Annotated in this window: 40 protein-coding genes (2 of these 40 cut by a window edge); 23 read left to right on the top strand and 17 right to left on the bottom strand. The window is 42.8% G+C overall.

From position 1 onward, the window contains the following. The 3 genes in view from MHH54_RS02035 to MHH54_RS02045 are tightly spaced (at most 13 nt apart) and all read left to right on the top strand, a layout consistent with a single transcriptional unit that may run on beyond the window. A protein-coding gene (locus tag MHH54_RS02035) for an amino acid adenylation domain-containing protein (protein WP_342500609.1) crosses the window boundary here: on the top strand, positions 1-5575 show its 3' portion. The gene continues 4556 nt to the left of window position 1, outside the view; 5575 of the gene's 10131 nt are visible here — the last part of the coding sequence; its start codon lies beyond the left edge, outside the window; its stop codon occupies positions 5573-5575. Positions 5576-5588: 13 nt separating this feature from the next. Continuing rightward, complete coding sequence (locus tag MHH54_RS02040) at positions 5589-13784, top strand: amino acid adenylation domain-containing protein (protein ID WP_342500610.1); 8196 nt, start codon at positions 5589-5591, stop codon at positions 13782-13784. Positions 13785-13790: 6 nt separating this feature from the next. Then, on the top strand, positions 13791-14531 hold the full coding sequence (locus MHH54_RS02045) for an alpha/beta fold hydrolase (RefSeq protein ID WP_050945481.1): 741 nt from the start codon (positions 13791-13793) through the stop codon (positions 14529-14531). A 35-nt stretch (positions 14532-14566) separates the two neighbouring features. Here the strand turns inward: MHH54_RS02045 and MHH54_RS02050 are convergent, their stop codons facing one another. After that, complete coding sequence (locus MHH54_RS02050; RefSeq protein WP_221450748.1) at positions 14567-15508, bottom strand: DMT family transporter; 942 nt, start codon at positions 15506-15508, stop codon at positions 14567-14569. A 103-nt stretch (positions 15509-15611) separates the two neighbouring features. Here MHH54_RS02050 and MHH54_RS02055 point away from each other — a divergent pair, with 103 nt between their 5' ends. Then, positions 15612-16949 carry a PLP-dependent aminotransferase family protein gene (locus MHH54_RS02055; protein WP_342500611.1) on the top strand — a complete coding sequence of 446 codons (1338 nt, stop codon included), beginning with the start codon at positions 15612-15614 and terminating at the stop codon, positions 16947-16949. Here the strand turns inward: MHH54_RS02055 and MHH54_RS02060 are convergent. Together MHH54_RS02060 and MHH54_RS02065 are read right to left on the bottom strand one after the other, a co-directional pair. Continuing rightward, entirely contained in the window at positions 16946-17638 is a 693-nt protein-coding gene (locus MHH54_RS02060; protein WP_342500612.1) for a 4'-phosphopantetheinyl transferase superfamily protein, read from the bottom strand. The two genes, MHH54_RS02055 and MHH54_RS02060, sit on opposite strands and share 4 nt — an antisense overlap. Before the next feature lie 197 nt (positions 17639-17835). Continuing rightward, the gene (locus MHH54_RS02065; RefSeq protein ID WP_003214121.1) at positions 17836-18480 is read right to left on the bottom strand and encodes a YitT family protein; all 645 of its coding nucleotides are present in this window, start codon (positions 18478-18480) and stop codon (positions 17836-17838) included. A 533-nt stretch (positions 18481-19013) separates the two neighbouring features. On the opposite strand from MHH54_RS02065, the gene MHH54_RS02070 reads away from it, so the two are divergent. The 3 genes from MHH54_RS02070 to MHH54_RS02080 all read left to right on the top strand — a co-directional run bounded on the left by MHH54_RS02070 (position 19014) and on the right by MHH54_RS02080 (position 23590). Continuing rightward, complete coding sequence (locus tag MHH54_RS02070) at positions 19014-22631, top strand: isopeptide-forming domain-containing fimbrial protein (protein WP_342500613.1); 3618 nt, start codon at positions 19014-19016, stop codon at positions 22629-22631. 6 nt (positions 22632-22637) lie between these two features. Beyond that, positions 22638-23198, top strand: a complete 561-nt coding sequence (locus MHH54_RS02075; RefSeq protein ID WP_003214376.1) for a class D sortase — start codon at positions 22638-22640, stop codon at positions 23196-23198. A gap of 107 nt (positions 23199-23305) precedes the next feature. Then, complete coding sequence (locus MHH54_RS02080) at positions 23306-23590, top strand: AbrB/MazE/SpoVT family DNA-binding domain-containing protein (RefSeq protein WP_003214268.1); 285 nt, start codon at positions 23306-23308, stop codon at positions 23588-23590. A 40-nt stretch (positions 23591-23630) separates the two neighbouring features. Here the strand turns inward: MHH54_RS02080 and MHH54_RS02085 are convergent, their stop codons facing one another. The 3 genes from MHH54_RS02085 to tcyA are packed head-to-tail and all read right to left on the bottom strand — an operon-like array spanning position 23631 to position 25881. Beyond that, positions 23631-24374 (bottom strand): amino acid ABC transporter ATP-binding protein, encoded by a 744-nt coding sequence (locus tag MHH54_RS02085; protein WP_003214030.1) that lies wholly within the window; start codon positions 24372-24374, stop codon positions 23631-23633. Positions 24375-24386: 12 nt separating this feature from the next. Beyond that, entirely contained in the window at positions 24387-25079 is a 693-nt protein-coding gene (locus tag MHH54_RS02090) for an amino acid ABC transporter permease (RefSeq protein WP_003213873.1), read from the bottom strand. Continuing rightward, positions 25066-25881, bottom strand: a complete 816-nt coding sequence (gene tcyA / locus MHH54_RS02095) for a cystine ABC transporter substrate-binding lipoprotein TcyA (RefSeq protein WP_003213831.1) — start codon at positions 25879-25881, stop codon at positions 25066-25068. The genes MHH54_RS02090 and tcyA overlap by 14 nt, the downstream gene beginning before the upstream one ends. Before the next feature lie 367 nt (positions 25882-26248). Here tcyA and MHH54_RS02100 point away from each other — a divergent pair, with 367 nt between their 5' ends. Continuing rightward, a complete protein-coding gene (locus MHH54_RS02100; protein WP_050782681.1) occupies positions 26249-27640 on the top strand; it encodes an amino acid permease in 1392 nt (463 codons plus the stop codon). A gap of 144 nt (positions 27641-27784) precedes the next feature. On the opposite strand, the gene MHH54_RS02105 is transcribed toward MHH54_RS02100, so the two are convergent. From MHH54_RS02105 to MHH54_RS02120, 4 genes are all read right to left on the bottom strand, one after another. After that, positions 27785-29338, bottom strand: a complete 1554-nt coding sequence (locus tag MHH54_RS02105; RefSeq protein WP_003214469.1) for an MFS transporter — start codon at positions 29336-29338, stop codon at positions 27785-27787. A gap of 84 nt (positions 29339-29422) precedes the next feature. After that, a complete protein-coding gene (locus MHH54_RS02110) occupies positions 29423-30277 on the bottom strand; it encodes an SDR family oxidoreductase (protein WP_342500614.1) in 855 nt (284 codons plus the stop codon). Beyond that, entirely contained in the window at positions 30271-31368 is a 1098-nt protein-coding gene (uxuA, locus tag MHH54_RS02115; protein WP_003213843.1) for a mannonate dehydratase, read from the bottom strand. The genes MHH54_RS02110 and uxuA overlap by 7 nt, the downstream gene beginning before the upstream one ends. A 37-nt stretch (positions 31369-31405) precedes the next feature. Beyond that, positions 31406-32083: a GntR family transcriptional regulator gene (locus MHH54_RS02120; protein WP_003214342.1), complete on the bottom strand. Its 678-nt coding sequence runs from the start codon at positions 32081-32083 to the stop codon at positions 31406-31408. Positions 32084-32439: 356 nt separating this feature from the next. Between MHH54_RS02120 and MHH54_RS02125 the strand changes: the two genes are divergently transcribed. The 3 genes from MHH54_RS02125 (at position 32440) to uxaC (ending at position 36269) form a co-directional block, all read left to right on the top strand. Then, positions 32440-33606 carry a Gfo/Idh/MocA family oxidoreductase gene (locus MHH54_RS02125; protein WP_106029606.1) on the top strand — a complete coding sequence of 389 codons (1167 nt, stop codon included), beginning with the start codon at positions 32440-32442 and terminating at the stop codon, positions 33604-33606. A 58-nt stretch (positions 33607-33664) separates the two neighbouring features. Then, complete coding sequence (locus MHH54_RS02130) at positions 33665-34762, top strand: Gfo/Idh/MocA family oxidoreductase (RefSeq protein WP_003214043.1); 1098 nt, start codon at positions 33665-33667, stop codon at positions 34760-34762. Between the two features lie 82 nt (positions 34763-34844). Next, positions 34845-36269, top strand: a complete 1425-nt coding sequence (gene uxaC / locus MHH54_RS02135; protein ID WP_342500615.1) for a glucuronate isomerase — start codon at positions 34845-34847, stop codon at positions 36267-36269. 179 nt (positions 36270-36448) lie between these two features. Here the strand turns inward: uxaC and MHH54_RS02140 are convergent, their stop codons facing one another. After that, entirely contained in the window at positions 36449-37942 is a 1494-nt protein-coding gene (locus MHH54_RS02140; protein WP_342500616.1) for a peptide MFS transporter, read from the bottom strand. A gap of 262 nt (positions 37943-38204) precedes the next feature. On the opposite strand from MHH54_RS02140, the gene MHH54_RS02145 reads away from it, so the two are divergent. The 8 genes from MHH54_RS02145 (at position 38205) to MHH54_RS02180 (ending at position 46827) form a co-directional block, all read left to right on the top strand. Beyond that, a complete protein-coding gene (locus MHH54_RS02145) occupies positions 38205-39989 on the top strand; it encodes a right-handed parallel beta-helix repeat-containing protein (protein WP_342500617.1) in 1785 nt (594 codons plus the stop codon). Positions 39990-40189: 200 nt separating this feature from the next. After that, positions 40190-41515 (top strand): LLM class flavin-dependent oxidoreductase, encoded by a 1326-nt coding sequence (locus MHH54_RS02150; protein WP_342500618.1) that lies wholly within the window; start codon positions 40190-40192, stop codon positions 41513-41515. 17 nt (positions 41516-41532) lie between these two features. Continuing rightward, positions 41533-42036, top strand: a complete 504-nt coding sequence (locus tag MHH54_RS02155; protein ID WP_003214146.1) for a GNAT family N-acetyltransferase — start codon at positions 41533-41535, stop codon at positions 42034-42036. A gap of 22 nt (positions 42037-42058) precedes the next feature. Next, positions 42059-42853 carry an amino acid ABC transporter substrate-binding protein gene (locus MHH54_RS02160; RefSeq protein WP_050945492.1) on the top strand — a complete coding sequence of 265 codons (795 nt, stop codon included), beginning with the start codon at positions 42059-42061 and terminating at the stop codon, positions 42851-42853. Between the two features lie 24 nt (positions 42854-42877). Then, a complete protein-coding gene (locus tag MHH54_RS02165) occupies positions 42878-43552 on the top strand; it encodes an amino acid ABC transporter permease (RefSeq protein WP_003214174.1) in 675 nt (224 codons plus the stop codon). Positions 43553-43564: 12 nt separating this feature from the next. Then, the gene (locus MHH54_RS02170) at positions 43565-44311 is read left to right on the top strand and encodes an amino acid ABC transporter ATP-binding protein (RefSeq protein WP_044140499.1); all 747 of its coding nucleotides are present in this window, start codon (positions 43565-43567) and stop codon (positions 44309-44311) included. Between the two features lie 33 nt (positions 44312-44344). Next, a complete protein-coding gene (locus tag MHH54_RS02175; protein ID WP_342500619.1) occupies positions 44345-45502 on the top strand; it encodes an amidohydrolase in 1158 nt (385 codons plus the stop codon). Further along, entirely contained in the window at positions 45493-46827 is a 1335-nt protein-coding gene (locus MHH54_RS02180; protein ID WP_342500620.1) for an MmgE/PrpD family protein, read from the top strand. The genes MHH54_RS02175 and MHH54_RS02180 overlap by 10 nt, the downstream gene beginning before the upstream one ends. Positions 46828-46890: 63 nt before the next feature. Here the strand turns inward: MHH54_RS02180 and MHH54_RS02185 are convergent, their stop codons facing one another. The 5 genes from MHH54_RS02185 to MHH54_RS02205 form a co-directional block, all read right to left on the bottom strand. Continuing rightward, a complete protein-coding gene (locus tag MHH54_RS02185) occupies positions 46891-47736 on the bottom strand; it encodes a GAF domain-containing protein (protein WP_003213998.1) in 846 nt (281 codons plus the stop codon). A 154-nt stretch (positions 47737-47890) separates the two neighbouring features. Continuing rightward, complete coding sequence (locus MHH54_RS02190) at positions 47891-49267, bottom strand: aspartate kinase (protein ID WP_342500621.1); 1377 nt, start codon at positions 49265-49267, stop codon at positions 47891-47893. A 173-nt stretch (positions 49268-49440) separates the two neighbouring features. Further along, on the bottom strand, positions 49441-50874 hold the full coding sequence (locus MHH54_RS02195; RefSeq protein ID WP_044140504.1) for an MDR family MFS transporter: 1434 nt from the start codon (positions 50872-50874) through the stop codon (positions 49441-49443). Between the two features lie 16 nt (positions 50875-50890). Next, positions 50891-51757: a TetR/AcrR family transcriptional regulator gene (locus MHH54_RS02200; protein WP_342500622.1), complete on the bottom strand. Its 867-nt coding sequence runs from the start codon at positions 51755-51757 to the stop codon at positions 50891-50893. 137 nt (positions 51758-51894) lie between these two features. Beyond that, positions 51895-52269: a hypothetical protein gene (locus tag MHH54_RS02205; RefSeq protein ID WP_034620224.1), complete on the bottom strand. Its 375-nt coding sequence runs from the start codon at positions 52267-52269 to the stop codon at positions 51895-51897. Positions 52270-52391: 122 nt separating this feature from the next. Between MHH54_RS02205 and MHH54_RS02210 the strand changes: the two genes are divergently transcribed. Beyond that, positions 52392-52703, top strand: coding sequence for a metalloregulator ArsR/SmtB family transcription factor (locus MHH54_RS02210; protein WP_251191125.1), 312 nt, complete (start codon positions 52392-52394; stop codon positions 52701-52703). Positions 52704-52733: 30 nt separating this feature from the next. On the opposite strand, the gene MHH54_RS02215 is transcribed toward MHH54_RS02210, so the two are convergent. Beyond that, positions 52734-54158 carry a PLP-dependent aminotransferase family protein gene (locus MHH54_RS02215; protein ID WP_342500623.1) on the bottom strand — a complete coding sequence of 475 codons (1425 nt, stop codon included), beginning with the start codon at positions 54156-54158 and terminating at the stop codon, positions 52734-52736. Positions 54159-54266: 108 nt separating this feature from the next. Between MHH54_RS02215 and gabT the strand changes: the two genes are divergently transcribed. The 3 genes in view from gabT to MHH54_RS02230 are tightly spaced (at most 21 nt apart) and all read left to right on the top strand, a layout consistent with a single transcriptional unit that may run on beyond the window. Beyond that, a complete protein-coding gene (gene gabT / locus MHH54_RS02220) occupies positions 54267-55583 on the top strand; it encodes a 4-aminobutyrate--2-oxoglutarate transaminase (RefSeq protein WP_342500624.1) in 1317 nt (438 codons plus the stop codon). A 21-nt stretch (positions 55584-55604) separates the two neighbouring features. Beyond that, complete coding sequence (locus MHH54_RS02225; protein WP_044140510.1) at positions 55605-56993, top strand: APC family permease; 1389 nt, start codon at positions 55605-55607, stop codon at positions 56991-56993. After that, positions 56968-57671: the 5' portion of an NAD-dependent succinate-semialdehyde dehydrogenase gene (locus tag MHH54_RS02230; RefSeq protein WP_003214039.1), read on the top strand. 691 nt of this gene lie beyond the right edge of the window; only the first 704 of its 1395 coding nucleotides appear in the window; its start codon is at positions 56968-56970; its stop codon lies beyond the right edge, outside the window. Before MHH54_RS02225 ends, MHH54_RS02230 begins: the two co-directional genes overlap by 26 nt.

Consider the following 57671-nt stretch of genomic DNA (forward strand, 5'->3'; position numbering starts at 1 on the left):
GGAGCAATTTGCTGTCCCTGTAGAAGATTTGGTTTTGCCGTATGACTACCCGCGGCCAGCCGTTCAATCCTACAAGGGAAAAACGAAAAAATACCACCTGTCGAAGTCGCTGTCTGAGCAGCTGGCAGCTCTTTCTAAAAAAACAGACAGCACCCTTTATATGACGCTACTGACTGCCTTTTCTACCTTGCTGCACCGTTTGTCTTCACAGGATGAGTTTGTGATTGGATCAGTCATTGCTGGGAGAAATCGGACGGAGATGGAGCAGCTCATCGGATTTTTCGTCAATACGCTGGCACTTCGGATCGATCATAGCGGGAATCCTGCTTTCACTGACCTATTAGAACGGGTGAAAGAAACAACAATGGGCGCTTATGCGCATCAGGATGTGCCGTTTGAGATGGTCGTAGATGAGCTGAATATTGTACGTGAGGCTGGCAAACAGCCGCTGTTTCAGGTCATGTTCGTTTTGCAAAATCTGCCGCTAGAAGCTTCTCCGATGGGGGAGGCGACATCTGTTTTAGCCATTGAAGATAACGATACCGCCAAATTCGATCTATCCCTGTTTGTTTTTGAAGGAGCGGAGGGTCTTCAATTAAAACTGGAGTATGATGTGGACTTATTTTCTGACGATACGATGGACCGGTTCCTTCGGTACTACGAGCAGCTGCTTGAGCGTATTTGTGAAAATCCAGCACAGCCGATTAGACTAATGAATTACCTGCCAGAAAAAGAGAAGCATCAGCTGCTCTATGAATGGAGCGGCAAAACAGATCAGCCTGCAGGCCCGCTTCTCATCACGGAACGGTTTGAAGCGCAGGTGAGAAAGTCACCCGATGCCATCGCTCTCGAATTCGGGGAAGAGCAGTGGACGTATCGTGTGTTACAAGAGAAAGTCGACCGGCTTGCGGCTTCTCTGCAGCAGCGAGGTGTGACGCCGCATGAACCAGTAGGGCTGCTCATCGACAGGTCGCCTGAAATGATTCTTGGGGTGCTGGCGATTGTGAAAGCAGGAGGCGCCTATGTGCCAATTGATCCTGAATATCCAGATGCCCGCATTGATTATATGCTGAGGGATACAGGTATTCAGCTGTTACTGACAAAAAATAAATGGCTGAAAAAGGTGTCCATCAGTCAAACCGAACTCATTTGTCTTGATGAAGGATATGAAGAATTTTTATCAGAAGCAGAACTCATACCTGCTGCCTTAAAACCTGATGGACTCGCTTATATCAATTACACCTCAGGATCAACTGGACAGCCAAAAGGGGTATTGATCCCGCATCAAGCAGTCATCCGGCTTGTCTGTGAAACAGATTATGTCACCCTTGATGAACATACGCGTATGTTACAAATTGCCAGCTTCTCCTTTGATGCCTTTACGTATGAAATATGGGGAGCCCTGCTAAACGGGGGAAGACTGATCCTGACCGATCGAAATACGATTTTATCAATGGATACACTGGCTGATACACTGACATCATACAAGATCACAACAGGATTTTTGACGGTGCCGCTGTTCAATCGATTGACAGAGGAACATCCAGAAGCTTTATCTGGATTCGATGCATTATTGGTCGGTGGTGATGCGCTCTCAGCTGCTCATATTCGCAAGGCACTACCGTATTTACCGGAAGGGCTTTTAAACGGCTATGGACCAACTGAGAATACGACGTTCTCCTGTGTGCATCACATTCGTTCATTAGACGAAGGGCAGACGACCGTTCCTATCGGTCAGCCAATTGCTTATTCACAAGCCTATGTATTAGACGACCAGCTGCAGCCGGTTCCGCAGGGTGTCATTGGAGAAATCTACGTTGGCGGAACAGGGCTGGCACTCGGCTACCTTGGAGATGAAGAAAAAACATCGCAATCATTTATCCCGCATCCTTTCCATAAAGGAGAGCGTTTATATAAAACAGGTGATATGGGCCGCTGGCTCCCAAATGGCATCATCGACTGCCTTGGAAGAATGGATCATCAAGTGAAAATACGCGGACATCGCGTCGAATGCGGAGAAATTGAAGCCGCTATGCTGAGTGTTGAAGACATCGTAGAATGTGCGGTTATTCCGCATCAGCACGAGAGTGGTCATAAGCGCCTGATCGGTTACTTTGTCCAAAAAGGTGCATGGACTCAGCAAGACCTTCGACGCAAGTTAAAAGATAGACTGCCAGATTATATGGTACCGAGCCTATTCATAGAGCTCGAGGAACTGCCGCTCACGCCAAACGGCAAGGTAGATCAAAAGCATCTCCCGCCGCCAGTGTGGAGACAGGAAGAAGCAGACAAACCAGCAGATCAGGCACTCAGTGAGGGAGAACGGGTGCTGGAAAAGGTGTGGACTCAGCTTCTTGGCACTCCTTCAATCGGTGTTCATGATAACTACTTTGAGCTTGGCGGAGATTCTATTATTGTCATACAAATGGTGGCACGCCTAGCACAGGAAGGCTACATCATACAGCCGAGAGATGTATTTGAAAAACAGACCATTTCACAGCTGGCACGCGCTATGAAAAAAGCAGATGTATCTGTGTCCTATGATCAATCACCTGTTACAGGAAATGTTCGTCTGCTTCCAATCCAATCTTGGTTTCTTGAACAATCGATGACAAACCAAGATTATTGGAATCTATCAGCGCATATTGAATTCAAGCAATCGATACAACCCGAGCAGTTAACACAAGTTCTTTCAAAGCTTGTCGATCATCACGATATGCTGAGAGCCATTTATACAAAAGCAACAGACGGTACATGGATTCAAACCGTTCGCGCGCCTGGCATCATTCCTTGTGTCACTTTCGTTGATTTGACGGATATTTCTCACGAGGAAGCGCTAGAGCAAATTCGCTTGGAGACAAGCGCTTGTCAAGGAACATTGTCATTAGAGCGGGGAGAAGTGATCAAAGCCATTCTTTTTCAGACAAGTGATCGTACGTCTGAACTCTTTATCGCAGCCCACCATCTTGTGATGGATGGAATATCGTGGCGCATCATACAGGAAGATGTATTAAACGGGTTAAAGCAGGCTGCGGCAGGGCAGGAGATCACGCTTGCAAAGAAAACCGCTTCCTATCAGCAGTGGGCAGAGGCACTCTATGAATATGCACAAACCGATCAATTACAAGAGCAGGTTCCTTTTTGGGAAAAGATTATGAATCAAGAGGAAGAAGGTTCGCCTTTTCAACCACCTGCGCTTTTCAATATAGAAGAACATGCAGAGATCCTGACTATTCAATTGACGAAGGATCAAACAGACATTTTACTAAGGCACGCATCACAAGCGTACCGAACAGAGGTCAACGATTTACTCCTGTCAGCACTTGCGCAAGCTGTTGGAAAGCCAATACTGATTACGTTAGAAGGGCATGGACGCGAGGATTTATTTGAACAGATGGATTTGTCACGGACAGTCGGCTGGTTTACAAGCTCTTATCCTATTTTTATTCCTTTTATTCAAACCGATGTTGAGAGACAAATTAAAGATGTCAAAGAAACCTTAAGAGCTGTGCCGCAAAAGGGGATCGGCTATGGCTTACTTCAATACATGACAGCATCTCGTTTACTTAAAACGGCAGCGCCGCAGGTGAGCTTTAATTACCTTGGACAGTTAGATCAAATAGATGGTGAGGCAAATCTGTATATAGCAGATGAACGAAATGGACATGTACATGACCCAAAAGCAGAAAGACAGCATTTGATCGATGTGTACGGATACGTTGTCAGTGGTCAGCTTCAGATGAATTTTATGATCAATCGTGAACTGCTTCAGGAGGAAGAGGTGCGTCAGTTACCTGAACGATTTAAAGAAAAAATGGAGGGCATTTTGACGCATTGTGTAGAGGCAAAAGGCGGCTTTACGCCATCTGATTTTCCAATGGTCCAGCTGACGCAAAAGCAAATAGATGAGCTTCCAGACAATGTGGTAGATGTGTATCCATTATCTCCGATGCAGCAAGGGATGCTGTTTCATGCACTGTTAGATCAAGCATCACAGGCGTATTTTGGTCAGGTGCATATGACACTCGAAGGCTTAACGGACGGCGAAGCCTATGAAAAAGCATGGAATCTGCTTGTGGAACGTCATTCGATTTTACGGACAAGATTTGCTTGGGAGGGGCTAAAGGAGCCTGTCCAATTGATTCAATCAGAAGGAAGCATTCACCTCACTCAGCACGATGTGCGCCACCTGAGTGAAATGGATCAGAAGAAAACTATTGAGCGTTATTTACAATCCGATCGTTCAAAGGATTTTGATTTGGAAAATACGGCTGAACCGCTCATTCGTATCGCTTTGTTCCATCGTGACGAGAAAACTTGCACGTTTGTTTTTAGCTTTCATCATATTTTAATTGATGGCTGGAGCCTGTTCGGCTTGATTGAGGAATCCTTTTCAATGTATCGCTCGCTTGTGGATGAACGAGAGATGAACCTTCCTGCTGTGCGTCCATACAAAGATTTTATTGAGTGGTTGCAAAAGCAGGATCAAGAGAAGGCACAAGAGTTCTGGAAACATTATATGTCAGGAGTAGAGGAAGTCACACCACTTCCAGGAGACGGAGAGCAAGCCTCGGATGAAGGAGCAGGTATTGATCAAATTAGTATCAAACTGACGCCTGAAATGCAGCAGAAGCTGGAGAAAATGACAGGGACACAGAAGGTCACGATGAGCACACTGATTCAGGCGGCATGGGGTCTGCTCTTGCACCTTCATTCAGGCTCAGAGGATGTCGTGTTCGGTGTCACAGTATCTGGCCGGCCGGCGGACTTACCAGAGGTTGAAAGCATGACAGGGCTCTTTATTAACACCTTGCCGCTTCGTTTGCCGATCACACCAGACAGGACCATTGCCGAGCTGCTTACGCAGACGCAGGAAACGGTTTTTCACATGCGAGAATTCGAGTATACCGTACTCCCAGATATTCAGCAGATGACCCAAATTCCGAATGGAGAATCATTGTTTAACAGCATTGTCGTGTTTGAAAACTACCCGATTGAATCTGTAGAGCCGTATGGTGTACGGATCTTAGACATAGCTAGTCATGAAGAAACCAACTATGACCTGACCCTTGTGGCTGTCCCGGGAGATACGCTGGAGCTTCGGGTCACATACCGCTTCAATCAATATAAAGAAAAACAAATACAATCGCTGATGCAGCAGCTGGTCCATACACTTGAAGCCATGACAGAACAAGTGGAGACACCACTCTCTTCCTTCACGATCGTGACAAATAAAGAAAAAGAGCGGATGATCACCGATTGGGCGAAAAACGCACAAGTCAGCGTGCTGTACCCAGATCAAGAAGAGGTCTATTCAGTTATTCATGATCCTTCGTGTGAGACGGAAATCTATGTTCTGAGCGAAGAGCATCAGCTCATGCCGGTAGGATTTCCTGGAGATATTTTTATCGGTGTAAAGGATATCAAGGCACCTTGCGGAGAGCTTGCCGATTGGATGGAGACGCATAAAATTCCGCATCCATTCAAACATCAAACAGGCGAATACCTCTATCCGACAGGGGATGTCGGCGTTTGGACTGAAAAAAACAAGATTCAGATTTTGGATTGGGTGTAGGAGGAGAAGAACGATGTTAATGAGTAGAAGAAAAGGACATGCAGCAAATCATATCGTCAGAATCAACGGAAAACGAATCGATCTCAAAGCATTAGAACAGGTCGTGATGCTTCATTTTCCATTAAAGGAATGTGCATTCATCCCGAAGAAAAATGAAGAAGGCAGCCTCTCGCTTGTGCTATTTGCACAGGCGAAGGACCCTTCGCTAGCAAGAGAGGATCTGATGACAGGCGCGCTTCACCCTGATGAAGTGCCAGCCGCTCTCGTCTTATTGCCTTCCTTGCCAAGGACAGAAAGTGGAGCGGTCGATACAGTAGCACTGCTTTCGATTGACATCATTGATGAAGAGAGTTTGAGAAAGATAGAAGATCGTACGAAAGCTATAGATGGAGTAGAGGAAGCGGCTGCTCTCATTGAAAGTCAGACAGAAAAACAAACGCCTTATCACTTAGATGATCTGTTTCCTAATCGGCAGCGTGCGCAAGGGAACGAATCGATCTCGAAGGATGAAGAGGGCGAAACAAAGCAAGCATCCGCTCATGAAAAGCCGCCTGCACTTGTGTATGGCGGGGATGTCATCAAAAAACCAGGCACACCTGTCACACTGACAGAGGTGTTGATTCGATCAGCCTTTATGTCACCTGACCGCGGGGTGACCTATATCAAAGAAGGCGGGCGCACGTTGACCCAATCCTATCCTGAGTTACTCACAAACGCAGAACGGGTTCTGTCTGGTTTAAGGAAAGCAGGCCTGACAAACGGCGATCAAGTGTTACTACAATTGAAAGATCATCAAGATTTCATCACTGCGTTTTGGGGCTGTATTCTCGGTGGTATCATTCCGACTCCGGTTTCTGTACCGCCTGTTTATGATGAAACGAATCAAGCTGTGAACAAGCTGAAAGGCGTGTTTCGGCTGCAAAATGAACCGTTTATTATGACGAATGAAGCAAGTGCTGAGGACATTGCTGGGCTGCGTGAGTCATTTGAGGCAAAAGACATACCTATTTTAACAATCGAAACATTGCTCTCGTGTGAACCTGATGAACAGCATTATGAGCCAGAGCCAGATGAGCCTGTGCTTCAGCTGCTCTCTTCAGGAAGTACGGGTGTGCCAAAGTGTATCCGTCACAACCATCAAAGTATTTTATCTCGAATCATCTCCTTTGAGCAGACAAATGGCTTTACGCATGAGGATGTGTCGCTTAACTGGATGCCGCTTGATCATGTAGGAGGCATTGTCATGTTTCATGTGCATGACGTCTACTTTGGCTGCCAGCAGATTAGTCCATCCATCGATCAATTTATCGAGCGGCCGATGGTGTGGCTGGATTGGGTAGAAACATACGGCGTCACAAGGACATGGGCACCGAATTTTGCTTTTGCGATGATGAATGAATATGAGGACGACATTCGCAAGGGGAGCTGGGATCTCTCCACACTGACTTATATCATGAATGCAGCCGAAGCGGTTGTGCCAAAAGTAACGCAGCGCTTCATGCATATGATGGGTCAGCACGGATTAAGCCGTCATGCGATGGTGCCGGCGTACGGCATGTCTGAAACATCCTCAGCCATTGTTCAATCAAAGAAATTCATGCGGCATGGTGATCAGGATGGACAGCTGACGATTGATCAGACTTCGTTAACAGGTGAAATCCAATACGTGGCGCAAGATCATCCGCACAAAATGACGTTTACAGAAGTCGGCGCACCGATTCCGTCTGTATGGATTCGGATTGTAGACGAGCATCATCATGTGCTGCCAGAAGATCAGGTCGGCCGCTTGCAGGTGAAGAGTCCGACGATTATGATGGGCTATCATCAAAATGAGGAAGCCAATCAAGAGGTATTTGCGGAAAATGGCTGGTTTCACACGGGGGATTTAGGATTTATCCACGAAGGGCGTCTTGTTCTGACAGGCCGGGAAAAGGACATCATCGTCATCAACGGAGCCAACTATTTGAATTACGAAATTGAAGCAGTTGTGGAAGAGGTAGACGGGGTGGAAGTCACCTTTGCCGCTGCGTACGGCATCTACAATCCCGAATCAAGCAACGACACGCTTGCCGTCTTCTTTGTCACACAAAAGGAATCGCTAGAAGAACAAATCACGATGATTCAGCAGATTAGAGAGGCCATTATTCGTAAAATTGGCATAGAGCCCGATCACATCATTCCAGTGAAAAAAGACCAATTTCCGAAAACAGAAAGTGGAAAGATCCAACGTGCTCAGTTAGGCGCGGCGCTAAAAGAAGGGGTATTCCGTGACATTGAAAGGGCACTGGATCTTGCTTCTGAAAATGAACAAACACTACCAGATTGGTTTTTCAAACGCACTTGGGCAAAGGAGCATATTGGTCCGTCTCAGCCTGCTGCTGATCATGTACTCGTTTTCGAGGATGAAAAAGGGCTTTACCAATCACTTTACGCCCAATTGGAACAAAGAAATCAGCCTTATGTTTCTGTGAAAAAAGGACATGAATTTTTGCGTCTGTCCAAAGGGATGTACCAGATGAACCCGAGAATCAAGGGGGATTATGTCAGGCTCGCTGCAGCACTTGAAGCAGATGAATTAAAGACAGGGTGCATACTCCATTTGTGGAATGTGACAGACAAAGAAGCCATTGATGAGCCTGCGCAGTTCACAGAAATGCATGCGAGGTCCAATCAATCGATTTTGTACTTGTATCAAGCGTGGAGGCAAGAGAACAAAGAGCCTGTCCGGCTTGTTGTGGTGACAAAGGGTGGTCAATTTGTGAATGCTGAAGACGATCTTCATGTGGAGAAAACGTCGCTCGTTGGTTTATTAAAAACCATCCCGCAAGAATGGGAAGGAGCAGAGGTGTCCCATATTGATATTGAAGCGGAGCAAGTGGAACAGGATGCAAAGCACATTGCTGATGAGCTGTCGGCGATTCATATAAAAGCAGAGGTGGCATACCGAAAAGGGCACAGGCTCGTACCAAAGCTGGAAAAAGTCGATATGATGAACGCACCTCAAACAGAAGGATTTTTAGAATATGAAGGACTTTATTTGCTGACCGGAGGACTTGGCGGTATTGGATTTGAACTATCTAAGCAGTTGCTCCAATTTGGCCTAAAGCTTGTATTGATTGGAAGGACTTCTTTGGAAGACAGCTTGGAAAAGAAAGAAGCGTTCTCACAGCTAAAAGACCTTGGTGATGTCATCTATGTGCAAGCGGATGTGACCGATTTAGCTGACGTGGAGCGAGCGATTTACAAAGCAGAAAAACATTTTGGTCAATCCATCCGGGGTGTGCTGCATTTAGCTGGAGCAGGCAATGTGTCAGAGCATTTTCAGCATGCGGATAAGTATACATTGGCGCATACGTCAGAAAAGGATTTTACAAAGGAACTGTCAGGGAAAGCGGACGGAGCGTTTGTCCTGCAGGAAGCCTTCAAGTATGACCCGGCAGTACCACTCGTCTTCTTTGGATCAGTAAATGGCTTTTTTGGCGGTACAACATTCGGGGCTTACTCTGCGGCCAACAGCTTTTTAGATGGACTTGCGCACACGCTCACCTTTCAAGAAGGAAGACGGGCGATCTCTTTAAACTTTAGCATGTGGGATAATCTTGGTTTGTCTAAGGGACATACCGGCGCTGCCCTTACCGTCCGCAAGGGATTTCAATTGATTGGAAAGAAGCAAGGTCTCCATTCATTATGTCTAGGTGCTCGGCTGAATGAAGCGCATCTATTTATCGGACTAGATGGAGCCAATCCAGAAATCGCAGCGTATCTTCAGCCAGCGCCAATACCGACTTTTGAGAAAAAGCTTTTTTACACAGTTCAGCCTGGCAAAGAAGTGCATGTGGAAGATATCGCAGGCGGAACAAAAGGTGACTGGGATATTCAGCAAGTACAGGAAATACCGAAAAAACTAGATGGCTCTATTGATCATGAAGCCGTTAAGCTGAATCATCACAAAAATGGACAACCCCTTGAAAAACAATTGCCAGAAACGAAAACAGAGCAAATGCTTGCTGCCATATGGGAGGACATTTTAGACGTTGATCGTGTGTACAAAGAGGATCAATTCTTTGACCTTGGCGGACATTCATTAAAGGCGACTCAAACCATTTCTCGGATCAATCATGAGTTTTCAATCAAGGCGCCTTTAAAAATATTATTTGAAAGCAAGCATCTGGCACATTTGGCGCAAATGGTTGATGACATCAAAGAGGCACCTGCTGTTCAGGAAGCCAATATTCCAAAGTTGGAAAAGCGAACAAGCTATGAACTGTCACATGCTCAGAAGCGTATTTGGTTCTTATCCACATTGGAAAAGAGCCATCATTACAATATATTAGGTGCTTGGAAGCTGACAGGACAATTGCACATTCAAGCGTTAACAAAAGCGATTGGTCTCTTAACGAAACGTCATGAAGCACTACGCGCAACTTTTCAATCGCTTGGCGGCAAGCCGGTTCAACTGATACGTGAAGACCTTCCGCCATCCGTCACTGTTGCGAACTTCTCATTATTTAATGAAAAAACAAGAACGAGAAGACTCGAGCAGCTTATTCAGCAAGAAGCGAACCGCATTTATGATTTAGAAAGAGGGCCTCTTTCGCAGTGGACGATTGTGGATATGGGCAATGAAGAATTTTATCTTCTTTGCGCGCAGCACCATATCATTTCAGATGCATGGTCGCTCAGTCTGCTCATTCAGGAGTTAGAAGTGGCATATGACGGGCTTCTTGCAGATGAAGCGCCGCAGCTCCCAGCGCTGGAAATTGAATGGACAGATTATGTCCATTGGGAAAATGAGCAAGTAATGCATCATCAAGTAGACCAAGCCTATTGGCTCGATCATTTACAAGGTGATCTTCCGGTGTTAGAGCTGCCGTTTGACCGTCCTCGCCCGCCAGTTCAAACATTTAACGGCGCTACAGAGCAAATCGTCTTGGAAGATACGCTTATCCGCCGTTTGCAGGCTTTGTCCAAGCAGCAGGGCACAACACTGTTCATGACGATGCTGTCAGCGTACTACGTCCTGCTTCACAAGCTGTCAGGACAGACAGATATCATCATTGGCTCACCGATCGCAGGGCGGGATGCCAAGCAATCAGAGAAGCTTGTTGGAATGTTTGTGAATACACTCGCGCTGAGACAGGATATCTCCACAGCAGATACGTTTGCTGATGTCATGGAAAACGTGAAGGAGATGACATTAAAAGCCTTCGAGCATCAGCGTTATCCATTTGACAAGCTTGTCGATGATCTTTCATTAGATAGAGATTTAAGTCGATCGCCTATTTTCCAAGTGGCCATGGGCTATGTAACAGATTCGCTCCATGTCAATCTCAAAGGGCTGACAAGTGAACATGTGATGGTTCATCATACAGTGTCTAAATTTGATCTCACCTTACATGTATTTGAACAGGGGGATCAGCTGTCGATCCATGTGGAATACAATACAGATTTATTTGATCAAGAGACCATTCATCGTTATATGAATTATTATCTTCATCTGCTAGATGGTATGACAGCTCAGCCTGAACGTACATTTTCTGATTATTGCTTAATGGACAAAGCGGAACAGGCTGCGATGATCATAGGGAAAAACCAAACGGCTACGCCATATCCAAAGCGCACCATTCAAGAGCTGTTTGAAGAACAGGTGCAGCGTGATCCGCACCGCATTGCCTTGTCTTATTTGGAAGAGCACATGACGTATCAAGAGTTGGATGAGAAGGCAACACAGCTTGCTGCTTACTTGCAATCAAAAGGAGTTGGACCAGGTTCACTTGTACCGATGCTTTTTGATCGTTCCTTTGACATGATTGTCTCAGTGCTAGGCATTGTCAAATCTGGTGCTGCATATGTTCCAATGTCACCAGAATATCCAGATGCGCGAATCCGCCTCATTGTTCGCGATACGCAAAGTGATGTGATCATCACTCAATCTCATTTAATAGAGCGTCTAGTAGACTTTACAGGTACAAAGATTGAGATGGACAAGCCATTACCAGTAACAGATGCAGTGTATCAAAGAGAACAATCAATCATTGGAGAAGACCAGTTAGCCTATGTCAACTACACATCAGGCTCAACAGGTACACCAAAAGGCGTCATGCTCCCCCATGCAGGAGTTGTCCGTCTGGTTCGAAAAACAAACTATATAAAACTAGGTCCAGATGATAAGATGCTTCAGCTCTCAAACTATGCTTTTGATGCCTTTACATTTGAGTTGTGGGGCATGCTGCTGAATGGCGGTCAGCTCATTCTGATTCCGAAATATGCCGCACTGAATATGGATGAATTATCACGGCTGATCAAAGTGCATCAAGTGACAGCCAACTGTCTGCCAACCGCTTTATTCAATCGGCTGGTGGAGCACGATCCAAAAAGTGTAGCAGGCTACCGCACATTACTCGTTGGCGGAGAAGCGATGTCCAGTGAGCATGCACGAAAGGCACTGCCACATATGGAGGGTGTACTCATCAATGCTTACGGCCCAACAGAAAACACGACCTTAGCCACAACACATCAAGTCATGCACATGCCAGAGGGAGCAAGGTCAGTTCCGATTGGTGTCCCAATATCGAATTCAACTGTTGTCATACTAGATGATGCGCTCAACCCAGTGCCAGCAGGCGTCAAAGGAGAAATTTATATCGGCGGCACAGGTCTGGCAAAAGGCTACCTTCATGATCCAGAGCGGACGCATGAACGGTTTATAGACAATCCATTCCCTGAACTAGGGGGAGACAGGCTGTATCGTTCAGGTGATCTAGGTACATGGCGTTCAGATGGCACCATTGAATATCTCGGCCGAAAAGACAATCTCGTGAAAATTAGAGGCTACCGGATTGAATGTGGAGAAATAGAGACAGCTCTCCTCAAGCATCCACAAATAAAAGAATGTACAGTCATCGCCAAAACGTATGGCAGCTCAAAACGGCTGGCGGCCTACCTTGTTACAGACGGAGAGAATCCTGTTTCAGGCTGGAAAGCATTTTTACAGGAAAGCCTGCCAGGCTACATGATTCCAAGTTACTTTATTGTAATGGACGAAATGCCAGTCACAACAAACGGAAAGGTTGATCAAAAAGCACTGCCAGACCCAGCAGAAACGATCTCTCTTTCTCAAGGGGATGACAAACCAGTCACCGAAACACAGCAGTTGATTGTCACAGCTTTCAAGGACGTGCTTGGTGTCAAACAAGTAGGCATACATGACTCATTTTTTGATTTAGGCGGCGATTCAATTATGAGTATCCAAGCTGTTGCCAAATTAAAAGAACAGGGGATTCATGTGGATCCAAAATGGATTTTCATGCATCCAGCGCCGGCTCAGCTAGCCGCACATGTGGACGCAATGCCAGAGGCCGGAGAGCACGTAGAAAGGTCTCCAAAGGACTACGTGATTGAGCTGAAAAAAGGCGATCCAGCCGTACCGAGGATTTTCTTTGCACCGCCTGCCGGTGGAACGGTGATGGGCTATATCGATGTGGCTCAGCTGATGACACATCAAGGCGCTGTGTACGCCTTGCAGTCTCCTGGCTTATATGAGGATGAAGAACCGCAATTCCTCCATTACACAGAGCTTGTGTCCATATTTGTTGAAGCCATTGAGACCTTCTATCGACCTGGTGTTGACTATCTAGCAGGGCATTCAATGGGCGGGCACCTTGCCTACGGAATGAATCAGCGGCTCTGCCATGCAGGAAAAGCGCCGAAAGGACTCATCATTTTAGATACCGTCCCTGTGTTAAGAGATGAGGCAGATCAGGCGCTCCATGCGGATATGAACGAAGAAGAAGTGAAAATGCTTGCGCTTGTCCTTGGAATGGGGAATCTTGTCGGCATCCAGCCAGAAGCATTACAAGGGCTGAGCTTCCAAGAAGTGAAGCAAAAAATACTCAAAGAGGCAGAAAAGGATGAAGTGGTTCATCAATTTATGAATGATCAGTATTTAGATAAATATTTGCAAATGCAAACGCATAATACAATCATGTCACAAGCCATTGAATTAGAAAAAGAACCATTCGATGTGCCGTTTTATATTGTACAAAGCAGTGATCACGCCATTGATTTTCAGAAGAAGTTCTCAGACTGGGAGGCTTATACGAAAGGATCATGCTCGTATTATCACATCAAAGGAGACCATGTCACCATGATGAAAAGGCCGCAGGCAGATGAACTGGCACGGATTCTTCAAACGATGATAAAGGGGTAAGAACATATGAACCATTTATTTAAAACCTTTGAAAAAAAATCAGACCTTATTCAACTTATTTGTTTTCCTTTTGCAGGCGGTTATTCCGCCTCGTACCGCCCGCTTTTTGAACAGCTAAAAGGCACTGCCGAAGTAACAGCAGCAGAGCCCCCAGGTCATGGAACCAATCTCATGCCGCTCGAAACGAGCATTGACCGATTGGCTGAGCTATACAAAGAAGGGCTCTCGGGCAACTTGAACCGCCCGTTTATCCTGTTCGGACATTCCATGGGAGGACTTGTTGTGTATAGACTGGCTCAGCTGCTAGAAAAGGAAGGAATCGATCCTGCAGCAGTCGTGATCTCGGCTATTCAGCCGCCGCAAACAAAACGACAGATCCTGACCCATTTATCGAATGAAGCATTTGTTCAGCATATTGCCGAAATGGGCGGGATTCCAAAGGAATTATTAGAGAACAAACCAATGATGGATTACTTTACGCCGTCCTTACGTGCAGACTATCAGGCGCTGGAAACCTTCCAGCACAAAGATCAATCCATCATCGAAACACCCGTTTATTTATTCAATGGAACAAAAGATGAAAAATGCATGAAAGATGCAAATGGCTGGCTGCCATGGGCAAAAACCATCGAACGCACCAATTTCGAAGGAGGGCACATGTATATCAACACACACCTCGAGCCCTTCGCAGAACAGATGAGACATGTGATTGACGTTGCAAGCAAACAACAATTAATGAAACTTTAAAAGAAAGCGGTCCTCCTTAAAGGGACCGCTTTTTCTTATGAATTCCGCTTTTTCACCACATTCCCACCAATCACTCCGCCAATGACCAGAACACCTCCGATGAGATGATACCAATCGATTGTTTCATGTAAAATGAGAACCCCAGCGGCAACTGTAATAAACGCAGATAAATTGTTAAAGATGCTGACCTTTGCCGCTTCAAGCTGAGAAAGGGCATAGTTTGATAAATATGCCGTGAGAAGTGATGAAAGAATGCCTAAAAAGAGCATTGACCATACAAAGGATGGTTGTGTAAATGGGCTGAAAAATTGCGGCATTGTCCCGTTTACTGAATGCCGGATGAGCGCAGTGGCATTGAAGAAGACAAATCCAAAGAATGTCATCACGAAGGTGAGTTCAATCACATGGAAGCGCCGTGTAATCACCCGGGCAAATACACTGTATGCACTGGATGATAAGGCAGAAAGCAATATCAGTCCATAGCCGATCATGTGTGAATGCTTCACATCAATTCCCTTCATGACAAAGAGAAGCATCACCCCGCACACAGAAAGAATGGTAAACAGCACTTGGATCCATGTCGCGCGTTCCTTTAAAAACCACGCGGCAAGCACCATTGTCAGAATAGGAATCGTTGCCTGAATAATACCAGCCTCTGACGAAGAGGTATACATCAGCCCCCATACTTGAAAAGCAAAAAACAACACAGGATAAAGCAAGGAAAACGGTACGATGTAGAGAAGATCTCGCCATTGAATGGAGAGGCGGATTTTCTTTCGTAAAAATGGATACAGCAATAGTGCGGCTGCAAAAGAAACTGTAAAGCGGTGTGCCAATAAATCGATCGGGTTTGCTGATTCTAATGCAATTTTGACAAACAAAAATGAAAAACCAATGATCGTGGCGTAGCCTATCGCGGCAGCATACGCTTTCTGTTTTGAAATGTCCACAATTTGACTCCTTATACGAGCATGCATGCTTCAGTTGAATTGACCGGTTCTGTTCTTCTATCGTAATCGGATCATCTAAAGTGTACAATAAGAGAACATGATATCTGTACCGGTACAAGGAGGAAGTGGTGTGAGGAAATATGATCAGCTTGTTCTCAGCTTAAAAGAGAAGATGACGTCTGGTGAATACAATGCTGGCATGAAGATCCCTTCCATTCGCCATTTGGCGGCTCAATATGCAGTGAGTAAAAGCACTGTCATCAAAGCACTGGACACATTAGAACGTGAACATCTGCTGTATTCTGTAGAAAGAAGTGGCTATTATGTCGTGAAAACAAAGCAGTCAGCGGGGAAACAGGATAGCACATGGATTGATTTTGCTTCATCTGCACCTGATCCCGTCGTGTTTCCATATGTTGATTTCCAGCACTGCATCAACCAAGCCATCGATTTGTATCAAAATGACTTGTTTATATACGGCACAGCCAACGGATTACCCTCGCTGCTGCCAGTCATTTCTAAGCGATTAATGGATTATCAAGTGTTTGCAAATCCAGAACAGATCGTTATGACTTCTGGTATTCAGCTGGCGTTATCCATTTTAAGCACCATCCCTTTTCCGAATGGCAAACAGACCATATTAGTCGAACAGCCAGGCTATCATCTATACCTTCAATATTTAGAAAAAAATCAACTGCCTGTACGGGGGGTTCAGCGGACGGAAAAGGGAATTGACCTTCAGGAATTGGAGCGCATCTTTCGAGAAGAGGAGATTCGTTTTTTCTATACGATGCCAAGGTTTCAAAACCCGCTTGGAACGAGCTTGTCAAAGCAGGAGAAAAGAGCGATTGCAGCTCTTGCCGAGACATATGACGTCTATATCGTTGAAGATGATTACATAGCCGATTTAGAATTCGACGCAAAAAGAGACCCGATCTATTCGTACGATCAGGCGGGGAAGGTCATTTATTTAAAAAGCTTCTCCAAAATCATCTTTCCAGGACTTCGAACAGGAGCGGTCGTCTTACCTGAGGAACTGATTAGACCTTTTAGCGAACACAAACGGCTCATTGACATCGACAGCTCCATGCTGTCACAGGCAGCCTTAGAAATATATTTAAAAAGCGGGATGTTTGAACGGCATCGAGACAGAATGCGGGCGACCTATCGCAACCGATCCAAACAACTAGTGACATGCCTGAAAAGCGATCAAATCGCTTATCAACTGGGAGAAGAGGAGCCAGCTACTCATACACATGTACGTTTCGATCGGTCAATTCCGATGAACCAGCTCATTCAGCAGCTGAAAAAGGCATCTGTTTCCATTCAGTCAATCGACCGCCATTATCTGTCGACTTATCAAAAAGACCCCATTCTTCAGTTGAACATTTGGCATGTGAAAGAAGAGCAAATCACACGTGGAGTCGATTTGATAAAGACAGCATTTCAGCAAATTGGGCGATATTAAAGACGAGACAGCACGTCACGGCAAGAGAGTATCTCAACACGTTCAGCCGCAGAAGGCTTTCGTGTACACACCGCCATTTTGTAGGTAGGATCGAGTGAGTATGTTTGAACAAAGCAGGGCGCTTCATGATCAGGTAATGCAAGCGTCGCCTGTCCATCCTCTGACAGGCGGGCTGTAAAGGACGAAAGACCATAAGATAATCCCTTTCCAGTCAACTTGATAAAGGCCTCCTTCATTGACCATAAATGAAAGAAGTAGGCTTCCTGCCGTTCTGCCGGTTGTGAAAGTAAATCCTCATACTCATCTACTGAAAAAAATCGTTTAGCAATCGCTAGATCAATCGGTTTGATCTCCTCAATATCAATACCTACAGGTGCATCATCTATTGCGCAGACGACCCAATCACCAGAGTGAGAAAGATTAAAATGAAAAGAAGGAATGTGCCGGACGACAGGCTTGCCATTGCCCTCTGTTTCAAAATCGATCTGATCAAAAGGCAGATCGTACATATCATGGATCACCTGACGAACCAGAACCTCACCTAACAAGGTCCTCCTTGCATCGACCAAAAAGCGAAAACGCTCAGCCGCAGCACGTTTTTCAGCTGAAACAAAGGGTTTCAATTGATCGATTTGTTTTCGTGCATGGATGTCATCTAAATGTTGTAATTGGATAGCGAAAATCTTCATAATGAACCTCTAATTTTTTACATTGATTGTACCATTGGAGAGCGCCGTACAAAAGGGAAACAGACCTCCTTTTCAGCGAAAGCTCAAAATGACAGGAAGTGGAAGGGTTGGGTTGATTTCCTCTTATGAATATAAAAAAAATCTGTTTATTTATTTTGACACAAGAAAAGCCATTCTTTTTGTAGAATGGCTTGTTCTTATCGGATAAGCGTTTGAACAGGTTTCTCTGCTGTTTTTGTAATAAGCAGCTGCAGAAGCCGTGTCGATTGCGGCAAGGAGAATCGAAGGACGAGACCTGTGAAAATAGCCGTCAGAATCGTGCCAACGCCAATCGGCCCGCCGAGCATCCATGCAAATAAAAGCACTGTTAGCTCAATGCCATTTCGCACCCACTGCACGTTCAATCCTGTTTTCGCTGAGATGAGCAGCATTAATGAATCCCTTGGCCCGGCGCCAAGATTCGCTGAGACATAAACGCCAACACCATAACCTGAAACCACAACGCCCGTAATAAACACATATAAAGCGGGTAAATACCCATGTGGTGCAGGTAATACCGCATTAAAGAAATCTATAAACATACCAATCAGCACCATGTTCAGTAATGCGCCGATCTTTGGAAATGATTTCGTGAAAACAGATGTTAGTGTCACAATCAGTGCACCAATAATGATGGACCACTGTCCAATCGTGAGTCCAAAGTGCTGAAACAGTCCGTAGTGGAAAGCGTCCCAAGGACCAATGCCTAGAATCTTTCCTTTCACTGTCAGCGATAGTCCAAAAGCTAGTACGATCAATCCAACAAAATAAAAAAACCAACGTAAAAGATGTTCCCGCTTCAAAAGCTTTCCCTTCTTTCTTAAACACTCGAATTCAATCGTAACATACTCCCACGCCCCTTTAAATGGCTTTGCTCAATTGTAATCGCTTACTTATAAAAAGAATTTTTCGCATCGTAAAAGGTCAAAACAAGAGCAAGACTTTCGACTTGTTTTTTTTAACAAAGTGAACCAATCATTCCCTTTTTTTAAGATAAAATGAAAAAAATTCAATATATACTGACAAAAAATAAGCATCACCCAATTAAAGAATATTTATCTTTAAATAGAAAGGATTGTATGTAATTCACATCATAAGACCTGTTTGGAAAATAGATAGATGAGGAATTTCGGGATGGAAAAAGGTTATTTTATTGGAAAAACATAAGCAAATCAATCATCGGGAGGTATTTAGTTCAAAATGTCTATTTTTGTCGAAAATAGTCATTTAGTCCTGTTGAGGCTTTTGAAATCTTACTGATATTCTTTACCAAAGTGTGGGAGGTGAACTGGTACATACCATTATGATTAAAGCAGGGAAAAGGGGATGTCAAAAAATGAATATATTAAAAAGAACGAGTCAATTATTTCTTATATTGGTGCTGATTGCTGGGAATTTATTAACAGTTTCACCACCTGTTACGAAAGCCGCTGGGACGGTGGTTGTCAATAACGCAGATTCCTACATGATTGGAAATGGGAAGTTAGTTCTTTATCAGCTTGATGGGCAAAATCCAACAAACGTAAAGGCTAGTGTACAGGTGAAGGGAATTAATTCGACTGTAGTGAACGGTGTTGCTGTGAATGATCAAGAAAACACTGTGTATGCAACTACGACAGCAAGTGGAGAGCCAGTTCTTTATAAAATAAATGCGACCACTGGACAAGCAGAGCGTGTAGGTGTTTTAGGCGGAAGAGCGCCAAATGCCGTTGTTTATAACGGTAAATATATTCATTCGTATGCGGTTGGTGGAGAACCCTACCTTGCAACGTACGACTTAGCAACTGGTCAAAAAACGGCCAAGAAAATTGTCGGTTATGACGTTGGCCCTGGCATTGGCGGAGACATTGGCGGAGACCTTGTAGTCGATAAGGATGGCTATCTTTGGTTCGCATCTAATACCAGTGGGTCCATTGCGCAAATGAATCCTGAAACAGCTGAAGTAATTCGAGTGATTCCAATCACAAATGCAGATGGTAAACCTATTGAGGGAGGAGTACGAGGAATTAGCTTTTTGCCAAATGGACAAATGCTATTACAATCAGGAAAAGATGACTCTATCGGTCATTCTACTCTTTTCACACTTGATGCGAAAACATTAAGTACAACATATATGGGCACTGCAGGTGATTCATTATCTTACGACTTAGCTTCAAGGGTGAAGCCCGAATTTGATCCATATCCTCCTAACCTTGAATCAGAAAAATCTGTTGCCTTACAGAAAAAAGCAGAAGGCAACACAGATGAAAAGAATCCAGAAGTAGGCGACACTTTGCTTTATACAATTAGAGCAAAAAATACGGTGCAATACGGTATTCTTAAAAATCTGACCATATCAGATAACCTTCCGAGCAGCTTAGCCTATGTGCCAGGCTCACTTAAGGTAGATGGCGTAAGCGTCACAGATGCAAAAGACCAAGACAAAGGTGATTTTACAAACGGTACTGTTACAGGTCAAATAGGTGATGTGAAAGACACCGATTGGCACACCGTGACATTTGAAGCGAAAGTAGCAAAAGGTCAAGCTGGCAAAGATATTCAAAATACAGCCAATGTCAAAGGGGAAAACACACCGCCAGACAATCCAACTACAAACATAGAGATTTATCCTCGAGATCCGAAGCTTGAATCAGAAAAATCAGCGGTCTTACAGAAAAAAGCAGATGGTAATACAGATGAGAAGCATCCAGAAGTAGGCGACACTTTGCTGTATACCATTCAAGCCCGTAACACTGTTGAAGACAGCTTCATTGAAGATCTTGTGATTTCTGACAAGTTACCTCAAGGGTTATCATATGTACCAAATTCTCTACAGATAGATGGGAATCCAGTCACAGATACAAAAGATGACGACAACGGTGATATGACAGGTGGAACTGTCACTGGAACGTTCGGTGAAGTGAAAGATGCGAAATGGCATACCGTGACATTTGAAGTCACAGTTGAAAAAGGTCAGGCAGGCAAAGACATTCAAAATACAGCGAGTGTCACAACCGGCAACACACCGCCAGACGAGCCGACAACGAATGTAGAAATCTATCCTCGTGACCCGAAGCTGACTTCTGAAAAATCAGCCGTCTTGCAGAAAAAAGCAGATGGTAATACAGATGAGAAGCATCCAGAGGTCGGTGACACACTTCTTTATACGATTAAAACAAAGAATACGATGGAAGACAGTCTCGTTAAAAACTTAGTGATTTCGGATGAACTGCCGGAAGGATTAGCATATGTGCCGAATTCACTTGAGGTAGACGGACAAGCGGTGACAGATGAGCAAGATCAAGACAATGGGGATGTCACAAACAGAACCGTATCAGGACAATTCGGTGACATTAAGGACACCGATTGGCATACCGTGACGTTTGAGGTCACGGTTGAAAAAGGACAGTCTGGTAAAGACATTCAAAATACAGCGAGTGTCACAGGTGAAAATACACCACCAGACGATCCAACAACAAAAACAGAAATCTATCCGCGTGACCCAAAGCTTGAATCAGAAAAATCAGCCGTCCTGCAGAAAAAAGCAGAAGGTAACACAGATGAGAAGCACCCAGAAGTAGGGGACACCCTTCTTTATACAATTAAAACAAAGAACACGATAGAAGATAGTCTTGTTGAAAATCTAGTGATCTCAGATCAATTACCAAAAGGGCTGGAGTATGTCGCTGGTTCTCTTGAGATTGATGGAGAATCTGTCACAGATGTGAAAGATGACGATAGCGGTGACTACACAGATGGAAAGGTCACGGGTTATTTTGGCGATGTGAAGGACACGGACTGGCACACTGTGACGTTTGAAGTGACAGTTGAAAAGGGACAGGCGGGTCAAGACATTCAAAACACAGCCGAAGTAACAGGTGAAAACACGCCGCCAGATGATCCAACAACGAAAACAGAAATTTACCCTCGTGAACCAAAACTATCATCAGAAAAGGCAGCGAGCATTCAGAAAAAAGCAGAAGGAAACACAGATGAAAAGACACCACAGGTAGGCGACACCCTTCTTTATACGATCAAAACAAAGAATCTTGAAGAAGACAGCATCGTCAAAAATTTAGTCATCGCAGATCAACTGCCAGAAGGTCTTGAATATGTCGAAGGATCATTAAAAGTAGATGACCAAGCCGTCACAGATGCAAAAGATGACGACATCGGAGACTACACAAAAGGCACAGTAACTGGCCACTTTGGCGATATCAAAGACACGGACTGGCATACGATTACTTTTGAAGCGAAGGTTGCTAAAGGCCAATCAGGTAAAAGCATTCAAAACACAGCCAAAGTAACAGGCGAAAACACACCGCCAGATGAACCGACAACCGAAACAAAAATTGATCCAAAGGATCCAAAGCTTGAATCAGAAAAAACATCTAAGATTTCTCAAAAAGCAGAAGGGAATAAAGATGAAAAACAAGTTCAAGTAGGCGACACCCTTCTTTATACCATCAAAGCAAAAAATAGTGTAGAAGACAGTGTCATAAAAGATCTAGTCATCGCAGATCAACTGCCAGAAGGTCTTGAATACGTCGAAGGGTCATTAAAAGTAGATGGACAAGCTGTCACAGATGCAAAAGATGACGACAACGGAGACTACACAAAAGGCACAGTAACCGGTCAATTTGGCGATATCAAAGATACGGACTGGCATACGATTACTTTTGAAGCGAAGATCGCTAAAGGATATGAAGGTAAAACCATTCAAAATATCGCAGTTGTGAAGGGTGAGAATGTTGACGAACCAGACAAACCTGAAAACTCCACAACGGTAGAACCGCCGCATGTGCCAGAGGTGCCAGGGAATCCAGAACAGCCTTCTCATTCAGAAACGGATACACCTGGTCATCATCTTCCGAACACTGCAACAGCGATGTACAACCTTTTACTAGCAGGATTTGCACTCGTATTAATAGGTGCTGCCCTTATTGTATGGAAAAGAAGAAAAAGAAACGGGTAATCGTCCATGGTTCAAAAAATCATCTCAGCGACATTGATCACAGCAGGTATTTGTCTTGTGATGATAGGATATATGAGGATCGTTGATGGGCAAAGGCAAGTAGATCAATCTTTCCAGTCTGCACAAGCAGCCATCCAGCAAAAGGGGCAAACAGATTCCCCTTTTGTCCCGAAGGCTGGTGAAACCATTGGGCTCTTGCACATTCCAAAGTTAAATGCTGAGTTACCAATTGTAGAAGGAACAGAAGCGGAGGATTTAGCAAAGGGCGTTGGTCATTATCACGAAAGCTATTTACCTAATGAACAAGGACAAATCGTTTTATCTGGGCATCGTGATACTGTGTTTAGACGAACAGGAGAACTGGTGAAAGGGGATCAACTCGTCATTGAACTTTCATATGGACGATTTACCTATGAAATTGAGAAAACAAAGATTGTGAAAAAAGATGATCAAAGTATTATTACATTGCAACAGGAAAAGGAAGAACTTATCCTCACCACATGTTATCCTTTTTCTTTCATTGGTCCTGCACCAAACAGATATATCATATATGGGAAGCGTGTTTAGCCACTGGATCAGCCTGCAACTTATCCTTTCCCTAACCGATTAGAGCGCTTCATTCCTTGATAAAAAGGGAATCGCCTATATCTATAGAGATGCAGGAGGGGGTCAATTTGTTAAATCAAGACTATGTAAGATATATAGATAACGTCGGAAGAATTGTTCTGCCGACAGATATAAGAAAACGGTTGAAAATTCATCCGCGCGATTTTATGGAGATTTATCGAGAAGAAGACCAAATTGTCATGAAGCCGTATTGGCAGGATAAACCTTGTATCGTCACAGGGGAAGTAACAGGCTCCAACAAAGTGCTATCGGGTGGAGTCGTTATCAGTCCAGAGGGAGCGAGATTGCTCTTGCAAGATTTACTGGCGCTTCGCCTGCAAAAAGAAATATGAAAAAAGGCTGTTCTCATCACGTGAGAACAGCCTTTTTTCATCATACTGGATTCAAAATCCGGTTTAAGAATTGTTTTGTTCGTTCTTCCTTCGGTCGTTTGAAGATTTCTTCTGGAGGACCTTGTTCGACGATGACGCCGCCATCAATAAAAATCACTTCGTCCGCCACTTCTTGGGCAAACTTGATTTCATGTGTGACAACTGCCATGGTCCAGCCTTCTTTCGCTAAATCCTTCATGACCTTTAAGACTTCCCCGACAAGCTCAGGGTCAAGTGCAGAGGTGGGCTCATCAAAAAGCATGAGCTCTGGCTGAATGGCAAGTGCACGGGCAATCCCGACACGCTGTTTTTGACCGCCTGAGAGCTGGAATGGATACAAATCTTTTTTATCCTCAAGTCCTACCTTTTGCAAGAGCTGAATGGCTTCTTTTCGAACCGTTTCCTTTGGACGGCGCTGCACTTGGACAGGACCTTCCATCACATTCTCAAGAACAGTACGATGCGGAAACAGGTGATAATCTTGAAACACCATTCCCGATTTCCGGCGTAGCTTTAGCAGATCAGCTGATTTATTTTTTTTCGAAAAATCAATTGAGAAATCATCGAAGGTAAAGGAGCCGCCATTTGGTGTTTCAAGTGCATTTAAACAGCGAAGCATCGTTGTTTTTCCTGAACCTGATGGGCCAAGAATGGCGACAACCTGCCCTTTGTTGATCGTAAAATCTATTGACTTTAAAATCTCATTTTCACCAAAGGATTTTTTGAGACCTTTGACTGTTAGCATGTCGTTCCCTCCTTACCTTGCGACATATCGATCAAGTCGTTTTTCAATTTGATGCTGAACGAGCGATAGAATGAAGCAGAATACCCAATAGATCAGGGCTGCCTCCATATAAATGAACAAGATCTGATCCAAATTCGCCGCAGCAATTTCCTGAGATTTACGGAAAAGCTCTGCTACGAGGATTTGGGAGGCAAGAGATGTATCCTTCACCAAGCTAATGAATGAATTAGATAGAGGTGGAATCGATACACGCACAGCCTGCGGTAAAATCACGCGGACGAGCGTTTTACGATGCGTCATCCCGATTGAATAACCAGCTTCCCATTGTCCTTTAGGAACAGATAGGACGGATGCACGGATAATTTCCGACGCATACGCACCTACGTTTAATGAAAAAGCAATAATGGCACTTGGATATGGATCCAGTGTGATATTAAATGTCGGAAAGAAATAGAAAATAATAAACAATTGCACAAAAAGCGGCGTTCCACGAACGGCCGACACATAGATGGAAAAAAGCCATCTGAGGGCTTTGATTTTAGACATTCTAGCAAGAGCTGTCACAAGCGCGATAAAAATACCAATAATAAAGGCAATGATGGCGAGGGGGATTGTATAATAAATCCCCTGCATCACCATTGGCCAAAAAGATTGCTGAAGAAGATCCCAAGGAATGACGACTCCTAGGGTATTACTTTGTAACATCTTCACCAAACCATTTCTTAGAAATCTTAGCAAGTGTACCGTCTTTTTTCATTTCTTTTAATGCGCCATTCACTTTGTCAACGACTTCGCCGCTGCCTTTTCTGAATGCAAAGTAAGTTTCTTGAGGATCTCCTGTTTCAAATGCAACTTTTAGGTTTTTGTTCCCGCTTGTTTTCAAGTAATTCAATACAGCCAGCTTGTCATTGAACGTCAGATCAGCACGTCCTTGCTGAATCAATTGAATTGATTGTGCAAGACCTTCAACGCCTTCAATTTTAGCGCCAGCATCTGTAGCTAGTTTATTGTAGTTACTTGTTAATGATTGTGCTGCTTTTTTGCCTTTTACATCAGATAGTTTCTTGATGTCGTTGTTATCTGATTTTGTCACAACAATGGCTTGAGACGTTGTGTATTTATCAGAGAACTCGTATTGATTTTCACGTCCAGTTTTACCAACTTGGTTCGCTACCACGTCAAAACGTTTTGAATTCAGTCCAGCAAACATGCTGTCCCATTGTGTTTCTTTGAATTCGGGTTTTAAGTCAAGACGTTTTGCTACTTCTGTGATGACTTCTACATCGTAGCCAGTTAATTTATCTGTCTTTTTGTCATGGAATGTGAAAGGAGCATAAGTACCCTCTGTTCCGATCGTCAGAACACCTTTATCCTGAATGGATTTCCAAAGGTCACCTGATTCCTTAGACCCAGATTGTTTATTCGCGTTGTCGCTTGCACCAGATCCACATGCCGTGATCAATGCAACACAAGCGCCTAACATAATGGCAAAGAACATTTTTTTCATTTTATTCCCCACTTTTCTTGTTGGTATTTACAACATATGATCTTACAGAGAAGCAACCTAAAAGTAAAGCATTTGAAACTAGCTTGAGCGAATCTCACCAACTTTATGCCCGCAACCCGTTTCTTTCAAACCTCTCACGTCTACAAAGCCTTTCATCTTTTATTTGTGCGAACATTATTAAAATAAAGACTTTGAGACAGTGACCATAGAAGGAAGCATATTTATTATAAAAGATGTATAATTAGTAGGTTGTTTTGAAAATGGAATGAATCACATGGAGACATGTTTTGATAAGTTATCATCTTAGAAGAAGGAGGGCATCATTGTGGATGTTGGACAAAATCAGCCTGAGCAATTGAAAAGGGCGATGACCTCCCGTCATTTATTTATGATTTCACTTGGCGGTGTCATTGGGACAGGCTTTTTCTTAGGAACGGGCTATACGATTGGACAAGCAGGGCCAGTCGGAGCCGTTCTTTCTTATATTGTGGGCGGATTGATTATGTATTTAACCATGCTGTGTCTTGGAGAGCTGTCGGTCGCACTTCCTGTGTCTGGGTCGTTTCATACGTATGCGACGAAATTTGTCAGCCCTGCAGCGGGTTTTGCGGTCGGCTGGATTTATTGGCTTGGCTGGGCAGCAACGGTCGCCCTTGAATTTTTATCAGCAGGACAGCTGATGAGGCGCTGGCTCCCGCAAGTGGATGTGTGGATTTGGTGTCTCATATTTGGACTGTGTCTTTTCTTATTAAATGCCCGGTCGGCGAAAGCGTTCGGGGAGTCGGAGTTTTTCTTTTCAACCATTAAGATCATTGCGATTTTACTCTTTATAGGTGTAGGCGGAGCGGCGATGTTTGGTTTTATTGAAACAACGAGCGGTGAACCTGCCCCTTACTTCAGTCATTTTGTGAGTGATGGGCTGTTTCCAAATGGATTGCTCGCCGTTGTGGTCACGATGATTACCGTGAACTTTTCATTCCAAGGAACAGAGCTGATCGGGATTGCGGCAGGAGAAAGTGAAAACCCTGAGAAAACCGTTCCTCGTTCGATACATCAGACTGTTTGGCGTACACTCGTCTTTTTCGTCTTATCTATCTTTGTCTTAGCGGGTATGGTGCCTTGGAAGGAAGCGAGTGTGCTGCAAAGTCCGTTTGTTACTGTATTTGAGAGAACGGGCATTCCTTTTGCGGCAGATATCATGAACTTTGTCATTATCATCGCTTTATTATCTGTTGCCAACTCTGGCTTGTACGCATCGACGAGAATGCTCTATTCCTTATCGAAAGAAGGAATGGCAGGAAAAGCATTTAGACGCGTGAATCAGCGCGGTATTCCGATGAATGCCTTACTGCTCACGTTCCTGTTTACAGGGATTTCGCTATTATCCGGGTTCTTTGCAGAGAAAACAGTTTTTGCCTGGATCGTGTCCATTGCCGGCATGAGTGCCCAGACTGGCTGGATCACCATTACATTATCACAGATGCTTTTCCGCAGAAGATATCTTAAAGCAGGCGGAAAGCTGGAAAACTTAAAATTTAAAACCCCTCTCTATCCGGTTCTGCCGATTATTGCAATTACTCTCAACACCATTGTGTTGATCAGCCTTGCCTTTGATCAGGAGCAGCGCATCGGGTTATATGTCGGCGTCCCTCTCATGATCATTGGGTATGTCGTCTATCACCGCTATGTGAAAAAGCATCAAGCGAAAAGTGAACCGCTTAAGCTGCAAATTCATGGAGATGACGAGATCCGGTTTTAAAATCAAAAAACACTAAATTTAAGATATTTAAAAACACCTCTGATATAAATCTGAAGGTGTTTTTTTCTTGAAGTGATTCTGGAACTGCTCATATCAATAGAAGTACTATTTAACTGAGCTGCAGTTCTCAACTAACAACAAAAGTTAGTTCATATCCTGCTGTTTAAAATCTTGTTGTTCAAAATTTTGGAGCTTATTCTGATATCCTACGTTATTATTACCCCAAAGGTTCTCGTAATCCCATCCTGTTAGCGCTTTCAAAACACTTCTTGTTTCATCATCAGCCTGTTCCATTGAACCATTATTCTTTAACCTATTAATTTCATTAATCATAATGGAATGAGTTTTCTTAGATAATTTAAATTTAAATGAAATAACTAAACTAATACCGACTAGCCCTACAGTTCCGAAAAACAGAATACCTACAATCCCATTTATTGCTGTAGTAGACTGTGTCGTCGCGCTTGCAACAAATCCACTTTCCTGTAAGATAACTCCTACCAAGAATGTGGCTAAAGCTGTAGTACTCTTGCGTGTAAAAGTCATAATACCTGCAAATATTCCTTCTCTTCTTTTACGAGTTACCATTTCATCTACATCAGGAATGAAAGTGTAAATATTCCATGGTATATAATATAATCCACTCTTTCCGATGCCTAAGATAACAGAGAAAGCATATAGCGCTATAATCATATAAGTTGGTTGTGTGAAGTATAAAAATATATAACCGCTTATACATGTAATAATAGCAATATAAGATATTTTCAAAGATGGCGCAGGACCTATTTTAATCACGAGCCAACCAAACAATATTGTACATAACATTTGAAGTAATGAACCAATAGATAATAAATCGGCTGCCAACACTGCATCTTTATTTAAAGAAAACACAATAAAGTAGACAAAGACAGCGTTTAAAATATCCATGGCAGTAAACGAACAAATATACATAGTGATGTGCTGACGGAAACTTCTAATTCTAAAAGTAGATGTTAAGTCAATGATGATTTTTTTTAAGGATTCTATAGCAGGTACTTTTTCTACACCATAAGGTTCTATCATGTCTTCTTCTATTTTACGTTCCCATGTTGTTCTATGTGTAATTAATAATGCAGCCATAAAAATAAAGGTGAAGATCATCCCATTGTAAAGAAAAACTTGAGGTGAATCTTTTCCGAATATTTCGAATAATCTGCCTGGAATAAAGGTAGCTAAAAATGTTCCTAGTCCTGAATAGATTAATCTTATTGTTGAGAGCTTGGTCCGTGCATTAAAATCATTCGTCATTTCAGCTCCAAGTGTTTCAAATGGAATTAATACCATTGCTGCAAGGAATTCTAACAAAATATAAACCGTTAAATAGTACCAGTAATTCATATCAGAAATCCAAAGAAGCGAATAAATAACCATCAAAGGGCTTCCAACTAGTAAAAAGAACCTGCGTCTTCCAAATTTTTTCCCAAGTTTTGTACGACCAAAATGGTCAGTGATATGGCCCATAATTGGGCTAGCTATAGCATCAATAATACGAGCAATTGCAATAATAGATCCTGCTTCAACAGGGGTAAGACCACAGTATGTAATGAAAAAATATAACATCCATGCGCCTATTATAGCGAATGCTCCCCCTCCAAATAAATCCATTGTTCCATAACCAATATAATTTTTGAGTGTTAGTTTCCTGTTCTCAGTCTGCATTCTTATTTCTCCTTTCCAAGCCTACTTATAAATTTAAAAAAATATATAAAATAAAGATGTATGACAAGGAAAAAAATAAAAATATTAAACACCTGAATACGCCATAAAACCTCCATCTACAGGAATTGTCACTCCGGTAACAAATGCTGACATATGATCATCAACAAGCCATAATAGGGTACCAAAAAGATCTTCTGGCGTACCAAACCTTCTCATTGGTGTGTTCGAAATAATCTTATGAGACCTCTCTGTATAATCTCCTTCTTCATTTAAGAGAAGGTTTTTATTTTGTGAGGTTAAAAAGAAGCCCGGTGCAATAGCATTCACTCTAATTCCTGCCTCAGCCATATGAACAGCTAACCATTTGGTGAAATTTTCAATTGCTGCTTTTGCCGCGCTATAAGCAGGCACTTTGGTCATTGGAGAAGGGGCACTCATAGATGACATGTTGATGACAACTGCTCCCTTTTGATGAACCATATTTTTAGTGAAAATTTGTGTAGGAATGAAAGTCCCCATAAAATTTAAATCAAATACATTTTGCACACTATCTGTACTTAAATGAAAAAAAGTATTTATCTTAGGATTAGTAAGGTCTTCTGTTTGAAATATTTCGTTGGTTGTATTTGCACTGGAGTGGTTACCACCAGCTCCATTTATCAATATTGTACACATGCCTAATTCCTCTGTTACAATCTTCTCGGCTTGTTCAACACTCTCTTTATTCAGAACATCACATTTAATCGCAATCGCTTTCCCGCCCATAAGGTTAATTTCTTCGGCTACCTTTTCACCCTTTTCGACTGTTCTATTTAAAATAGCCACAGACACGCCATGTCTAGCAAGTTCCTTTGCCATGGCGCTGCAAAGTACTCCACTTCCTCCTGTTATGGCAGCTACTTTACCAGCTAAATTTTTATTTTCTTGTATGTTTACCATGTAGCTTCCTCCTTTGCTTCTTTTAGTACAGAATGTTTATTTTTTAATGCATCCCAAGCTCCCCACAAATACATAATTCCAAGTGCTCTATCATAAAGACCATATCCAGGCCTACATTGTTCACCCCAAATGTGTCTTCCATGATCGGGTCTACAATAACCTTTGAATCCGCTTTCATAATAAGCATGTATAATGGCTGAAACATCTACTGATCCATCTTTTGATCGATGCGATGTTTCAACAAAGTCCCCGTTATCATATACACGTACATTTCTTATATGAGTAAATGGTATCCTATCAATAAATTCGTGAATCATAGAAACTAAATCATTTTCTAAGTTTGCTCCTAAAGATCCTGTACAGAGCGTTATACAATGATATGGGCTACTATTTAGTTGTAAAATTTTTCTGATGTTTTTTTGGTTAGTTACTATTCGCGGTAGACCAAAGACAGGCCAAGGTGGATCGTCAGGATGAATAGCCATTTTAATATCATGAAGTTCTGCAATTGGAATAACCTGATCTAAAAAATATTTCAAGTTGGCCCATAAATCATTTTCTGTTATATTTTTGTAGGCTTCAAAAAGTTGGTGGAGGTGATTTAACCGCTCTGGTTCCCAACCTGGGATGGTTAAACTGGAGTTCTCACTAATTTTATTTACTAAGTCTTTCGGATCGATATCTTTAATTCGACTATGTTCATAAAATAGAGCTGTAGAGCCATCAGAAAGTGTTTTATTTAAGTCTGTACGGATCCAATCAAATACAGGCATAAAGTTATAACATATGACTTTAACACCCACCTTTGCTAGCTTCTGAATTGTTTTCTTATAATTTTCTATGTATCGATCTCTAGTTGGAAGTCCGAGCTTAATGTCTTCATGAACATTCACGCTTTCAACCACTTCAATATGAAGGTTATGTTTATCAGCTAATTTTTTCATTTCTACAATTCTTTCTATTGGCCACTCTTCTCCTACGGGCACATCATGCAGTGCCCAAACAATTCCTTCCACTCCTGGAATCTGGTTTATTTGTTCCAGTGTTATAGTGTCGTTTCCTTCTCCAAACCATCTAAATGTCATCCTCATCTACCATCACCCCTAAAAAATAAGTAACAACCTATTTTTATTTAAAATAATTTGGATATTCTTTCTTCAATAATTCTTTATCAACAAGTGCAATTTTCAAATGCTCTTCCATGATTTTTTCAGCTTTATCAGCATCTTGATCTTGTATAGCTTTGAAGATATTTACATGTTGAGAAAAAATATTATCCCAATTATAATCTGTTACTAGTCTTAACATGCGACTCCTATTAAAGTGTACATTCATCTGTTGAATAACTAACCATGTTTTTTCTTTTTTACACCGTTTGAAAATAGTTCTATGAAACTCCTCATCTAATTCAAACATTTTTTTATAGTCTTTTTTCTTAACGCAAATTTTTTGCATACTTAAATTCATATCTAAATCAATAATCAACTCTTCAGAAGGTTCCTGGCAGGCTAGTCTAATCACTGCCTTCTCGAGATGTTCTCGCATAAACCGTGCTTCCTCCACAAGGTTCAAATCAATTAAAGAAACAAATGTACCTCGTTGAGGATAGATACTTAATAATCCTTCTTGAGATAATTTTAAAAAGCTTTCTCTTACAGGAGTTCGACTAACATTAAATTGAACGGATATTTCTTTTTCAGAAATAATTGTCCCAGGTGGAAGCTTCAGGCTTAATATTTGATCTTTTAGCATATTGTAAACTTGTTCCCTCGTAGAGAGGTTTTGGTTTTTAAAATCAATATTCATTATTCTAATCTCCTTTCTCTAACATACTACCATACAAGTGCATTAGAATGGTAGACACTAATTTTATTTTTCTGAATATTCGTGCTGTGAGTATTTATAACTCTTGATGATTCCAACTATGTAAGCCATGATCAATCATAAGAGTGCGGGATATTAAAAAGAAAATTCAAAAAACTATACAAAATTCAAAAAGATTGAGTTATAATGTTTTTGATCTACCATACTAGTATAACTAGAATATTAATAAAACGAACGGTACTCTGATCTATCAGTTAGGTGAATCATTAAGTTTTTTGAAAGCGCTATCTCATTATTAGAAGTGAAAATTTATCTTCTTGCAGAAGGGAAAGATTGATATGTCCAACATCGCAATTATAGGAACTGGATCTATTGCAACTGCCCATATTGAGGCTTATCTTGCAATGCCTGAAATCAGTAAAATTGTAGCTTTAGCTGATATTTATCCTGAAAAAGCAATGTCTGTAGCAACAAAATATAACCTAGAAGCACGAGTTGTCGCTAACTACCAAGAGTTATTGAATGATCCTACTATTGATGCCGTTTCCATTTGTACACCTCCTTATATGCATGCAACCATTGCCATCGATTTTCTTAAAGCAGGCAAACATGTCTTAGTAGAAAAACCTATGGCTTCTTCTCTAAAAGAATGTGACGAAATGATAAAAGCATCTATTGAAAGCCAGAAGCTTTTATCCGTTGTTGCTCAAAACAGGTTTATGACTCCCATTATGAGATTAAAACATGTCCTTGATCAAAACCTAATTGGAAAAATCGCTCATACTCAAGTGGATTCTTTTTGGTGGCGTGGCCATAGTTATTATGATTTATGGTGGCGCGGTACATGGGAAAAAGAAGGTGGAGGTTGTACACTTAATCATGCTGTCCATCATATTGATATGTTGCAATGGATGTTAGGATTGCCGACTGACATTTTTGCAGCAACTAGTAATACCCTGCATGATAATGCAGAGGTTGAAGACCTTTCTATTGCTGTACTTCGCTATGGAAATGGTAGCTTAGCACAAGTAACCAGTTCTGTTGTCCATCATGGAGAAGAACAACAACTGATTTTTCAAGGTGAAAAAGCTAGAGTATCTGTCCCGTGGAAAGTAAATGCTCAAATAGCTAAAGAAAATGGGTTTCCTCAAGAGAAAAATGATGAGGATTTAGAAAATCGTATTCAGGAAGCTTTTAATCAATATCCGGAATTACTATTTGAAGGGCATAAAGGACAAATAAATAATTTTTTAATGGCTATCAAGGGTAACCAGAAGCTTCTGATTGATGGAACAGAAGGAAGAAATACACTAGAACTGATTACAGCCATCTATAAATCTGCAAACCTAGGTGTTCATGTGAAGCTTCCTCTTTTAGCAGACGATCCTTTTTACACACGTGAAGGCATGCTCGCGAACGTTAAGCATTTTTATGAAAAACAAAGCAGTGTAGAAAATTTTTCAGACGATACGATAACCGTTGGAGGAAATTACGAGAAACTATGAGTCTAACGTTATTAAATTATTAAAAATAAACTGGAAGCTAGCTAGAGGAGGAACAATCATGCAGAAAAGTGATGGAATGAATTATGCTCCTAAGGGAAAAAGTGCCCCTGTCGTTACAGAAGGACAATTCGTAATAGCAGCTATAGGTCTTGATCATGGACACATCTATGCAATGTGCAATGGATTAACCGAGGCTGGGGCTACATTAAAATGGGTTTATGATCATGATCAGAAAAAAGTACAAGAATTTTGTAAAGCATATCCGGAGGTACAGGTAGCCAAAAGTGAGAAAGAAATTCTCGAAGATCCAGATGTAAGGCTCGTGGCAGGCGCAACCATTACATCTAAACGCTGTGATTTAGGGCTGCGTGTTTTAGATCGTGGTAAGCATTACTTTACGGATAAATCACCATTTACAACGTTAGAACAATTGGAGCTTGCTCGTAAAAAAACAGCTGAAACGGGGCTTAAATGGGCTGTTTATTATAGTGAACGTTTGCACGTGGAGAGTGCCGTATTTGCTGGTCAATTGATTGAACAAGGAGCAATTGGAAAAGTGGTACAAGTTCTTGGAACTGGCCCACATCGTAGTAATGTAGAAAGCAGACCAAGCTGGTTTTTTGAAAAGGAGTATTACGGAGGTATTCTATGTGATATTGGTAGTCACCAAATTGAACAATTCCTTTACTATTCTGGCGCAAAAGATGCAAAAGTTGTACATAGTAAAGTGGGCAATTACAAACATCATCAATATCCAGAATTGGAAGACTTCGGCGATGCTACTTTGATTGCTGATAATGGGGCTACAAACTACTTTAGAGTAGACTGGCTGACTCCTGATGGCCTTAGCACTTGGGGGGATGGGCGCACATTCATTCTTGGAACAGATGGGTATATTGAAATTCGCAAATACGTAGACATAGCAAGGGATAAAATAGGAGACCATTTATACTTAGTAAATCAACATACAGAGCAACATTTTTCTCTAAATGGAGAAGTAGGATTCCCTTACTTTAGTGAACTTATTTTAGATTGTTTAAACGATACTGAAAATGCTATGACTCAAGAACATACTTTTAAAGCCGCAGAACTATGCTTAATTGCACAACGAGACGCAATCTACGTAAATACGGAGTTTGAATTAAGTAAGATCTAAAAAAGTGAGGTGTTATTTTTGTTAATAACACCTTATTTCATTTAATTGAGATTTTCTAAACATAAGTATAGAGGTGACTATATTGTCTACATTCCTAAGCGAAGATATGATGCTTAATCACGAAAGTTCAAAAGTTCTTTATCATGATTACGCGAAAAATATGCCAATCTATGATTTTCATACGCATTTAATGGCTGATGACATTGCTATTAACAAAAAATATGAAAATATGACTGATATTTGGCTTAATGGAGATCACTATAAATGGAGGGCTATGCGATGGTTAGGCGTAGAAGAAAGATTGATCACGGGGAATGCAAGTGACAAGGAAAAATTCTTAGCTTGGGCCCAAACTGTTCCATATACAATAGGAAACCCTCTTTATCATTGGTCACATTTAGAATTAAGTCGTTATTTCAATATAAATGAGTTGTTCTCAGAAAAAAATGCACATAAAATTTGGGATATCTGTAATGAGAGATTAAATGAAAGTAACATGTCCACAAATGGAATTTTAGAAAAATTTAATGTAAAAGTTGTATGTACGACTGATGATCCAATTGATACTTTAGAAATTCATCAAATCATACGTAAAGATGTAGGGATTACAACTAGGGTTCTACCTACATTTAGACCGGATCATGCTTTAAATATTGAACAATCAAATTTTGTGAATTATATAGAAAAATTAGGTGAGTCAATCAACGGCGTTGTTTTAACATATGAAAACTTTATCGCTTCTTTACATTCACGAATTGATTATTTTCACGCGAATGGATGCAGAATTTCTGATCATGGTTTTGAAATATTTCCATTTTCACCAGCTACTGATCAAGAAGTGTCTTCTATATTTGTACGTGCGCTGCAAGGAAAAACACTATCCCAAGAGGATATAAATAAATTTAAAACAAACACTCTTCTTCACCTTAGTAAAAAATATCATTCTCTTCATTGGACCATGCAATTACACATAGGTGCTTTAAGGAATAATAACACACGAATGTTCAACTTAACGGGAAAAGATAGTGGGTACGACTCTATGTCTGACTTCCACCTAGCAAGACATTTAAATGGTTTTTTGAATGACTTAGACGAAGATAACCTTTTACCTAAAACCATTATCTATAATTTAAATCCCGTTCATAATGCTATTGTGGCCTCTACTATAGGGAATTTTCAGTCTTCTGATACCAGAGCAAAAATTCAATTTGGATCCGGGTGGTGGTTTAATGATCAAAAAGACGGCATGCTAGATCAAATGAAAACATTATCTAATATAGGTTTGCTTAGCACTTTCGTAGGTATGCTTACAGACTCAAGAAGCTTTTTATCGTTCCCTCGCCATGAATATTTCAGAAGAATTTTATGTAATTTATTTGGGACTTGGATAGAAAATGGTGAGCTTCCAAGGGATTACGAATTTATAGGAAAAATAGTCAAAGATATTTGTTATAACAATGCCGTGAATTATTTTAACATTGAAATAAATGAGAGACAGTACCAATGAAAACGAATTAATAATACAGTAAGATATTACTTTTATTAACAGATTGATTAAGTTCTTTTGTTAAATAGTCATTGATATTCAATGACTTAGAAACGCAATACATTTTTTTAGGTTAAATGAAGACTGATCATAAATAAAGTAAAAAACTGGACATGATGTACTCATGTCCAGTTTTTTTATTAATGAACGCCTTTCATCGCTTTCTTAATCACTGGTGTAAGTAATAGCATCACACCGCATAAAACGATGGCAAGCAATCCGATGATACCGAAATAGACGGTTTCTGGCACTTTATCAAACAGTTTGACCACTTGCGCATTGATCGCCTGTGCCATCGCATTTGAAAGGAACCAAAGGCTCATCGTTTGCGCTGAGAAGGCAGCAGGTGCAAGCTTTGTTGTCGCTGACAGCCCAACTGGTGATAAGCAGAGCTCTCCGATCACGACAAGGAAGAAGCTCAGAACGAGCCATAATGGGCTCACAAGTGTATTCGGACCAGACATGTAGGCAGGAATGATCATGATGATGAAGGATAATCCTGCAAACAGAAGGCCAAGTGAGAACTTAATCGGGGTAGACGGCTGTTTTTTCCCTAGTCTAATCCACAACCAAGCAAACACAGGAGACAAGAGCACAATGAAAATTGGGTTCAATGATTGGAACCATGAAGAGGCAAGTGTCATCCCAAGGAAATTCAAGTTTGTTCGTTGATCTGCATATGTGGCTAGAATGTTTGAGCCTTGTTCTTGAATCGCCCAGAACATCACCGCAGCAAGGAACAATGGAATATAAGCGAGAACCCTGGATTGCTCCACTGGGCTCGTCTTTTTACTGAAATACATGACGATGAAATACACAATCGGAATGAGCACACCAAGGACACTGACAAACCAAGTGAATAGATTAATCGTGAGTGCGCCTGTTTGAATGCCAATGACGACAAAAACAGCGAGCACAATGGCAATTAATGTTCCGAAAATTTTGAAGTTCTTGCGTTCAGTAGCTGATAACGGATTTGTTACATAAGTACCGGCAAGACCAAGATTCGGTTTTTTCGTGATCACAAATGTAATCAGACCAACAAGCATCCCAACGGCAGCAAGTGAGAATCCGAGGTGGAAGTTCACTTTTTGACCGAGTGTTCCGACAATTAGTGGGGCAATAAAACCGCCCATGTTGATCCCCATGTAGAAAATACTAAAGCCAGAATCCCTGCGTGGGTCTGTTCTGGAATACAAGTCGCCAACAATGTTTGAAACATTCGGCTTCAGAAGACCTGTCCCAATAATAATCAGCCCCATACTAATAAAGAGCGCTGTTGCACCGCTTGGCAAAGCCAAAATGACATGTCCAAGCATAATGAAAACCCCGCCATAAAAGACCGTACTGGACGAACCGAATACTCGGTCGGCGAGCCATCCGCCAATAATGCCTGACATATAGACAAGCGCACCGTAGACAGACATGATCGAATTGGCTGTCGTCTGATCAAAACCAAGACCGCCCTTTGTCACCTCTGTGTACATATAGTAAATAAGCAGTGCACGCATGCCGTAATAAGAGAAACGCTCCCAAAATTCAGTGAAAAACAGTGTGTAAAGTCCTTTAGGATGTCCAAAAAAACCTTTTTGAGGAACACTTTTAACAATTTTATCGTGGTCGATTGTTGACATGGCATAGATCCTTTCTTAAAAAAAGAGATATGAGAAAAATGATATTCTTGTATAGTTCTTGTGTCAATATAAAACTATTCTAAAACAGGAAAATGTTAGTTCAATAGGCGTAAAGACTCAAAAAACGAAAAATTCTTTCAAGTTAGAATGGTCAGAAAGTTATATTGGAAGAATTTATTTAAAATTTGAAGGATTGTACAAGCAAACCTTTTACATATGCATAGGATGACAAGAGGACATGTGTGAAAAGGAGGGGTTTAGATTGGGGGAATTGAATGAATCTGATCTAAAAAAACCTGTTGTCAATGTTCAAGATTTTGGTGTAGTGGCGGATGGGAAAACGGACTGTACAGCGAGGCTCAATGAATGCTTAGAATGGACGAAAGCACAGGGGTATTCCCATGTCTGGCTGCCGAGCGGCACGTATGTCATCGATGCTGTGTACAGAGGTGATCAATTTTTTCCTTTCCGGGGTGCGGGTATACGTGTGCCAAGTCATATGACCATTGAGATGGCGCCGGATGCCGTAATTAAGGTGAGGCCAAATGATTCGTGGGGGTATGCGGCCTTTTATATAGGAAAGGTTCAGCATGTGACCATCCGGGGTGGGCGAATCGAAGGGGATCGCCATGAGCATGTGTACAAGTCGCTTCCCCCTGAACGAAAAACCCATGAATGGGGCTTTGGGATATGTATTGAAGGGGCCTCTGATGTGGAAGTGAATCGTGTACAAATCAAGAATTGTACGGGAGACGGCATCATTGTCAGTCCCCACGGTTTATTATCACAAGCTGAATCGTACTCGCCTGCTTCATCTATTCACATTTCTGGCTGCCACATCACAGATTCAAGACGAAACAATATCTCGATTACAGGCTGTGATGGAGTCATTGTGGAGGACTGCCTGCTTGAGAGAGCAGGAGTTGACGGAGTCGAGCCGAGAATGGGCATTGATATTGAAGGCTACGGAGAAAATGCGGTTAATATGGAGGAACCACTGAATATTCAAATTCGAAACAACATTGTAAGAGGTGGTGCCGCAAGCTCCATTTATAACTTCAACGGCTATGGTGTCATCATTGAAGGCAATCACACAGACAGCAGTATCTCCTATGGCTTTGCCACCGAAACCATCATTGCCAACAATTTGATCCGTGCAGTAGGAGGAGGCGTCACAAAAGCTGGGATTACGAGCTTAGGAGTCTCTTTTGGTCAAACGGAAAACAATGTGATCATTATTGGCAATATGATTGAGGGATTTGAAAAAGGGATTGATGTGAGGGGCGATAGTGTTCACATTACAGGGAATAAGATCAGTCTATTTGAAGATGCGGCTTTGTCCGTTTATATGGCGAACCGTATTCTAATAGAAGGAAATCATATTGAATCGGGGACGAATATAGGGCAAAGAAGCGCAGCGCTGCGTATCTATCAGTCGGATAGCGTCGTCTTTTCAAACAATACGATTTACTCGGTGATTGATGGAGCGATGGTGAGAGGAACGAATATCCTGATCCAGCACAATCAATTTAAAGATTTCAGCAGAGGGATCTGGGTGCAGGAAGGAGAAGCTGGAGTTAACGGCAATCTCTTTATTCAAGAAGGACACCCAGAGCTAGGGTCTTCGTATACGATCAGTGTCACTGGAAATGCAAAGGCTTTCATTTGGCAAAATCGCTTTAAGCACTACCAAAACTACGCCGTATACAGCAGCACGACTGGTCCATTAGAAATCAAAGACAATTCCTTTGAAGAATCATCTTTATATGTCGTGATGTATATTAAGAACGGTTCACCACAAATCGGAGATAACCGCTTTTATTTAAATCGTTCGATCGGACAGCCGACGGCGATCTTTATCGATCGAGCCGCCTCAGCCCGTGTGCTGCGGAATAACATCATTAATTTATCTCCTCAAAAAGCGATTGCCGTCCGCACCATTTCTTCCACTCATTCCGTGATCGCCCATAACATGCTGGAACGCAGTCAATTGGTGACACATACCACAGACCGGCTCATCGGAAATATCGAAATCGATACACCGTGATGAACGAGTGAAATTCCTGATTTTGGAGGTTCAGAAGGCGGTTGACAATCATGTAAAAAGGGCATATAGTAATAATTATTTTTCATTTTTCGCAACATTTGCCCTTTTTTTATTGTTAAAACCGATTAATTCAATCAGAAAAATGTATCTTCTGAGGACTTCAGTTTGATACAGCAGGATATAGAAAGGATGAAGAACAAGTGTCACAGCCGAAAAGGAAGCTCAAGCTAGGCGTATTCATCGCAGGAACTGGACATCATGTTGCCTCTTGGAGACATCCGAATGCCGTATCAGATGCAGCCATGAACCTTGATTATTTTAAACAATTAGCGAAAAAAGCAGAGGAAGGAAAGCTAGATTTACTCTTTTTAGCCGACAGCTTATCCATTAACCAAACCTCTCATCCTAATGTACTGACGAGATTTGAACCGCTTACCCTGCTTTCGTCCATTGCTGAGTCTACTTCATCAATTGGTTTAGCAGCAACAGCATCCACTACATACAGTGAACCTTTCCATATTGCAAGACAGTTTGCCTCCCTTGATCATTTATCAGGCGGAAGAGCGGCATGGAATGTGGTCACATCTTCTATTGAAGAAACAGCGAAAAACTTTAGCGGCGAAGAGCATTTAGCACACCATAAACGATACGAGCGAGCAGAAGAGTTCGTTGAAGTCGTCAAAGGTCTTTGGGATTCTTGGGAGGAAGACGCCCTTGTCAGAAACAAGGAAACGGGAGAATTCTTTGAATCTAGTAAGCTGCATGAGCTCCAGCATAAAGGAGAGTTCTTCTCAGTACGAGGTCCTCTCAATGTATCACGCACGCCTCAAGGGCAGCCAGTGATCATTCAAGCAGGATCATCCGAAGATGGTCAAAACCTTGCAGCAAAAACAGCTGAACTCATTTTCACTGCACAAAACGATCTCGAAAAAGCGAAGGAATTTTATCAAAGCTTAAAGGAGAAAGTAGAGACTGCTGGTCGTGCTAGAGAGGACGTCAGCATTATGCCGGGGATCTTCCCGATTATTGCTGATACAGAGGAAGAAGCCAAAGCGAAATATGAAGAATTACAGGAGCTGATTGTTCCTGAGATTGGGCTTAGCATTCTGCAAAACTACTTAGGTGGGATTGATCTGTCTCAGTATCCTTTAGACGGACCGCTTCCAGAAATTGATCCAAGCACGTCAAATGCGGTAAAAAGCCGTTTTGATCTCGTGATGAATATGGCGAGAAAGGATCACCTGACCATTCGCCAGCTCTATCAATCGGTTGCCGGCTCTCGTGGTCATAATATTTTCATTGGTACACCGCAGCAGCTCGCAGATGTGATGGAAACATGGATCAATGAAGAAGCAGCAGACGGCTTTAACGTCATGCCGCCGCTATTGCCAGAAGGGCTGGATATGTTCGTAGACCGCGTCGTCCCAATCCTTCAGGAAAGAGGCTTATTCAAAACAGAATACACAGGACAAACCTTACGAGAAAATCTAGGATTAACTGAGCCAAAAAATCGCTACACGACATAAAGGTGAGGTGACTAACGTTGGGATACACGTTTCGTCTGGCAACAGAGGCAGATATAGAGGCGCTTCTTGAACTGACAACAAGAGCCTATGAGCCAATTCGTGAGCTCGGCATCCAGTTCCAAGCAGCACATGCTGATTTTGCTCTCGTTCAGAAAAATGTACAAAAGAATCTTTGCTATGTGATGGAAGAAAACGGAGAGCTTCTATCCACCTTGTCGCTCCGTATGCCTTGGGGAGAACAGCCAGGCCCGTTCGGCGTCCCTCACATTTGGTGGTTTGCCTCAGAACCATCCGCCAAAAAAGGGACAGGCTCTGTCTTGCTGGAATGGGTGGAAACCGAAGTGTTAAGGGATACCTTGAAGGTGCCATACGTATCTCTAGGTACAGCTGATAAGCATCCGTGGCTCATAGACATGTATGAGCGCAAAGGCTACGTCAGAGCAGGAGAAAAGGATTTAGGCAAGGGGCACATCACGGTTTATTTTAAAAAACAACTAAGATCAGATATCACACAACCATAAAAGGAAAGAAGGGTATACGAACATGAAAAACAAAAAGTGGCTAGTCGTTCTATTTGCAGCAATGCTGGCAGTTTTAGCAGCTTGCGGCGGGGGCAATCAGGGTGAAGGCAAAGATGAAAAAGTATTAAAGGTAGGTGCCACAGGACAAAGCTATCCGTTTGCCTATAAAGACAATGGCAAGCTTGTTGGCTTCGATGTCGAAGTAACTGAAGCGGTTGCGAAAAAGCTCGGCTACAAACTAGACTGGCAGCTGAGTGAATTCAGCGGACTCATGGGACAGCTGACATCTGGTAAGCTGGATACAGTGTCAAACCAAGTCGCAGTCACAGATGAGCGTAAACAAACGTTTAATTTCACTGATACGTACGCTTATGCAGGAACACAAATCATCGTGAAAAAGGACAACAATGACATCAAAGGTCTTGATGATTTAAAAGGGAAAACAGTGGCGGCGGTTCTTGGCTCTAACCACGCCAAAAACTTAGAGAGCAAAGACCCAGACAAAAAAATCAATATTAAAACATATGAAACGCAAGACGGTGTCTTAAATGAAGTGGCAAATGGCCGCGTAGATGCTTATGTCAACGGACGCAGTGTATTACTTGCTCAAATTGAAAAAACAGGTCTGCCACTCAAAATCGTTGGCAACCCAATTGTGTATGAAGAAGTAGGCTACCCATTTGCCAAAGATAAAAAGCATGACAAGCTAAGAGAAGAATTTAACAAAGCGATCAAAGAATTAAGAGAAGACGGGACACTTAAGAAATTGTCTGAGAAGTATTTCAAAGACGATGTCACAGTGCCAATTAAAAAATAACGACAGCGGCGGTGAAGAGCAGACATGAACAAAATTGATTGGCAGTATATGGTGACGGTTTTTCCGACATTGATTCAATACTTGCCGATAACGATCTTCATGGCGATTGTCTCCATGGTTTTTGCCATTATCATTGGTGTGGTATTCGCTCTTATTACGAAAAACCGGATACCTGTTTTATACCAATTTGCCAAGCTGTATATTTCTTTTTTCAGAGCGGTTCCAACCTTGGTTCAGCTCTTTCTCATTTATTTTGGTCTTCCGCAGCTATTCCCTGCGATGACCTCAATGGATGCCCTAACAGCGGTCATTATCGGATTAAGTATTAAAAACTCAGCATACTTAGCAGAAATTTTCAGAGCGGCCCTCAACTCTGTAGATGAAGGGCAGCTAGAAGCTTGTCTATCTGTCGGCATGACAAGATGGCAATCTTACGTCAGAATTATTTTCCCACAGGCAATTAGAAATGCGATTCCAGCGACGGGGAATACCTTTATCGGTCTTTTAAAAGAAACATCTCTTGCCTTTACGATTGGTGTGGCAGAAATGTTTGCACAAGGGAAGATGATTGCATCGGCGAACTATAAATACTTTGAAACCTATTTAGCCGTAGGGATTGTGTATTGGGTGATGACCATCATTTATAGCTTCCTTCAAGATCTATTTGAACGAAAAATTAGCAAACCTTACCGGAATTAAGGAGGTGTGGACATGATCAAGCTCACCAATTTGAAGAAATCATTCGGCGACCTTGTCGTCTTAGACGGAATCAATCTCGATGTGCAAAAAGGGCAGGTTGTGGCCATTATCGGACCTTCTGGCTCCGGTAAATCCACCTTGCTGCGCTGCTTAAATTTATTAGAAATCCCAGATGAAGGCACGATTGAAATTGGCGATGCGAAGCTCGATGCGTCTAAATATACACGAAAAGAAGCCCATCACCTGCGTCAACAAACGGCCATGGTGTTTCAAAACTATAATCTATTTAAAAACAAGACAGCACTGCAAAATATCACAGAATCACTGCTTGTGACGAAAAAAATGACGAAGCAGCAGGCCAATGAGATAGGAATGAAGCTGCTGAAGCAGGTAGGATTAGAGCAAAAGGCTGACAGCTATCCAGTCACGTTATCTGGCGGACAGCAACAGCGAATCGGGATTGCCCGCGCATTAGCGGTTGATCCACATGCGATTTTACTCGATGAACCAACGTCAGCACTTGATCCAGAGCTTGTCTCAGGTGTGCTTCAAGTCATTAAGTCCATTGCGATTCAAGAGACAACGATGATCATCGTCACACATGAAATGACGTTTGCAAGAGAAGTGGCAGACCATGTGATTTTCATGGCGGATGGTCATATTATTGAACAGGGCACACCAACTGAGCTATTTGATGAAACGAAGAATGAACGGACAAAACGATTTATCCAAAAAGAAGCAGCGGCTGAAGAAGCATAAGCTGCTTTTTACTCTTTAGAGGGGTGAGTATCAGTGAAATCATTAGGAAATGAAGCTTTAAACAAACGTTTAATTAACATTCGTCGAGCGCTTCATGAGCATCCAGAGCTGGCATTTGAAGAACATGAAACGACTAAAAAACTGCGCGGCTGGTTAGAAGAGGAAGGGATCACCGTACTCGATTTTCCAGCTCTTCAAACAGGTGTTGTCTGTGAAATTAAAGGAGAACAAGAGGGGCCAACGATTGCCCTGAGGGCTGATATTGATGCACTTCCGATTGAAGAAGCATCTGGCGAACCATTTTCCTCAAAGGTACCGGGGAAAATGCATGCTTGCGGTCATGATTTTCATACAGCTTCTATCTTTGGAGCGGCTCTTTTATTAAAAGAACGGAAACACGAGATCAAAGGAACGGTCCGAATTTTGTTCCAGCCGGCTGAGGAAGTCGCGCAAGGAGCGAAACATGTCATAGAGGCAGGCGTTTTAGATGGAGTGGATGCGATTTTTGGTATGCACAACAAACCTGACTTGTCAGTTGGCACTATAGGCATTAGAGAAAAAGCGTTGATGGCAAGTGTAGACCGGTTTGAAATCAATATTAAAGGAACGGGTGGTCATGCAGGTATTCCGAATCATACGGTGGACCCGATTGCCATCAGCGGGCAGATCACAAGTGCTCTTCAGCAAATTGTCAGCCGCCGCATCAGCTCATTGCATCATGCAGTCGTCAGTATCACACGCATTCAAGGCGGTACATCATGGAATGTGATTCCTGATCGTGTTGAGATGGAAGGAACCGTTCGGACGTTTGAGCCTGAAGTGAGAGCGATGATTCCAGAGCTTATGAAACAAATCGTGAGTGGGATTGCCGAAGGATTTGGGGCGAAAGGCGAAGTGAGATGGCATCCGTATTTGCCATCTGTGTTAAATGACGATCGTTTGACAAAGGTGGTCGAAGAAGCGGCAGGTGCGCTGGATCTCACAGTCGTTCAGGCAGAGCAGTCACCGGGCGGAGAAGATTTTGCCCTTTATCAAGAACACATTCCAGGCTTTTTCGTATGGATGGGGACAAGCGGTACGGAGGAATGGCATCACCCTGCCTTTACATTAAATGAAGGCGCACTCCCTGTTGCCGCTGCCTTCTTTGCCGAGCTTGCTGTTCGGGCATTGGAGTCACGATCATGGAACTAACAAAACAACTGGCAGAGGCTGTACTGTCTGCTCATCCACTTCAAGATCAGCGGGCGGTAGAAATGGCTCGAAATGGTCTGTTAGACGCTGCGGCAGCAGCGCTTGCTGCGAAAGAGGATGAAGGAATTCAAAAGCTCATGGCACTGGTGGAACAAGAAGGCGGAGCCGCTCAAATTCCTGTCATTGGACAAGGGAAGAAGGTCAGCCGTCAATCAGCAGCGATGCTGAACGGCTACCTGATCCATGCCCTTGATTATGATGATGTGCATTCAGACGTGAGAGGACACCCAAGTGCGGTTATCATTCCAGCATTGCTATCACAGCTATCAGACGGCAAAGGGTTTGGCGATCGATTTTTAGCTGCCTACATCACAGGTGTTGAAGTGATGGCAAGGCTTGGCGAATCCATCGGCAAGGCGCATTATGAAAGGGGCTGGCATAATACTGGAACCCTCGGAGCCATTGCAGCAGTATGTGCCATTGGGTATTTAAAACAAGTCTCGCAGGAAGAGCTGGCGAAGGCAATCGGCTTTGCCGGAGCGCAATCAGCCGGAATGAGAAAGCAGTTTGGCTCTGATATGAAACCATTACAAGCCGGCTTAGCGGCTAAAACAGCTGTCTGGTCTATGGATTTAGCTTCTTCAGGTTTCGGCGGGAATGAATCGGTTCTTGATGGTACGCTTGGTTTCTTTTCTCTCTATGGAGATCAGGAGCGTGCGGAAAGTCGTTTACTAGAGGGGTATGGTACAACGTGGCGTATTGTCTCGCCGGGGCTATGGTTCAAAGTATATCCGTTCTGTTCAGCTGCGCATCATGCAGCCGATGCGATCCAATCCTTAATGAAAGAGCATACTTTCTTACCGGAGCAGGTGAAACAAGTAGAGGTCCTATTCCCGCCTGGCGGAGATGCAGCGCTTATTGAGCGGGCACCTTCGACTGGAGAAGAAGGACGATTCAGTGTTGAATATGTGATCGCACTTGCCGTGTTTGGACAGACGCTCACGCTGGATCACTTTACGAAAAAAACCATTCCATCACACATGCGCACATGGATGAAGCGGGTGAGCAGAGGATATGATCAAACGATAGAACCCCATCCAGACGCTGTCCCAAAAGATCGTTTTACGATTGTGAAGCTTACCTTATCTGATGGCACCATCATTAGCGAACGAGTCGATATTCCGCGGGGCGCACCAGGCCACGCATTATCGAAAGAAGACATCATGCAAAAATTAAACAGTGTCACTGACGATTCGCATGCACAGGAGATTTTACAAGTTATTGAAGACGGAAACGATTCTTCTTATTTGCAGCAGTTGGCATGATTTAAAAAGAAGAAAAAGGGCTAAAATAAACATCATTTTAGCCCTTTTTGGATATATCATTTCTTAATCCATTTTGGTAAACGTCAAGCCAATATGAGCAAGTGCCTGCGGCAAGTCTTTCCGAATGGTGATGTCTTTAAATGAAATATTCGATTGAATCGCACTTAAAGCAAGGTCTTGCTTAATCCCTGTTAAAACAGCCGAAATTCCTAAAAGTCTCAGCGTTTGTGCATAGCTGACCAGATATTGAATGCTCTGTTCATTCAGGCGTTTTGTTCCCGATACATCAATGACCAAATGAGAGAGCGACAGCCTATAGCTTTCCTGTAAAATGGTTTCTAATATATGCTGAGCACGTGTCTCCTCGATATCACCAAGTAGAGGAAGCACAGCGACACCGTCAACAACTGGGACGATCGGTACAGATAATTGCTGAATCTGCCGGTTGGCACGGTCTAGTTCGAGGACGTAGCTTAATAGAGAAGCCATCGTTTCAAACATATGCACATGTTCTTCTGTGAATTGCTGCGGTCTTAGATCAAGCCCGCAAATCGTTCCGTAGTTCGTACCATCTGTAAAATCAATCGGCACTCCGATGAATGATCCGCCTTGAAGACGTTTCGTAACTTCTAAGTATTTAGAACGATCATCCAATGATATATCAGGGATCACAAGCGTATCCTGATGATCAACCGCCAGCTTGCAAAATGTCTTCTCGTAAGGAATTTCTTCTCCTTCTTCAAGAAGCTGCTCGTCATGATTTAGCACCTTGACAATCTGATTGGTGGTTTGATCGTTTTTAGCAATAAACAGTGTATTCACATCAGTGAATTGACTCATCATATTTAGAATACTCGTAGAAGCATCATGAAAATTGCGAAACTGTTTTAATAGTTGTTGACGAGGCATTGTTTTAGGACTCCTTGTAGCTCCGATCATAGGCCGGAACAATAGTTGGTTTGTCTCTATCATACAAAATCAAACGAGAAATAGATATACTTTAATATGTGAATCGGGTGAGAACAAAAAAGACTGCCGATCCTGAGATCTGGCAGCCTGCTGATTAAAGAGAGACAGGGACAGTAGACATAGAGAAAAATTCCTCATACAACGCTTGAACGGCTTCTTTTTCTTGAGCCGCTTTGACGCCAAACATCATGCTGACCTCGGAAGAACCTTGATTGATCATTTCAATATTGACCTTCGCTTTTGACAGCGCCTTTGCTGCTCTTGCTGTGGTGCCAACATTGTGACGCATCGCTTCTCCTACAATCATAATGAGGGAGAGATTCGGCTCTAATACGACCTCATCTGCATCAAGCACAAGCTTTAAGCGATCGAGTAGCTCTTGTTCAATATGCTGCTCCTCCAGCTGATCCTGCCTTAAAATAATGTTCATATCATCAATGCCAGAAGGGACGTGCTCATACGTAAGCCCATATTCCTCTAACGTTTGCAGCACCTTACGCCCAAATCCGACTTCTCGGTTCATCAAATATTTGCTAATATAAATGCTGCAAAATCCGCTGTCTGAAGCGATTCCGACAACGGGTCCATTTGTATGATCCCGCTGGTTCACAATTTTTGTGCCTTTTGCCGAAGGATTATTGGTGTTTTTAATCTGCACAGGAATGCCTGCACGGAAGGCCGGAATGAGTGCTTCATCATGGAACACAGAAAAACCAGCATAGGACAGCTCGCGCATTTCCCGGTACGTTAGCTCTGTAATCTCCTTCGGCTCATGAACGATCGTTGGATTGACAGCGTAGACAGCATCCACATCTGTAAAGTTTTCATACACATCTGCCTTCAAACCGTTTGCCAAAATCGAACCGGTAATATCGGAGCCGCTGCGAGAAAAGGTGACGATATCTCCCGATAGATTAAAGCCAAAAAAGCCAGGGAAGATGATGATGCCAGAGCGCTCTCTTAATTTATACAAATGATCATATGACTCCGGAAGGACTTGCGCTTGACCAGGCTCATCGCTCACAAATAAACCGGCTTCCTTTGGGTTCACATAGTGAGCTTCGACACCTTGATAGCGGAAATAGGCGGCAATGAGCTTTGCGTTATTGTCTTCACCGCTTGCCTTGATGGCATCAAGATATCGCTCAGGTTGAGATGTATCAGCCTGCAAGAGGGCATCTAGATCTTGCCGGATGGTGTCAATCACGTCATGACTTAACCCGAGTTCATCCGCAATCGAGGCATACCGCTTGATGACGGCTTCCTGTAAATCGTGTGCTTCGCCTAAACGTAAATATTGCTCACCACAGCTAATTAATAGATCGGTGACCTTTGTATCCGTTGAATGCCGTTTTCCTGGTGCGGAAACAACGACTGCTTTTCGAGCTGGATCTGCTGTTACAATGTCAAATACCTTTTGCAGCTGCTTGCCAGAGGCAAGTGAACTGCCACCAAATTTAACGACCTTCAATGCATACATCTCCTATAGTAAAAATTTTCTCACAAATTGAATAGTTCCTATTATCAACTCTTTTCTTTAAATTATCAAGGTTTTTCTTCACTAGAAATACAAATGTATTTTAGGGGAGGACGATATAGCGCGAGTATATGAAAAAAGAGCCGGCCATATGCCGACTCTTATTCTTATGAAGAAGATGAGGAGGATGATAGCTCCTGTTTCATCACTTTATTCTCGCGTTTTTCCTTTAAGAAAAAGGAGAGGACAAGCCCAAGGACCGCAATCAAACCAGACACGATAAATGATGTGTTCATGCCGTGAACGGCTGATTTTAATGGACTGGCCAAATCTGCATTTGCAGCAGAGCTGCTCATGATGGAGACAAGCACTGCCGTCCCAATGGAACCACCCACTTGTCTCATCGTGTTATTCATCGCTGTCCCATGCGGGATCAAATGAGGCGGTAAAGAGTTAATACCTGCTGTTGTCAGCGGCATCATGATCATCCCAACCCCAATTAAGCGCAGTGTGTAAGCGACCGTAATGAGGGCGATGGATGAATCAAGGGTGAGCAGCATAAATGGCAAGGTCGTCACGGTAAGTATCGTAAACCCGCCTAATGCCAGCCCTTTTCCGCCGACTTTATCAAAAATCCGTCCAATAATTGGTGAGAGGAGTCCCATAAAGAGAGCACCTGGCAGTAAGATAAGCCCTGTATCAAGAGCAGACAATCCTCTCACATTCTGCGTATAGAGCGGCAGAATCGTCTCTGTCCCAATCAATAAAGCAAAGACAAGCATCCCAAGGAAGGTCGTTAAGCTAAAGATCGCAAACTTAAAGACACCAAATTCAAGCATCGGTCTTGTCAAATTCGACTGGCGCAGAATAAAGAAGAACAAGCTCACAGCGCCGACAATCAGTGATATGAGGACAGTGGCACTCGTCCAGCCATATGTGCCAACACTAGAAAATCCGTAAAGCAGCCCGCCGAAACCGAAGGACGACAAGATGACAGATAAAACATCAATACGTGCCTCTCTTTGTTGCGTTACATTTTTCATTAAGAAGAAAGCAAGAATAAGATCAATGATACCGATTGGCAGAACAATATAGAACAAGAACTTCCAGCTGAAGGCATCAACAATCCATCCGCCAAGTGTCGGTCCAAGAGCTGGTGCGAAAGATATGACAAGTCCGACCATGCCCATTGCCTGACCCCGTTTTTCTTTCGGGAAAATGGTTAAAAAGATCGTTTGCATCAGCGGCATTAAAATCCCTGCGCCAGCTGCCTGTACAATACGCGCTGCAAGTAATACAGGGAAATTCGTTGCGAATGAAGCAAGAATGGTACCGGCTGTAAAGATACTAAGCGCTGTTAAAACTAAAGAACGGCTTGAAAATTTCTCAATTAAGAAAGCCGTGATCGGGATGAGAATCCCGTTTGTCAGCATAAAGGCTGTAGTGAGCCACTGTCCTTTGCTGACATCAATATTGAATTCCTCCATGATATGTGGGATCGCTGGAATGAGCAGTGTTTGGTTTAAAATGGCGACGAATGCCCCAACGAGGAAAATCCCCACAATCACAGATCGATTATACGATGTTGTAGATTGGTTCATGTTATCCCTTCTTTATCTATAAGATGATGCTTTTCAGCTGTGACACGTTTTGTGATAAAACGCTGTTTTTGCCTAAATAATCGAGTAGTGAACTGATTAAAAAGGTTCTCGGTTGGTCCTTTGATAATTCTTCACTTAGCAGTTCAAACGCAGAGAGGAGATCGTCCTTTTCTTCCCCGTTTGACAGTGTGTGAAGCTCTTGTTTGATCTTTGTTAAGTACGAGATGACAAGCTTTTCTTCATCATATTCGTCCTGTGTGGAAAGCAAATAAGAGTCCATCAACCGATCTGTTAGCACAGGCTCAATAGAGCAAGGCTTTTTCGACACACGGTCCATCACACCGATAATCATTTCTGCGGCATTTTCTAATTGGATGTTCTTGCGCTCAATCGCCAGCATTAAGATGAATTCTCTCATTAATCCGTTAAGAACAATCACAAGATCCCAGACGTAAGGCGCAACAGATTCACCATATGTGCTTAAAATAATGTCTCTGTGCCGCTGCATGATAATGGAGCGTGTCTCACGTAAATGCTTAATCACAATGGGTGAATGCTGTGAAAAAGCTTCAAAGGACAGCATATTCAAAAATTTATGATTCTCTTTAAACTCTTCAAGCTCAAGCTTGATCTTCTTTGTGAATTTTTCCTTTTTGGACAGCGTCGTTTCTGAATGAATGATCTGAGAAATCTCTCTCATTTTGCACTGATTGTATTTAATCAGTTCTAATAGAAGAGCTTCCTTTGAATCAAACAGCTTATAAATAGACGCTTTTGATATTTTACAGGCATCGGCAATTGACTGCATGGAGACACTCATATAGCCTTTTTGAGAAAATAATTTCTTCGAAACCCGCAAAATCTCTTCTTGCTTTTCATTCATCTTCATAAGTCCTTTCCGAATCGGTAAAACCATATGGTCACAATGGAAACCGAGTGGTCACTTTTGCAATGATAACAAAACCAATGACCTATGACAAGAAAAGAAACTTAAAAAACACCTATCTTATGACAGGTATTTTATCCTTCTGCATGTGCGGCATATATGATGATCTGTCCGTTAAGTTCAGCGATCAAAAGGTCTTTTCGCTCCTTTACAGAGTAAATCGCTGTCCCTTTTTTCAGCTGGGAAGCTGTGCCGTGATTAAAATGTTTGGCAGCTGTTTTCTGAATCACACCTAATTGCTGATCTTTAGTGACGGTTAGTTGATGGGTCCAATCTACATTTGCTTCATAGACAGTTTTTTCCCATTGAAATAAATCTGCCTGTTCATCGAGAGCTAATAACTCTTCTGCACTAGGTGGTTTAGATTCGGCATACCGGACGGATTGGCATCCACATAAGCAAATGGCGAGTAACATCATACATAAGTAAGTCCATATCTTTCGTGTCAAATGAGGTCCTTCCCTTCAAGAAAGCTTGTATATGGTCATAGTCGTTTACGAAGGATGTATCGTTACTTTATGAGGCGAGTAAGAAAATTGTATGTTGGCACAAAATACGATACATTTATCGTATGAATAATCCAATCTATCCAACCCAAGAAGACATGAGACTGATTTCTGTGCTGCACGCATTGGCCGATCCTGTTCGTTTAGAAATTGTCCGCTGTTTAGCGGAAACGGGGGAGAGGACATGCGGCACATATGAAATGAACATTGCCAAATCTACGCTTTCCCATCACTTCAAAGTGCTGAGGGAGGCAGGCATCGTGAAAGTGAGAATTGACGGAAAACACCGCTACTATTCTTTAAGAAAAGAAGACATCGAGACCGCTTTTCCTGGACTCGTGTCATCCATTTTAGCCGTAGATAAAGAGCGGTGGTAAGCCAGCTGTCTAGTAAAGCAGCTGGCTGTTTTATTTCCCATAAATCGACTCATACAGTCGTTTTACCGCCGGCTCAATATCCTCTGGCCGCATATGAGAGAAGCCAAGAACGAGTGGAACAAAGCCTTCCTGATGCCCCGGTAATTGCTCATCAAGGGTAAAACGGTCCATCCCATACATTTTCAGCTTTCTTTCTTTCGCACGCTGTAAAATCTCATGCTGCGAGCGGTTTGAGCGGAACTCTGCGATAAAATGAAGTCCAGCATTTTCCCCAATAATCCGTACATTGTCAGCAAAAACCGTGTCGAGCTCTTCAATGAGCTGCTTCCGCTTTTCCTCATATAAACCATTCATTCTTTTAATATGCCGCTGATACGCACCATCCTTTATAAAATGAAGAAGGGTGTATTGTGTAAAAAGGTTGGCCGTTTGAATGAAAAAGTGCTGTTCTTCCTTATAGCGTCTTAATAAATGCTGCGGGAGCACCATGTAGCTTAGCCTTAAGCCTGGCAGCAATGATTTTGAAAAGGTCCCCATATAAATGACTTTGTCATATCGATCCAAACTTTGCAGCGCTGGAATGCTGTCAGTCCCATACTTGAATTCACTGTCATAATCATCCTCAATGATATAACGGTCATGCTCATCGGCTGCCCAGTTTAAGAGCTGAATCCGCCGGGAAATTGGCATAATCACCCCTGTTGGGAATTGATGTGAAGGGGTAATGATCAACACATTCGGCTCTTTCTTCTGAATGTCACTCATCCGCACTCCTTTTTGATCAATGCCAATCGTTTCAATTCGGTGATGATTGTTTTTTAGCATTTGATAGAGCCGGCGATAGCCAGGGTTTTCTAACCCGTATACTTGATCGGCTGGAAGAATGCTTGATAACGAATGGATAAGTGACTGCGTGCCTGCACTTAAAATGAGCTGTTCTGGATAGCATTTGACTCCTCTTGCCAGCCCGATTAACCGGGCAATCGTTTCCCGAAGCTCGTACACACCTTGTGGATGCGGAAGCTCGCCAAACGCTTCTTGGTGGAGGCTGATCGCCTTTTGTTCACTTTTCAACCAGCTTTTAAAGGGAAAATGAGTGGTATCGACTGAGATATGTGAAAAGGAATACCAATCGTCCCGTGCAATCGGCTCTTCCTTTAAATCTGCTGGGAGTGTAGAGGATTTCAGCTGACCTGATTCATGAAACGTTTCTAGTGATTCCACGAAAAAACCTTTGCGTTCAACCGAATATAAATATCCCTCGGCAAGCAGCTGCTGATATGCGCCATTCACTGAATTGACGCTGACATTTAAAGTATCGGCTAACTCTCGTTTGGAAGGTAATTGATCATTCGGCTGAAGGTTTCGATTTAAAATTTCACCTTTAATTTTCGTGTAAATTTGATGATAAATAAATCCGTTTGCCCCTGTTTGGTCTAGTTGAATTGTCAGCATCTTGTCATTCCTTCCTCTCTGGTACCATGAAAAAAATGATATTGGTACTTTCTATCATACCAAAAAATATTCAGAATAATAAAAAAGACATAAAGGGGATGGATGACAATGAGTCAAACGACAACAAACCGTTTTTCAACAGAGGAATGGCAGGGGAAAAGAGATCAATATGTCGCAAGAGGCGTGAGTAATGGCAACCGTCATCTTGCAGCAAAAGGGAAGGGAGCCGAGCTGTTCGATATCGATGGGAAACGTTTTATCGATTTTGCCGGTGCTATCGGTACGTTAAATGTAGGGCATTCACATCCAAAGGTTGTGGAAGCCGTCAAAGCACAGGCAGACAGTCTGATTCACCCAGGATTCAACGTGATGATGTACGAATCGTATATTGAATTAGCTGAAAAGCTATGCCGCCTCACACCAGGAGATCATGACAAGAAAGCCATTTTTCTCAATTCAGGCGCAGAAGCCGTTGAAAATGCGGTGAAAATTGCACGTAAATATACGAAAAGACAGGCAGTAGTATCGTTTACAAGAGGCTTCCATGGCAGAACGAATATGACGATGAGCATGACGAGTAAGGTCAAGCCATATAAATTTGGGTTCGGACCATTTGCGTCAGAGGTGTATCAAGCGCCATACCCGTATTACTATCAGAAGCCAGAAGGGTTAAGCGATGCAGCCTACGATGAGTACATCATTGATCAATTCAATCAATTCTTCGTCGCTGCCGTTGCACCAGAAACCGTTGCGTGTGTGGTCATGGAGCCAGTCCAAGGGGAGGGCGGATTCATTGTACCATCGAAGCGTTTTGTTCAGCACGTTGCTTCATTCTGTCAGCAGCACGGGATTGTGTTTGTTGCAGATGAGATCCAAACAGGCTTTGCGAGAACAGGGAAATATTTTGCCATTGAGCACTTTGATGTGGTGCCTGACTTAATCACGGTGTCAAAATCTCTTGCAGCTGGCCTGCCGCTGAGCGGTGTCGTCGGCAGAAAGGAACTGCTTGATGCGGCAGATCCAGGGGAGCTAGGGGGAACATATGCAGGAAGTCCATTAGGCTGCGTGGCAGCACTAGCGGTTCTTGATATTATTGAAACAGAACAACTGAATCAACGATCTGAGCACATCGGACAAGTCATTGAGGACAAAGCGAATGAGTGGAGAAGTAAGTACTCATTCATCGGGGAAGTACGCCGATTAGGGGCAATGGCGGCGATTGAAATTGTGGAAGATCAAAAAACGCGTACACCAGATAAGAAAACAGCCGCAGCGATTGCAGCCTATGCAAACAAGCACGGACTACTCTTATTAACGGCAGGGATTAATGGGAATATTATTCGCTTTTTAACACCACTTGTCATCACAGATGAGCTGCTTCATGAAGGACTAGGGATCATCGAGGACGCCTTCAAAGCACGCTAAACAACAAAGGGGGATGGTTGTATGCAAAAACAACAAATGGCAAAAACCATGTCGCAGTCTGACGTACTGTTTTTATCCATAGGTGCAATGCTTGGATGGGGCTGGGTTGTACTTTCGGGAGATTGGATTTTAACAGCTGGATTTTTAGGCAGTGTGATTGCCTTCGTTATAGGCGGTATTCTCGTCATCTTTATTGGACTGACGTATGCTGAGCTTTCGTCTGCGATTCCAGAGACAGGCGGAGGGCTCGTCTTTGTCCAGCGGGCATTTGGGATGAAATCAGCGTTCGTCTCAGCATGGGGCGTATTGTTTGGTTATGTGTCCGTCATTACGTTTGAGGCTGTTGCCTTGCCGACAGTTATTGATTATGTGATTCCAACACAGCATGTTGGCTTCCTATGGAATATAGGGGGATGGGACGTTTATTTCACATGGGTATTGATTGGTTCTGGCGGTGCACTGTTTTTAACAGCACTGAATTATATTGGGGCAAAGCCCGCAGCCATTTTTCAGTCTGTGTTCACAGTAGCGATTATTTTGACAGGCTTTCTCCTTTTAGGCGGCGCGACTTTTAATGGAGATTTTGCAAACCTTGAGCCAATGTTTCAAGGCGGGGTTGGCGGGCTTATGGCCGTGTTAGTCATGATTCCTTTTTTATTCGTTGGTTTTGATGTGATTCCGCAAGTAGCAGCAGAGATTAATGCGCCAAAGAAAATCATTGGGAGAATTTTAATTATCTCCATCGTGAGTGCGGTCGTATTTTATCTGCTTATTGTCTTTGGGGTAGCTGCGGGGCTATCAAAAGGACAGCTTGAAGCCTCTTCATTGGCGACAGCAGATGCCATGGTGCAGCTTCTCGGTCATCAAGCATTTGGGACAGTGCTTGTCATTGGCGGTGTAGCAGGGATTGTGACGAGCTGGAATGCTTTTATTATCGGTGCAAGCCGTATTCTATACGCGATGGCGGAAAGAGGCATGATTTCCAAATGGTTTGCGTATATTCATCCAAAGTATAAAACGCCGACTAATGCCATTTTATTTCTTGGTGCTTTGGCCTTTTTCGCTCCATTATTAGGGCGCCCTGCTCTCGTATGGATTGTCAATGCGGGCGGTGTCGGGATCATCGTCGGGTACTTAATTGTGTCCATTGCCTTTATGAGACTTCGCAAAGTAGAACCAGAGCTTGAGCGTCCGTACCGCATTAAATATTGGCGAACGACAGGCGTTTTAGCCATCGGGCTAAGTCTCCTTTTTCTTTCATTTTATTTTCCAGGGATGCCGGCCTCCTTATCATGGCCAGCTGAATGGATATTGCTTTTAGGTTGGGCACTCATTGGGTATATACTATATGTAATGAATCCAAGAACGAAGGAGACGGTAGAGCATGACAAACGAACTCAAAGTGTATAATCCTGCAACAGGAGAAGAAATTGCTTCAGTTGCTCAGCATACAAAAGAACAGATCGAAGACGCCATTTCTCGCTCACATCAAGCATTCAAAGTATGGGCAAAAACGTCAGCGCATGAACGTGCCAATATCATTCGCAAGTGGTTTGATCTCATGATTGAACATAAAGAAAGGCTCGCAAAAATCATCACGGAAGAAAACGGGAAGCCGTATCAAGAAGCATTAGGCGAAATCGTTTATGCGGCTGGATATATTGAATGGTACGCAGAGGAAGCCAAACGAATCTACGGCAGAACCATTCCGTCACATACGACGAACAAACGCCTTTTTGTCACAAAGCAGCCAGTTGGACCTGTTGCGGCCATTACACCGTGGAATTTCCCAGCAGCCATGATCACGAGAAAGGCAGCACCAGCGCTTGCGGCAGGCTGTACCTTTATTGTGAAGCCTGCTGAAGATACGCCGCTGACGGCTATTGAACTTGTGAAATTAGGCCACGAAGCCGGAATTCCAGAGGATGCCCTGCAATGGGTGGTTGGAGATGGAAAAGAAGTCGGTGAAATATTCACAGATAGTCCATTGATTCGCAAAATCACGTTCACAGGCTCAACGCCAGTCGGAAAGCATTTGATCAAAAACAGTGCAAGTACAGTCAAGCACGTATCAATGGAGCTTGGCGG

It is taken from the genome of Bacillus sp. FSL K6-4563 (genome assembly GCF_038630405.1).
GTDB lineage: Bacteria > Bacillota > Bacilli > Bacillales > Bacillaceae > Bacillus > Bacillus pumilus.

Bases quoted from the DNA above. Each gene is read 5' to 3' on its own strand.
- MHH54_RS02040 (WP_342500610.1), top strand. From the start codon at position 5,589: ATGTTAATGAGTAGAAGAAAAGGACATGCAGCAAATCATATCGTCAGA.
- MHH54_RS02170 (WP_044140499.1), top strand. From the start codon at position 43,565: ATGATCAAGCTCACCAATTTGAAGAAATCATTCGGCGACCTTGTCGTC.
- MHH54_RS02090 (WP_003213873.1), bottom strand. From the start codon at position 25,079: ATGTTACAAAGTAATACCCTAGGAGTCGTCATTCCTTGGGATCTTCTT.
- MHH54_RS02105 (WP_003214469.1), bottom strand. From the start codon at position 29,338: ATGCAGACTGAGAACAGGAAACTAACACTCAAAAATTATATTGGTTAT.
- MHH54_RS02200 (WP_342500622.1), bottom strand. From the start codon at position 51,757: ATGAATGAAAAGCAAGAAGAGATTTTGCGGGTTTCGAAGAAATTATTT.
- MHH54_RS02140 (WP_342500616.1), bottom strand. From the start codon at position 37,942: ATGTCAACAATCGACCACGATAAAATTGTTAAAAGTGTTCCTCAAAAA.
- MHH54_RS02110 (WP_342500614.1), bottom strand. From the start codon at position 30,277: ATGGTAAACATACAAGAAAATAAAAATTTAGCTGGTAAAGTAGCTGCC.
- MHH54_RS02075 (WP_003214376.1), top strand. From the start codon at position 22,638: ATGGTTCAAAAAATCATCTCAGCGACATTGATCACAGCAGGTATTTGT.
- MHH54_RS02120 (WP_003214342.1), bottom strand. From the start codon at position 32,083: ATGAATATTGATTTTAAAAACCAAAACCTCTCTACGAGGGAACAAGTT.
- MHH54_RS02225 (WP_044140510.1), top strand. From the start codon at position 55,605: ATGCAAAAACAACAAATGGCAAAAACCATGTCGCAGTCTGACGTACTG.
- MHH54_RS02050 (WP_221450748.1), bottom strand. From the start codon at position 15,508: ATGCATGCTCGTATAAGGAGTCAAATTGTGGACATTTCAAAACAGAAA.
- MHH54_RS02070 (WP_342500613.1), top strand. From the start codon at position 19,014: ATGAATATATTAAAAAGAACGAGTCAATTATTTCTTATATTGGTGCTG.
- gabT (WP_342500624.1), top strand. From the start codon at position 54,267: ATGAGTCAAACGACAACAAACCGTTTTTCAACAGAGGAATGGCAGGGG.
- uxuA (WP_003213843.1), bottom strand. From the start codon at position 31,368: ATGAGGATGACATTTAGATGGTTTGGAGAAGGAAACGACACTATAACA.
- MHH54_RS02130 (WP_003214043.1), top strand. From the start codon at position 33,665: ATGCAGAAAAGTGATGGAATGAATTATGCTCCTAAGGGAAAAAGTGCC.
- MHH54_RS02045 (WP_050945481.1), top strand. From the start codon at position 13,791: ATGAACCATTTATTTAAAACCTTTGAAAAAAAATCAGACCTTATTCAA.
- MHH54_RS02195 (WP_044140504.1), bottom strand. From the start codon at position 50,874: ATGAACCAATCTACAACATCGTATAATCGATCTGTGATTGTGGGGATT.
- MHH54_RS02210 (WP_251191125.1), top strand. From the start codon at position 52,392: ATGAATAATCCAATCTATCCAACCCAAGAAGACATGAGACTGATTTCT.
- MHH54_RS02160 (WP_050945492.1), top strand. From the start codon at position 42,059: ATGAAAAACAAAAAGTGGCTAGTCGTTCTATTTGCAGCAATGCTGGCA.
- MHH54_RS02060 (WP_342500612.1), bottom strand. From the start codon at position 17,638: ATGAAGATTTTCGCTATCCAATTACAACATTTAGATGACATCCATGCA.
- MHH54_RS02085 (WP_003214030.1), bottom strand. From the start codon at position 24,374: ATGCTAACAGTCAAAGGTCTCAAAAAATCCTTTGGTGAAAATGAGATT.
- MHH54_RS02125 (WP_106029606.1), top strand. From the start codon at position 32,440: ATGTCCAACATCGCAATTATAGGAACTGGATCTATTGCAACTGCCCAT.
- MHH54_RS02180 (WP_342500620.1), top strand. From the start codon at position 45,493: ATGGAACTAACAAAACAACTGGCAGAGGCTGTACTGTCTGCTCATCCA.
- MHH54_RS02185 (WP_003213998.1), bottom strand. From the start codon at position 47,736: ATGCCTCGTCAACAACTATTAAAACAGTTTCGCAATTTTCATGATGCT.
- MHH54_RS02165 (WP_003214174.1), top strand. From the start codon at position 42,878: ATGAACAAAATTGATTGGCAGTATATGGTGACGGTTTTTCCGACATTG.
- MHH54_RS02100 (WP_050782681.1), top strand. From the start codon at position 26,249: ATGACCTCCCGTCATTTATTTATGATTTCACTTGGCGGTGTCATTGGG.
- tcyA (WP_003213831.1), bottom strand. From the start codon at position 25,881: ATGAAAAAAATGTTCTTTGCCATTATGTTAGGCGCTTGTGTTGCATTG.
- MHH54_RS02215 (WP_342500623.1), bottom strand. From the start codon at position 54,158: ATGCTGACAATTCAACTAGACCAAACAGGGGCAAACGGATTTATTTAT.